The sequence below is a fragment of the Halomonas sp. LC1 genome (assembly GCF_030247125.1).
Lineage (GTDB): Bacteria > Pseudomonadota > Gammaproteobacteria > Pseudomonadales > Halomonadaceae > Vreelandella.
Genome location: NZ_JASSPG010000011.1, coordinates 1 through 57,191, shown reverse-complemented (window position 1 = coordinate 57,191; position 57,191 = coordinate 1). Strand labels below are relative to the sequence as shown.

Here is a 57,191-nt window from a genome sequence, read left to right as displayed (position 1 = left end):
ACTGCGGGTCGGGAACGCCTTGTGATGATTCGCTGCCGCTACGGCGGCGAAAAGAGCCTTCGCCCATAGCGACGAGATTGCCCCGCTCATCCAGGATCTCACCGCTGGTCATGAAGGTTTTTTGCCCGCCGCCACGCAGCGTGCCCGTGGCCCGCAGCACGCCTTGCCGAGCAGGCCCCACAAAGGTGGTAGTGAGTGACAGCGTCATCCCACGACGAATATTCCCCGGCACATCGCAGTGCAGGCCCGCTAGGCTTAAGGCACTGTCCAGCATGGAAGCCAGTACACCGCCATGCACATTGCCGCTGCGGTTAAGGTGCTTGGGTTCAATGGTGAGCTCCACCACCGCGCGCCCCTCTTCCCACTCCACCACGTGCATGCCCAGCAATTCGTGATAGCCCATTAGCGCCTGGGGCGTGGTGGAAGCGATTGCGCTGTCTGTGTCGCTCATAAAGCGCTCTCCTTCTGGGCCAAGTCGCGTAGCCGCCCTTTTAAAATCTTACCGCTGGCGGTGGAAGGCAACGCATCCATCAGCACAATTTGGGTCGGACGCTTATAAGGCGCAAGCCGTTCGGCAATAAAGGCTTTGAGTTCTGCCATATCAACCTCAACGCCCGGCTCGCACTGCACAAATGCCACGACCTCTTCATTGCCTGCCACCTGCCGCCCAACCACTGCGGTTAAGGTCACCGCAGGATGCTCATTAATCACTGCTTCTACATCCGGCGGGTAGATGTTGAAGCCCGAGCGAATAATCAGCTCTTTACTGCGGCCCACGATATAGAGCTGATCGTCGTGATCCAGCTTGGCGATATCACCGGTATTGAGCCAGCCATCCTCGGTTAAAGTGGCACGGGTGGCGTCCGGCTGGCGGAAGTAGCCCTTCATAATATTAGGGCCACGCACCCACAGCTCGCCGATCTCATCGCCTGCCTTTTCTGACGTGCCGCTGCTGCCTAGGGGCTCCAACCGATACTCCAACAGCGGCAGCACGCGGCCCACGGTGCTGCTCTGGTGGCGGTCCTCAATGCGGGTTTGACTAATCGTTGGGCTGGCTTCGGTGAGGCCGTAGCCATTGTGCAGCGTTAGGCCAAACGCAGCTTCCACGCGTTTTTTGGTATCGCTATCCAGCGGCGAGCCGCCTGCGGAGATATAGATAAGCGCAGGCGCTTCTAACGCGCGCTGCTCACGCTTCAAGTACTCCAGGGCGCGAGCGTACATGGCAGGCACGCCCTGAAGCACGGTAATGCGCTCCTCTTTGAGCGTTGTCAGCAGCTGTACCGCGTCAAAGCGGGGCACGGTGTAAAGGCACGCGCCGTTATACAGCGAACCCATACACACCGATGAGAGGCCAAACACATGAGACATGGGCAGCACGCCATACACCCGCTGCCCTTCGCTCAGATGGCGCATGCCGCCGGAAATAGAGGCGATATACAGAATACCGCGATGGGTCAGCATGACGCCTTTCGGCGTACCGGTGGTGCCTGAGGTGTAGATCATCGCGGCTACCTGATCGGCACCGCTGGCGTGAACAGGCTCTGGCTCGCTATCAAATAGCGGTGAAATCGCTAGGCCGCCGAGCTGCGGATGCTGATAGCGGTCAGCCGCGTGGCGCTCGGCGTGCTGGCTCGCCTCTGGGGAGGCTTCGCAGGTGTAAAAGACTCGGCGAGGCAGGCAGTTGCCCTGAATTAAATCCACTTCCTGAGCGGAGAGGCGCGAATTGACAATCGCGACCCAAACATCCATTTCACTGGCGGCCAACAGCAGTACCACCAGGGCACGGCAGTTTTCACTGACCGTCATAATACGGTCGCCGGGCCGTATGCCTAAATTAGCTAACCACTCGTAGGCGGCATGAATCTCTTGCCCCAGCTCGGCGTAGCTCCAGCGAACGTTGCCATCCACAAGCGCGGGGTGATCCGCTAGGCGTTTCGCATTTTCCAGCACGCGGGTACTCAAGCGCTCGGGGAGTTCTGCTAAAAGCTCGCTTGCCAGACGGCCAAAGATCTTCTCATCTGGCGCTTGGTAAGGGACCGACAGAGCCATTAGGACGCCTCCCGCACCATGTTCCGGGCAATCACCAGCTGCTGAATTTGCGTCGTCCCTTCGTAAATGCGGAACAAACGCACATCGCGGTAGAAACGCTCAACGGCGTATTCCGACATATAGCCCGCACCGCCGTGCACCTGCACGGCGCGATCCGCGACGCGACCCACCATCTCGGCACAGAACAGCTTGCAGCAGGAGGCTAGGGTTGAGACGTTTTCGCCATCATCTTTGCGGCGTGCGGCGTCCATTACCATGGTTTTGCCTGCGTAGGCTTCGGTTTTGCTATCTGCCAGCATAGCCTGCACCAGTTGATGCTCCGCCAGCGGCGCACCAAACTGCTTACGCTCCATAGTGTAGCGCAGCGACTCTTCGACCAAACGCTCGGCCACGCCCACACACACCGCAGAAATATGCAGTCGCCCACGGTCAAGCACTTTCATGGCGGTTTTAAAGCCTTGCCCCTCTTTGCCGCCAATGATGTTTTCAGCCGGTACACGGCAGTTATCAAAAATGATATCGCAGGTATGCGCGCCCTTCTGGCCCATCTTGTTATCTGCCGGGCCGCGAATCAGACCAGGCGTATTGCCTTCAACAATAAAGGCAGAGATACCGCCAGCGCCTTTGTTGTCTGGGTCGGTACGCGCCATCACGGTGAACAGGTCCGCTTCCGGGCCGTTGGTGATATAGCGCTTGGTACCGTTTAACACATAGTGGTCGCCATCGCGCACGGCGGTGGTGCGCAGGCTGGCGGCATCGGAGCCGGAGTCCGGTTCGGTTAAGCAGAACGAGCTGAGAATTTCCCCGGTGGCCAAGCGCGGCACGTATTTGGCTTTCTGCTCTTCAGTGCCGTCAATCAGAATGCCCTGGGCACCGATGCCGTTATTCGTACCAAATACCGAGCGGAACGCGGGAGACGTTTTGCCGATTTCCATGGCTACCAGAGCTTCTTCTTCCATCGTGAGCCCTAAGCCGCCGTACTCTTCAGGAATGGATAGCCCGAACAGCCCCATCTCCTTCATTTCCGCCAGGATCTCGGCGGGCACTGCATCCTCTTCGGCAAGCCGTGCCTCATTGGGAATCAAACGCACCCGGACAAAGCGGGCAATGGTATCAACCAACTGATTCAGCAGTTCGGGATCACGGATCATAACGGCTCCTGGTAGCAACGATATTTTTATGGTTGGCGTTCGCGCGGGCAGTGAGGCCTGCAATAATTCTGCATGGCGAAACTAGCGTTCACTCTCTTGTCAGGCACTTTTGCATAGCCTAGGATGGCAGTCAATAAACGAAATGCTATTTTGCAATGCAGAACAACAAACACTTGCAGCGAGGATTTTGACCTATGTCCAACGACGCAGTCGCCCATTCGTTCAACACTCTTGGCATTGTCGGCACCGGGGCCATGGGTAGAGGGATTGCTCAGCTCGCCGCGCAGGCAGGCCTGAACGTCATGCTATTTGATGTAAAAGAAGGCGCGGTGGCGGAAGCGACTGCCTTTATTAATGGGTTATGGCGGCGCAGCGCCGACAAGCAGCGGATTACCCAAGCCCAAGCCGAGCAGTACGGCGAACGCTTGATTGAGGCCCGCGACCTCGCCGCCCTCGCCCCCTGCGATATCGTCGTTGAAGCCATCATCGAGAAGCTGGAAGCCAAACAGGGGCTGTTTAGCGATTTAGAGGGCATTGTTCGCCAGGATGCCGTGCTCGCCACCAACACCTCTTCGCTGTCTGTTACCGCGATTGCTGCCGCCTGCCAGCACCCAGAGCGCGTGATTGGCTTTCACTTTTTCAATCCAGTCCCGCTGATGAAAATTGTGGAAGTGATTCCGGGGTTACGTACCGCTAACGATGTCACTCATAGGGTCAATGCCTTGGGCACCGCCATGGGCCACTTTACCGCCCTGGCCACCGACACCCCTGGCTTTCTGGTCAATCACGCCGGGCGCGCCTTTGGCACCGAAGCACTGCGCGTTCTGAGTGAGAGCGTGACCGACCCTGCCACCATTGACCGCATCATGGTGGATCAAGGCGGTTTTCGGATGGGGCCGTTTACCCTTCTAGACCTGACGGGCCTGGATGTTTCCCATGCGGTGATGGAGTCGGTGTACCACCAGTATTATGAAGAGCCGCGCTTTCGCCCTTCACCAATCACCCGCCAGAGGCTCTCAGCAGGTTTGTTGGGGCGTAAAACCGGTGAAGGTTTTTATCGCTACGTGGATGGCCAGCAGCAGATGCCGGAAGAGCCCGCCATTGCGACAGCCTCGCCTTGCCCTGTGTGGATCAGCCAAGACGACCCTGGCAGCGCCGCCCAGCTTGCCGAACTGGTCACCACGGCGGGCTGGCCACTAGAAAGTGCGGATCAGCCCTCCTCAGCAGCGCTGTGCCTGCTGACACCGCTGGGCGAAGACAGCACGCAGTGCGCCCTGCGCCAAGGCTTGAATGCCGAGCAGTGCGTCGCGGTGGATATGCTGGCGGGGCTGGATAAGCGCCGCAGCCTGATGGCCTCCCCCATTACCCGCCCCGACCTGATCAATGCCGCTGCCAGCTTGTTGAATGCTGACGGCACGCCGGTCAGCACCCTACAAGACAGCACCGGCTTTGTGCTGCAGCGCGTGGTGGCCTGCATCGTCAACGTTGGGGCAGATATCGCACAGCAAGGCGTTGCTGCACCCGCCACTATTGATCGTGCGGTGGAACTTGGCCTGGGCTACCCATTTGGCCCGCTGCGCATGGGCGACCATTACGGCGCTTCGCGCATCCTGACCATTTTGAACAACCTATTAGCCGCCACCGGTGACCCCCGCTATCGCCCTAGCCCTTGGCTGCGCCGCCGCGCGGCGCTGGGCATGCCCCTCACTGACGGGCCAACGGGCTGACAGACCTCAGTTTCAACTACGGATCAAATACGGCTTACATAAACAAGGAAAATAACCATGCAAGACGCCTACATTTACGACGGATTACGCACCCCTTTTGGTCGCCATGGGGGCAGCCTAGCGGCCATTCGCCCAGATGAGCTGCTGGGCCTAACGCTCAAAGCACTGGTGGCGCGTAATCCGTTTGCCCCAGAAAGCTACGAAGAAGTGTTGGCGGGCTGTACTAACCAAGCGGGGGAAGATTCCCGCAACGTGGCCCGTCACGGTGCGCTGCTGGCGGGCCTGCCGATTGAGGTGGCAGGCCAAACCGTCAATCGCCTGTGCGGCAGTGGCTTAGCCGCGATGATGGATGCTGCCCGTGCCGCTCGCTTAGGCGAAGGTGAGCTATTTTTAGCTGGCGGCGTGGAGTCCATGTCCCGCGCGCCTTACGTGCTGGGCAAGGCCGACTCCCCCTACGCTCGCAATCAGCCGATGTTTGATACCGTGATTGGCTCACGCTTCCCCAACCCGTGGATTGCCAAAGAGTACGGCAGCCACAGCATGCCGGAAACTGCCGATAACATTGCCCACGACCTGAACATTGGCCGCGAGGCCAGCGACGCCTTTGCCGCCCGCTCGCAAGCGCGCTATGCCAAGGCGCTGGCAAACGGCTTTTACGAAGGCGAAATGTTTGGGGTAGAAGTGCCTCAAGGGCGCAAACAGCCGCCGCTGTTGGTAGATAAAGACGAGCATCCCCGGGCTGAAAGCACCGAGGAGAAACTGGCCAAACTCGGCGCGCTGTTTGAAGGCGGTGTCGTGACCGCAGGCAACGCTTCTGGATTAAACGACGGGGCTGCCGCGCTGATTGTCGGCACGCGTGCAGCAGGCGAGCGAGCTGGGCTTGCTCCGCGAGCACGTTTCGTTGCCAGCGCCGTGGCGGGCGTTGCTCCCCGCGTCATGGGCCTGGGGCCGGTACCCGCCTCGCAAAAAGCGCTGGCCCGGGCTGGCCTCTCGCTTGAGCAGATGGACGTGATTGAAATCAACGAAGCTTTTGCGGTGCAGGTGTTGGGCTGCGTTCAGCAGTTGGGGCTTTCTGCCGACGACCCGCGCCTTAACGCCAACGGTGGCGCCATTGCCATTGGCCACCCGCTGGGTGCCTCGGGCGCACGTTTGGCGCTCACTGCGCTGCGCCAGCTAGAAGCCACCGGCGGGCGCTATGCACTGGTCACCATGTGTATTGGCGTTGGCCAGGGCATTGCAACCATCATTGAACGCCTGGACAGCTAACCGCCCTACTGCGGCGCTAGCAAAGTCTCTAAGGCAGGCGCCGCAGGCCAAGCGTTGACTAAGCTCTCTTATCGCGCTTTGCAACGCCCCAGCGCAGGTATGCGATACTTGCCATTCAATGATTGATTAGCCGAGACGCTTGATGGAACCAACCGACGCCGCTGCTGATGAGCCGCAATCACCCGAAAAAGATCGCAACTTTGTCACCGCGCTTGCGCGGGGGTTAGAACTGCTCCGCGCTTTTGGAACTGGAGAAGAGTACCTGGGCAATGCAGAGCTCTCGAATCGCACCCATATCCCGCGCCCCACGGTGTCCCGGTTAACTTATACGCTGACCCAGTTAGGCTACCTGCAACACAACCGCCACCTTGAGAAGTACCGCCTCGGGCCGGGTGTGCTGGCGCTGGGTTATCGCTTTCTGGCTAATATGGGCATTCGCGAAATTGCCCGCCCCCATTTACAGCATTTTGCCGACGCCACCGACTGCAACGTGAGCCTGGGCGGTGCCGACCGCAGCGATATGGTGTATCTGGAAACCTGCCACGGCCACGGCCCGCTGATTATTCGCTTAGATGTTGGCTCTCGTCTACCCATCGCCACCTCGGCGATTGGTCGTGCCTGGCTGTGCGGATTATCTGACGAGCGCCGCCAACAGGTGATGCAAGAGCTAGCCGCGTTTCACGGCAGCGATTGGCCGCGCCTTCATGCCGGTATTGAGCAGAGCCTGCGCGACTATGCTGAGTACGGCTTTTGCCTCTCCGAGCAGGATTGGCAGCGGGATATCAGCGCCGTGGCCATGCCGCTCATTTTGGAAGATGGTGCCGAAGTGATGGCGATTAACTGCGGTGGCTCTAGCCTGCGTTTAGATCATGATCGATTGGTCAACAACCTTGGCCCCAGACTCAAGGAAGTAGCAGCGAAAATTAAGCAGGAGCTATCTCCACGATATCGCCCACCCCGGTGAGGGAGACGCCCTTCCCTTGCGCTACGCGGTCGGCAGAGAGCACTTTCTGAGGTACTCCTTTGGATCTTTGGGATAAAAGTGTTCTGGCTGTCGCTCTAGGTGGGTAAAAAAGCGCGTGTCTTTGTAAGGCATTTTCATGAATCCTGACACGCCAAGCCCCTCGATTTGACTGACGGCAGTGAGCATGCGGCTGAGTAAATCACGAAACTCCTGCTCGCGCCGTGGGTCTAGCAGCCGGTAGTAGCTATGGATCTTCAGATGCCTGGGCAGCGCTTCAAAAATGATCATACCGGTATGGTGTATCTCGTTGAGCCGCTGAAGCATGTGCATGATGCTCTCTGGTAGTACCAGTAGCTCTTCGGGGTCAGGGCCATCCTCAAAATAGCTGTGCTGCCGGGTGCGATCCTCCATTTCCGGCACCGCGCTCACTTCGTAATTAATCGCCATCTCTGGCTGACAGCAAAACGCCTCCTCAGGGCTAGCACGCTCTAAGTGCAGCGTTTGGCGGGCATTGAACAAGCAGCTTTTGAACACGCCTTGGCGATGAATGGCGCGTGCCAAGTGCACCATGTTGTTCACCGCTTCGATAAATGCGGGTTTCAACTCAGGGTCATGCAGGTTCAGCGATGAATCGATGTAAACGCCTTCTCGCTCCCAGCGTACTGCCAAGCCGCCCACCACCGGATATTTGCCTAGCCGACTCACCGAGGCGAGAAAAGCCTTCTCAGTCTCCCCCATGCCCTGCATGAACTGCTTGTAGTAGCGGTCAAGTTGGATGTCGTTCACATCGTTGAGCGTTTCTTCGACACTCGCTTCCCGCAAGAACGCTTTTCGAGAGCTATAAACCACCGTGTCGATCTCTTGGATATCTGCTCGATGCCGGCCTTTGCCCCACACCGGCACAAGCGGTGTTTGAGCGGGAGTGGGCAAGTCAATCATGACCAGCTTGGCCATGCGCGGCATTTCACGGATGAAGTGATCCCCCGCCCGCCGACGTACGTGCGAGTCGGGATCGAGCATCCCATCCAGCGTACGCGCGAACTCGATCGGCAACCCCAATGCGCTTGCTGGAATCGCTCGATGACCAAAACGACAGGACTGCGCAGACGCTAGCGCATAGAGCGTACCTGCCGTCCCCTGCTCGTCGAACCGTGGCGACGAGAGCGCTCCGTTCAACTGCTCTTCACCGATAAAATAGACATCACCCAGCCGTGCATTGGTTTGCTGCAGATTGTCCGACATCAACTCCATGACGTTGGCACCCACGAACTGAAGCGATTCATCCAACTGTGCGAACACCGATGAGCCCCAGTCGATTAGCGCGATGGATTCACTGACCGCATCGAAAACGAGATTGGAAGGCTTGATATCGCCATGTACCACCGGCCGTGCATGTGGGCCCGTTTCACGACGCAGCGCTTTGAGAATATCCGCTAGCTGCGCGGCAATGCGCACGATCAATCGTGGTGGGAGCTTTCCCTGCTTGAGCGACACTTGCTCCAGGTTCCAGCCAGGCGCACGCTCCATGACCAAAATCGACTGGCCGCGGGCGCGCTGGTAGGTAATGAGCTTGGGAATTCGGGGGTGCGATACCTGATCGAGCATGAACGCCTCCTCTTCGAGGCGTTCTTGTAAATGGGTGGGCAGCGTAATGCGTGAAAACTTGAACACGTAGTGCGTTTTGACCCCTTGTTGCCAAGCGCTACCCGCAAACACAAACCCGTAAGCTCCCTTACCAATCAGCTCGATATTCGAATAGCCCAACTGGGCAAGCTGTGCCTGACACAGCGCTACCCAGTCTTTTAGCTTTCGCGCATCGTGATGGCTTAGCAGGTAGATCGACTGCTCTTCGGGTATGTAAAACTGCTGCAGCGGTGCCTGGCTCATCACAAGTGCCTACACGGTTACGCCAAGTGCAGAAGCATGCTTTCCGGCGCTTCCAGAAAGCCTTTCCAGGCGTTGCAGAACCGGGCGATAGTGCCACCATCAATGAAGCGATGATCGCCTGCCCAGGTGACCGTCAATATCGCCCGGCGCTGCACCTCCCCGTGCTCATCAAAGCGCGGCAGCCACTGGGTTTTGCCAATGGCCACTATGGCCGCTTCCGGCGCATTAATAATCGGCGCGGCGTAGGTTCCCCCGAGGGCACCAATGTTGGAGATGCTGATGGTGCCGCCCTTTAGATCCGCCTGCTCCACGCGCCCTTCCCGCGCGGCATGGGTTAACCTGCCGACTTCTTTGGCAATCTCGAATAGGGACAACCGCTCGACACCTTTTACGTTCGGGACGAGCAGTCCTGCTTTGCTATCCACCGCCATGCCGATATTGCACTGGTCGTAGTAGCTCAGCTCGTTGGCTTCGCTGTTTAACTGCGCATTGATGATCGGCGTCTCCGCCACGGCCAGCGCCATCGCTTTCATAAAGAACGGCATCAGCGTGAGCCGTTCGCCCTTCGCCTCTACCTGCGGCTTGAGCCGCTCGCGCAGCGCCAACAGCTCAGTGACATCAATCTCTTCACCGTAGTGAAAATGAGGAATGGAGCTAGCGGCCTCTACCATGCGCTTGGCCATCACCGCCCGTACGCCGCGCAGCGGCTCTACTTTTGAGGGGGCTAAGCCGGTGCTTGATGGCATCGAAACACTGGCCGTTTGGTGAGATACCGCTGGCGCGTTGAGGTGCGCTAGCACGTCTTCTTTCAGTACTCGGCCATCTTTGCCACTGCCTGAGATATCCGACAGGGCTAGGCTATGCTCGCGTACTAAGCGGCGCACCGCAGGGCTAGCGGGCACTTTGCTTGAGGGCGCCGGGACAACGGCTTGGTTGTTAGGCGGCTGGCTAACATTATCTTCATCCGCGGCCATCGCGTCGCTGCTGGGCGGCACTGAAGGTGCCTGTTCGATAGCAGCAGTATCGTTGTTCGTCTGACCGGTGGTTTGGTAGGCATAAAGGGGCGCGTGAACCTTGGCAATCTTCCCCTGGGCCACATACAGCTTGGTGACCGTTCCGGCCTCTGGCGCGGTAATTTCCACCAGCGCCTTGTCGGTCATCACTTCGACAATCGGCTGATCCTCTTCAATGGTGTCGCCCTCGGCCACACGCCACTCCACCACTTCACACTCAACGATGCCTTCACCGATATCTGGCAGTAAAAAATCACTCATGGCTGTTCTCCCTGGCGCTAAAAGTTCACGCTTTCGCGGATCGCTTCAAAAATTTTCAGGTGGTCGGGCAAGTACTCTTTCTCCAGCACGAGCGGGAAAGGCGTATCTAGCCCGGTAACCCGAGTAATCGGCGATTCCAAATAGAGAAAACAGCGCTCCTGTATCGTTGCGACAATTTCACCGGCAAAACCGCCGGTGAGCGGCGCTTCATGACTAACAATCATACGGCCGGTTTTGAATACCGACTCTGCCACGGTATCCACATCCCAGGGCAGCAGCGAGCGCAGGTCGATGACCTCGCAGGCAATGCCTTGCTCATCAGCAAGCTCAGCGGCTTTACTGATCACTTCCATCTGCGCGCCCCAACCCACCAAGGTAATATCATTACCCTCTTTCACCACTTCGGCTTCACCGATAGGCAGTTGATAATCGTCATCGGGTACGTCACCCACTGCAGCGCGGTAAAGTCGTTTCGGCTCCAGGAACAGCACAGGGTCAGGATCACGAATGGCCGCTAACAGCAGGCCTTTGGCCTGATAGGGGTTTCGAGGCACCACCACTTTCAAACCGGGCGTATGGGTAAAGTAGGCTTCCGGCGATTGAGAGTGGTATAAGCCGCCGGAAATGCCGCCGCCGTAAGGCGTACGGATGGTGAGCCCACCGACGTTGAAGAGATCCCCCGAGCGATAGCGAAACTTGGCGGTCTCGTTCACGATTTGGTCAAAGGCAGGGAAAATGTAGTCCGCAAATTGAATCTCGGCGACAGGCACCGCCCCCTGTGCCGCCAGCCCGTTGGCAAAGCCAATGATGCCTTGCTCCACTAGTGGCGTGTTGAAGCAGCGCGCTTTTCCGTACTTCTCCTGCAGATGGCTGGTGGCACGAAAAACACCACCGAAGACACCCACGTCCTCGCCAAAGCAGATCACTTTTTCGTTTTCTGCCATGGCGATATCTAGCGCATTGTTGATCGCCTGAAGCATGTTCATGGTCGTCATCTTACGCCTCCCCCTGACGATCGTCGGCTGACGAAAGGGTCAGATCTAGGGATTGTGCACCGCGCGGATAAGCATCGGGATAGCGACGAATGTGGCGCTTGAGCTGATCCAACTGCCGCTGCAGCGCTGGCGTCACATCGGCATACACGTCGCTGATCAGCGACTCCAGTGGCGGCGGCGGGCGCTTTTCGGCACGCTTCATGGTTTCCAGCACCTCACGACGCAAGGTCTCTTGTTGGCTGGCTTCTTCCTCATCGCTCCACCACCCTTTCTTCGCCATCCAGCGCTGCATCCGAAGCAGAGGGTCTTTGACGCGCCACGCTTCCTCCTCGCTTTTAGCACGATAGCCCGAGGGATCATCCGAGGAGGAGTGAGCGGCCAAGCGATAGGACATCGCCTCGATCAGCACCGGTTGGTTCTGCTCGACCGCAATTTGCCGGGCTTGCCGTGTCGCTTCGAAGACGGCCAACGCGTCGTTTCCATCCACGCGTATCACGTGCATATGGTAACCAAACGCACGGGGAGCAATACCATCGGCAGCAAACTGTTCGGTGGCAGGCGTCGAGATGGCATAGCCGTTATTGCGACAGAAAAAAATCACCGGCACCTGGTGCACCGAGGCCATATTAAGCGCGGCATGGAAATCCCCTTCTGAGGCTGCGCCTTCGCCAAAAAAGGTCAACGTGCAGTGGCCTTCACCGGCCAGCTTTTGGCCATAGGCGTACCCGGTGGCCTGGGGAATCTGGGTCGCTAGCGGGGAAGAGATGGTCATGTAGTGCAGCTTACGGGAGCCGTAGTGAATCGGCATTTGGCGACCTTTACCGTAGTCGAGCTCGTTGCCAAACAGCTGATTCATAAACTCGTCGATCGAGAAGCCGCGATACATTAGAGCGCCTTGCTCACGGTACTGGGCCATGATCATATCGGCATCATCCAGCGCAGCGGTCGCGCCGACCACGGCGGCCTCCTCGCCGGTACACTGCATGTAAAAGCTGAGGCGCCCCTGGCGCTGAGCGGCCATCATGCGTTCATCGAGAATACGGGTGGCCAACATGGCCTGATAGAGCTTACGCGCGTGTTCCCGCGTTAGCGGGGGCTCTTTTGCGCCTTCGTAGAGTTCTCCATCCGGGTTCAGCAGACAAAAGGTCTCGATGGAGAATTCATCGCCGGTCATGAAAGACGGCTGGTGTACGTACTGAGTCATCATTATTGTCCTTGTTTTTACCCCTTTTGAGGGCAGTGTTGTCGGTGATGACCGTTTGTGCCAGTGGATTTATCTGACACGGGTCAACGCAACACTTGGACAGTAACTCAGTGCAAGCGGTTTAGGGATTCAACTTAAGACGCAGAGAGACGCTGACGTAAGTGCTGCTGATACACGTTAAAAGCGCTGTCGACACACAGCGCCAGCAGCGCAATCAGCAGCGCTCCTTGCAGTACGTAGGCCACGTTGCCGTTGACGATCCCGGCAATGATCGGATCGCCTAGGTTACTCGCGCCTACGGTAGCGCCCAAAGCAGCCGTGGCAATGTTGATCGTGACCGACGTCCGAACGCCTGCGAGGATGACGGGGGCCGCCAACGGAAGTTCGACTTGGCGCAGGACTTGCCAAGGCGTCATGCCCATGGCTTGCGCCGCTTGTTTGATAGTCGGGTCGACATCATTGATACCGGCCAGCGTATTACGCACGATCGGCAGCAGCCCGTAGAGCATGAGGGCAACGATGATAGGGAGCGTACCAAAGCCGAGCACCGGAACGGCTAAGGCCAACACGGCCACCGGTGGAAACGTTTGTCCCAACGATGCCAACTGCCCTACCAGCGGCAAAAAATCACGCCCTCGCTCGCGAGTGACGGCAATGCCCGCCGCTACCCCCACCACGATGGTCACTGCCGCCGCCACCCCGACCACCAAGACATGGCGTCCCAACAGTTCATACAGCGCTGCGCGGTCGTAGATGACCTGCCTGGCATCCGTCTCCACCCAGCGAAACATACTCTCGAGGCCCGGCATGCCAACGATGCACACGGCCAGCAACACGGCCCAGATGAGCGGAAGAAACCACTGCACGCTGACCGCGTTGAGCTTGACGGAAGCTGACTTACGCGTCACGTTGGCTCACCTTATCCAGCTGCGCTTCTTTGACGATTCGGCGCAGAGAGAGCTCGCCGATCGGCACGTCGTTTTGGTCTACGACCGTCAAGCGGTCACAGTGATCACGTAGCATCATGGAAAGCGCTTGTCGCAGCGTGAAATCGGCAGGAATCCGCGATTGCGCGGGCAGCGTCGGACCAAGCGAGGTCATGTGATCTTTCACTCTGGTCAACGCTGCCTGCTTCAAGCCCCGCTCAAGGCCACCCAGCAGCGACTCGACAAAGGGATCAGCAGGATGCTGCAACAGTGCCAGCGGCGTGCCTTGCTGAACGATGCGACCATCGCGCATGACGACCAGCTGGTCGGCTAACCGCAGCGCTTCGTCCATATCATGAGTCACGAAGACGATGGTTTTGTGCAGCCGAGCCTGCAACTTGGCCAGCTCATCCTGAAGTTTTTCCCGGGTGATGGGGTCCAGAGCGCCAAAGGGTTCATCCATAAGCAGAATGTCGGGATCAGCGGCAAGCGCACGGGCGACACCCACTCGCTGAGCTTGTCCTCCCGAGAGTTGATGCGGATATTTATGAGCGAACTCGTCTACCGGCAGCCCCAAAAGCCCCATCAGCTCTTCAACTCGGGCGGAAATCTCGGCGGCGGGCCACTTCAGCAGCCGAGGCACCAATCCAATATTGCGTGCAACGCTCCAATGAGGGAACAGCCCAGTACTCTGGATCACATAGCCAATTCGACGACGCAGTTTCACCGAATCGTACTGCTCGATCGCTTGGCCATCCAAAATGATGTCGCCGCTGCTGTGATCGATCAGCCGGTTGATCATACGCAGCGTGGTGGATTTACCGCAGCCAGAGGTCCCCACCAGCGCACAGAGCTTTCCTTTTGCGACCCGTAGCGTGATGTCATCCACGGCGATGTCGTCGCCAAACTGTTTTGAAACGTGGGAAAGCTCGATCATTCCTGTCCTCCGGGACGCAGCGCGTCTGCCAACGCGCCTAACCCTGCATCCACCATTAGTGCCAAGATTAGAATGGGCAGCGCGCCCAGTAGCACCATATCCATGGCGGCTTGACCCAGCCCTTGAAAAATGAACGTACCCAAACCACCGGCCCCGATCAGCGCGGCCACAGCGGTTAACCCGACGGCCTGAACGGAGGTAATACGCACGCCTTCTAACAGCACGGGAAGCGCCAGCGGAAAACGCACTTGCCAAAAACGCTGGCTCGTACGCATGCCCATGGCTTTAGCGGCTTGCAATGTGTCCTCGCTCACCTCTTCGAGGGCGATGTAGGTATTACGTACCATCGGCAGCAGGCTGTAGGCTATGAGCGCGATCAACGCGGGCGCGTTACCAATACCGCTCACCCCTAATGCCGCCAGTGTCGGTACGTTCGCTGCCAACCAAGCCAGGGGCGCTAGCAACAGTCCAAAGAGCGCTAAGCTGGGGATGGTTTGTAAAAAGTTCAGCAGCGTAAAGGCGACTTTTTGCAGGCGCTGATAGCGACGCATCAGCATCGCTAACGACATCCCCAGCACCACGCTGACGCCTACGGCGGTGCTCACCAGCGCAATGTGTTGTCTCAACGCCTGATAAAACTGCTGCTCGCGCGCCTGAAACTCCTGCACGAGCGCAAGGTGATCCAGCCAGAGTGCCGCACACCCCCACCAAGCCACACCTACCCCTCCTAGCAGTAGAGTGGGCCACCAGCGCGACAATCCCAAGCGCAGTCGCAGTTCTACCAAACAGAGCAGTAAGACGAACAGCACGGACCAATAGGCCGGACCTATGCCAAGCCGGGCCTGGGGCAGTGAAGGGTCGACCAGCCAATGCCCAGCTACCATTAAGCCAAATGGCATGAGTAGCAAGGTGAGTGTGATAAGACCCAGTATCGCCCGGTAGTGTCGGGGGCTGGGGACGCAGGCCAGAGCCGTCATGGCAACAAAGAGCAGCGACACGAGTATCGCCCCTGGCCAACGAATAGCGTCGACGATGCCAAAGGTGGTACCGGAAACGATGCGATTAGGGGCAACACTCACGAAGCTCAACAGCCAAGCGGCAGCCAGCATGGCAACGCTTAGGCACAACAGCACAACATTCGGGTACCAAGGGCGTCGTTTAAACGATGGCGATGGCAAAGCGTCGATTAACGACATTCATTAGTCATCCAGGCCGTCAAGGTAGTCACTGGCGACCTGATCCGGCGAGAAGCCATTCACCGCGACATCTGCGTTGAGATCTTGAAGCGTGACGAGGTCGAGCGTGGCGAATACTTCATTCAGCACCGCTTCCATTTCAGGGTAAGCGTTCAGTACTTCCTCACGCACCACGGGGGCGGGTTGATACACCGGCTGGACGCCTTTGGAGTCTTCGAGGACGACAAGCCCTAACGCGCTCAAACCACCGTCGGTCCCGTAGGTCATGGCACCGTTGACACCGCTGGTTTGCTGAGCCGCTGCACGCATCGTCGCCGCGGTATTGCCACCAGAAAGCACCAGCAGTTGGTCATCGCTCAACTCGAAGCCGTAGGCGTCTTGGAAAGCAGGTAGCGCCTGGGCAGATTCGACAAATTCGGCGCTGGCAGCAAATTTGAACTCCCCGCCGTCGGCAAGATACGCGGCCAGATCATCCAGCGTCACCAAATCATTGGCCTCGGCCACGTCCTGACGAATGCTCATGGCCCACGTATTGTTGGCACTGGCAGGCTGGAGCCAGATCAAGCCCTGTTCAGCATCACGTTCGCTAACGGTTTGATACGCCTCTTCTGCGCTGTTCCACACCGGGCTATCGGTCATGTCGAAGAAAAACGCGCCATTCCCCGTGTACTCGGGGTAAAGGTCGATCTCGCCTGCTTGCAGGGCGCTGCGTACCACGCTGGTGCCCCCCAGTTGCAGGCGATCTTCGGTGGGAATCCCGTTACGCTCCAGCGTCTGGATGATCAACTCGCCCAGGACGGACCCTTCGGTATCGATCTTGGAAGAGACCACCACAGGGTCGTTAGCACTGGCGGTGGAGAGTGTGGCGACAGAAAAGGCTACCGTCGATAGACAGGCAGCCAACGAAGGTGTGTACAGTGAGCGCATGGGGTCATCCTTTTCAATGAGCGTCTAGGGCGTATCGTTTCAGTATAAGAGCCTGCTGCGTTGAAGTCAGACGCCGCGTTAACGACGTCTGACCCAGGCGCGCGATTAAGGCGCTTCGATCACCCAGGTGGTTCCTTCCCGGGAGTCCTTAAGAATGATGCCAAGCGCTGCCAACTCGTCACGAATAGCATCAGCGCGGGCAAAATCCTTGCTGGCTTTCGCTGCATACCGCTCGGCGATTTTCGCTTCGATCTCCTCCTCACTTAGCGCTACCTGCTGCTGGGCACCTTTCAGGAACGTTTGTGGCGTTTGCTGCAGTAGTCCCAGCACCCCGGCCAAGCGCTTTAACTCACCAGCCAAACGCGGTGCCTCTGCCGGCTGATCGCTTTTCGCTCGGTTGAGATCGCGGGCCAAGTCGAATAGCGCGGCCAAGGCGACAGGCGTGTTGAAGTCGTCGTCCATTGCCGCGGTAAAGCGCTCCGCGGCATCGCTGGCGGCTGCCTGCTCGTCAGCGTTCACGCCATCTAATGCCGTATAAAGCCGCGTCAGCGACTTACGCGCTTCGACCAGGGAGTCCACCGAGTAATTGATGGCGCTGCGATAGTGGCTTGCCACCAACAGGTAGCGCACCACTTCTGGATCATGCTCGTCAAGCACGTCGCGGATGGTGAAGAAGTTACCCAATGATTTGGACATCTTCTCTTGGTTGACGCGAACGGCTCCGGCATGCATCCAGGTATTGACGTAGGTTTTCCCTGTCGCCGCTTCCGATTGGGCAATCTCGTTTTCATGATGGGGGAAGGTCAAATCCGGCCCGCCACCATGGATATCGAAGGTATCGCCCAAACAGCAGGTCGACATCGCGGAACACTCGATGTGCCAACCCGGTCGCCCGTCTCCCCAGGGAGAGTGCCAGTGGGCTTCACCCGGCTTGGCCGCTTTCCAAAGCACGAAATCCAGCGGGTCTTCTTTGTGCACATCCACATCGACCCGTGCACCAGAGCGCATGTCATCCAACTGACGGTTATTCAATTTGCCGTAGTCGGCGAATTTACGCACTCGGTAATAAACGTCACCATTGGCTGCTGCGTAGGCAAACCCTTTTTCGATGAGCGTTTCGATCATGGCAACGATATCGCCAATATGCCCAGTTGCACGGGGCTCCTGGCTAGGCGGCAGCACGTTCAGGCGTCCCTCATCCTCATGCATCGCAGCAATCATGCGCTCAGTGAGCGCGCTAATAGTTTCGCCGTTCTCCTCGGCCCGCTTGAGGATCTTATCGTCGATATCCGTGATATTGCGCACGTAGGTCACGTCATAGCCACGGTGGCGCAAATAGCGGGTAATCACGTCAAAGGCCACCATCACCCTGGCGTGGCCAAGGTGACAGTAGTCATACACCGTCATGCCGCAAACGTACATGCTGACCTTGCCAGCAACCAGTGGGCTAAAAGGCTCTTTGCGGCGTGTCAGCGTATTGTAAATGTGCATATGACGTTTCCTTAACCCTTCTGTTTGATTTTCGCCCAGCTATCTTTCAGACCGACGGTACGGTTAAACACGAGGTGCTCAGCCGTCGATGCGTGACGATCGGCGCAGAAGTAACCTACTCGCTCGAATTGGAAGCGATCTTCTGGAGCTGCACTGGCTAAACTTGGTTCGCCGATGGCTTCACATACCACCAGCGACTCGGGGTTCAGGTGCTCCAGGAAGTCGACATCCTTATCACGGTCCGGCTGCTCGACCATAAACAGGTTGTCGTACAGGCGGACTTCCATCGGTACACCATGGGCAGCGCTGACCCAGTGAATCACGCCTTTCACCTTGCGGCCTTCCGGGTTTTTACCCAGGGTGTCGAAGTCCACGGAGCAGCGCAGCTCAACAATCTCACCTGCATCGTCTTTGATCACTTCATCACAGCGAATTACGTAGCTGTTGCGCAGACGCACTTCTTTGCCCGGTGCTAGGCGGAAGAATTTCTTCGGTGCGTCTTCCATGAAATCGTCTTGGTCGATGTAGAGTTCACGCCCAAACGGCACCTTCCGCATGGGCATGTCGTCACGCGCCGGGTGGCCTGGCACCTCGTAGACCTCTTCGTGGTCTTCCGCCACGTTGGTCAGTACCACTTTCAACGGCTTGAGCACGCACATGGCGCGGGGTGCGTTATCTTCCAAATCTGAGCGGATGGCGTGGGTCAGCATGGCGATATCCACCAAACCACCGTCGGAGCGGGTCACGCCGATCATTTCACAGAATTTACGAATCGAAGCGGGCGTATAGCCACGGCGACGCATACCGGAAATGGTCGGCATCCGTGGGTCATCCCAACCATCGACGATCTGCTCATCCACCAACAGCTTCAGCTTACGCTTGGAGGTCAGCGTGTAGTCGAGATTGAGACGGGCAAATTCGATCTGACGCGGTTTTGCAGGCACCGGCAGGTTATTCAAGAACCACTCATACAGCGGGCGATGGTCTTCAAATTCCAGCGTACAGATGGAGTGGGTAATGCCCTCGATGGCATCCGACTGGCCGTGGGTAAAATCGTACGAGGGGTAGATTTTCCACTTATCACCGGTTTGGTGGTGATGAGCATGACGAATCCGGTACAAAATCGGATCGCGCAAATTGATGTTGGGCGACGCCATATCGATTTTGGCGCGCAGTACTTTTTCGCCTTCACCAAACTCACCGTTGCGCATCCGCTCAAGAAGGTCCAGGTTCTCGTCGGCGCTGCGCTCACGGTAAGGGCTCGGCTTGCCGGGCTCGGTCAGCGTGCCTCGATATTCACGAATCTCATCCGGGGAGAGATCATCCACATAGGCTTTCCCTTCGCGAATCAGGTGTTGGGCCCAGGCGTAGAGCTGATCGAAGTAGTCGGAAGCGAAGCGCACCGGACCGGCCCATTCAAAGCCCAACCAGCTAACGTCTTCTTTGATGGCATCGATGTACGCCTGCTCTTCTTTCGCCGGGTTGGTGTCGTCAAAGCGCAGATGACACTCACCACCCAACTGCTCTGCCAACCCGAAATTCAAACAGATCGACTTGGCGTGGCCGATATGCAAAAAGCCGTTGGGCTCCGGGGGAAAGCGCGTCACGATTTTGGTGACCTGGCCGCCCGCTATCTCGTCGCGTACTTGGTTGCGAATGAAGTTCGGCGCTGGGGTGGTCTCGTTGGTCATGGTGGTGTTGATAACCTCATGGTGGATGGCGTGCTGGGCACACGATACGAAGGCAATCGGGGTTTGCGCTTCGCGGTGCCGAGCAAAACCGCTATTATAACGTGACGCCGATGCACAGCGCCAAGGCGAACGCCTTTATTGAACAGGAATTTATCCATGATCGTATTACAGACGAACCACGGTGACATCACCATTGCGCTTAATCATGAAAAAGCCCCGGCCACTGCGGCGAATTTCGAACAGTACGTGCGCGACGGTTTTTACGACGGCACGCTGTTTCACCGGGTCATCGATGGCTTCATGATTCAAGGCGGCGGTTTCGACCAAGAGTTCAACCAAAAGCCGACACGCGATCCGATCGAAAACGAGGCTGACAACGGTTTGCAAAACACTATCGGCACGCTGGCCATGGCCCGTACGCAAGACCCCCACTCCGCCACGGCGCAGTTCTTTATCAATGTCGGTAATAACAGCTTCCTCAACCATAGCGGCAAAAGCCTGCAAGGTTGGGGCTATGCGGTCTTTGGAGAGGTCGTCGATGGTATGGACGTGGTCAACGCCATTAAAGGTGTGAGCACCACACGTCGCGGCATGCATGCTGACGTTCCCGCAGAAGACGTCATCATCGAACGCGCCTACGTGAAGGAAGCGGAATAACCGTTGGGAGCTTTATGCGTACTCTGCTCATCGCTGATATGCATCTAAGTCACGATACCCCTGAGATCAATCAGGGGTTTTACCGTTACTTGGAACAAACCGCTCAAGGTGCAGACGCGCTCTACATTCTGGGCGATCTTTTCGATGCCTGGATTGGCGACGACCTGCTGGACACGCCGCATCCGTTGAGCGCCGTGGCCCATAACGTCATTCAACGGCTACGTGTACTCAGCGACGCGGGCACTAGCATCTATTTCATTCATGGCAACCGCGATTTTTTGCTGGGTGAACGCTTCATCAACGGCTGTGGTGCCACTCTGCTGCCAGACAGTGAAGAAGTCGAACTGCAAGGTGTCCCCGCCGTTATTCTTCACGGCGACAGCCTGTGTACCAAAGACGAAGCTTACATGGCGTTTCGCGCTCAGTCGCGAAGCGAGCAGTGGCAGCATCAGATTCTCTCGCTGCCATTGGAGCAGCGATTGGAGCTTGCCAAAAGCTTGCGCATGCAGTCAGGTGATGCCAATGCGGGCAAAGCCGACGACATCATGGACGTCACCCAAGACGAAGTCGTGGCACTTATGGAACGTTGCGGCGTATCGACCATGATTCATGGTCATACTCACCGGCCCAACGTACACGACCTCACAGTGGAAGACGTGCCTGCCAAACGCTTCGTACTAGGGGACTGGGACAGCGAACACGGCTGGGATGTGCTAGTGGAGCGCTCTGACGAGCGTCACGCCGAACCCGTATTGCGGCAGTTTCCACTCAACGCTCCGCCCTAACCTGCGCTCATTGCGACATAAAAAAGCCGATCAAATCGATCGGCTTTTTTCTATGGCGTTCCTCCAACGCGGGGCTATGCCCTAGCGCTCGATCTCCGCCTCGCTACGCAAGTCGTCAATCAAGCCCTGGATGACCGATTGAGCACGAAGCTGCTCGGCCATTTGGGCCACGAACGCCGTCATTTGCTCATCCACCTCGCCAGCGGAAACGTCGTCAAGCGCAACGACAGCCACCCCTTGCGGCATGTTGACGGCACGGTAAACGCTTTCGCCCTCGTCTGGACGAGGCATACGGAAGACTTCACCCACCAGCGATTGAGGCAGCGTGGTGTCCGACTGACGCGACACGTCATTGGCTTCCAGCCACTCCAGCTCGACACTCTCACCTTCCCGCAGGGAAGCAATTAGCTCTGCTGCCTGGGCCTGAAGTGCTTCTTGGCGCTGCTGAGCCGCAACAGCCTGCTCGACTTCCTCGCGAACGGCTTCCAAGGGCAGAACCGTCGCGTCCCGATGCTCGGCCACCCGCAGCACGAGACGTCGATCATTATCGAGTTCGATTACTTCGCTGTTGTAGCCCTCTTCCAGCACGTCTGCACTGAAAGCTTCATCCAGAACGCCGGGCTCAGACAGTACACCTTCTCCTTCACCACGGGCGATCCATTCCGTTCGCTCGAGCGTCAGGCCGAGATCATCAGCGACACTTTGCAGGTCGTCGGCAGCAAAGCTCTCGTCGATCAGGCGCTGCACTTGCTCGTTGAATTCGTCGTTGACACTGCTGAGTGCTACGTCCTGTGCCAGCGCATCGCGCTGCTCTTCAAACGATGGGCCTGCCAGTTCGGTTACCCGAAGAATGTGGAAAGCACCGTCCATTTCTACTAACTGAGAGGTCTCGCCTACGCCCAGAGAAAACGCCGCTTCATCGAAGGCATCACCAAAAAAACCACGGCTAATGACGCCAAGATCGCCACCGTCCTCGGCACTGGCCGTATCGTCCGAGTAGCGCGCCGCGGTATCCGCAAAACTTTCGCCCTCTTCCAATGACGCAAGCGCTTCGCTCGCCAGCGCTTCAGCTTCTTCGCGACTCCGCTCATCGCCGAAGGTCACCATGATGTGTGATACACGACGGTCAGCGCTTTGGTTCTGCTCGCGCCACGCTTCCCGAAGCGCCTGCTCGTCCACCTCGACGTCGTCCGCCATAGCTTGGCGATCGATCAACACGTACTCGACGCGCACCTGTTCAGGACGCTCGAAACGTGACTGGTTGGCATCGTAGTACGCCTGCATCTGTTCGTCGGTGACGTTGACGTCGATCTCGACATCTTCTGCATTCAGCATAACGTAGCGAAAATCGCGCTGCTGACGCTGCAGATCGGCCAAGCGCTGCTCTTCACTGGGTAGACTGAAATCGCTAAACGCAAGCCCCTGCTGTAAATGCTGACGTTTGATATCGACTCTCAGTTCTTCTCGAAATGAGAGTGGCGTGTAACCGGCGCCAGCGAGACGGTTACGGAACAGCTCGGCCGAAAAACGCCCGTCTTGGTCATGAAACTCCGGCAGGCTGACGATCATTTGATCCAACTGTGCATCGGAGACGTGAAAACCGCCGTCTTCGGCGTATTGGGTCAGCAAGGTTTGGGTAATGAGCTGGTCGAGCATGTCATTGCGCAGCGCTCGCTCTTGCTCGGGCGGCACCTGGCCAGAACGCAGTGCACGCTGAACGCCCAGCTCGACGTCTTGGCGCATAATGGGTTCACCATTCACGCTGGCGACTTCGTTGGGGTCGCTACCAAACACGCTAAACAGCGATTCCACGCCAAACAGTGCCATGGCCGCCACCATGAGACCGATAATTATCTTGGCACCCCAGCTTCTGGAGCCATCTCGTATACTTTGCAGCATGCTAGCCTCAGATCATCAAAGCCATCTATTGCCCAAATCATCGGGCCAGAAAAGAACATGGGCGCATCGCGGATGCGATGCGCCCATTAGGTTACAGCAAACGCGTGCCAATTAGTTGACGGCGTCTTTCAGCGCTTTACCGGCTTTAAAGCTGGGTACTTTGGCGGCGCTGATTTCGATGGGCTGGCCCGTTTGCGGGTTACGGCCGGTACGTGCAGCACGCTCTTTGATTGCGAAAGTACCAAAACCGACCAGAGAAACACTCTCGCCTTTTTTGAGGCTATCGGTGACAGACTCCACCATGGCATCCAATGCGCGGGTTGCCGCTGCTTTCGGAATATCTGCAGACGCGGCAATAGCTTCAATCAGCTCGGACTTATTCACACTTCACCCCTTAACTGTTTCAAAAAATGGCTCTGAACGGCACGGTCACCGAGTGCATCAACCTCAAAGCATAGCTGCGTTTTATAGCAATGCCTTGAAACACCTGTCAAGCGACCGGGCCGTGAAATGCCCGCTGCTCAAGGCATTGGGCAAATTTATTAAGTAAAATTAAAGCGGAAGGTGCTTTAATGCTTAATGGGTGCTTGCAACAGCATTTGTACTGAACGACTTATCGGCGCCTTTTAGCGTGGCCCCTTCGGTCACGTTCTCCGCCAGCGCAACCGCCAGCACGTCATCTATCCACCGTACGGGACGAATATCAAGTGCTCCTTTGATATTCTCCGGTACTTCCTTGAGATCTCGACGATTTTCCTCAGGGATTAGGACGGTCTTTATACCACCCCGCCGGGCCGCCAGCAATTTCTCCTTTAGACCACCAATCGGCAGCACTTCGCCCCGGAGGTTGACCTCACCTGTCATGGCCACATCGCAGCGTACCGGGCGTTGCGTGTAGGCCGAGACAATGGCTGTCACCATGGCGATACCCGCGCTAGGCCCATCTTTGGGCGTTGCACCTTCAGGCACGTGGATATGCAGGTCCTCGTTCTCGAAACGCTGAGGGTCGATACCATAGGCATCGGCTCGCGCCTTGACCACCGTCTGAGCAGCACTCACCGACTCTTTCATGACATCGCCCAAAGAGCCGGTTTTATTGATGCGACCTTTTCCTGGCGTGACGACCGATTCGATATTGAGCAGCTCGCCGCCCACGGACGTCCATGCCAAGCCGGTGACTCGGCCTACCTGATCCTCTTGCTCTGCCAAACCGTAGCTGTAGCGACGGACACCCGCATAGGTTTCGATCTGATCGGCAGACAAGAGTTGCGGAGCCTGCAGCTTGCTACCGGCTTTGTCTTTCGAGGTGCGCTCGGCTTCAAGGCGCTCGCGCAGTACCTTGCGACACACTTTGGCGATTTGACGTTCAAGCTCCCGCACACCCGCTTCACGGGTGTAGTAGCGTACGAGCTCCAGTAGCGCATCGTCACCGAGTGCCAACTCTTGCTCTTCCAAACCGTTGGCTTCCAGCTGTTTTGGCAGCAGGTAGCGCTTGGCGATGGCCAGCTTCTCATCTTCGGTGTAGCCGGGCAGGCGGATGATCTCCATACGATCCAGCAGCGGGCCTGGAATGTTCATCGAGTTCGCCGTGCAGATAAACAGCGTCTCGGAGAGATCGTAGTCCAGCTCGAGGTAATGGTCGCTAAAGCTGCTGTTCTGCTCGGGATCCAACACCTCCAGCAGCGCGGAGGCGGGATCTCCCCGATGGTCCATTCCCAGCTTGTCCACTTCATCCAACAGGAACAGCGGATTTTTCACACCGGCACGACTCATGCGCTGCATCAGCTTACCGGGGAGCGAACCAATGTAGGTACGACGATGGCCACGAATCTCCGACTCATCGCGCACGCCACCCAGCGCCAGGCGAACGTACTTACGATTGGTCGCACGGGCAATGGACTGCCCCAATGAGGTTTTCCCCACACCAGGCGGCCCCACCAAACAAAGCACCGGCCCCTTCAGTTTTCGCACGCGCTTTTGGACTGCCAGGTACTCAAGAATGCGCGCCTTGACCTCTTCCAAACCGTAATGATCCGCGTCGAGCACTTCTTGTGCTTTGACCAAGTCATGCTTGACCCGCGTGCGTTTTTTCCACGGCACGGCGATGAGCCAGTCCAGATACGAACGCACTACGGTCGCCTCAGCAGAGTTCGACGCCATCATCTTGAGCTTGTTGAGCTCTTGCGTCGCTTTTTCAGATGCCTCTTTGGGCATGCCGGACTCTTTGATCGCCTGTTCGTACTTTTCTGCCTCATTGGGCACGTTATCCAGCTCACCCATCTCTTTCTGGATGGCCTTCATTTGCTCGTTAAGGTAATACTCGCGCTGCGTTTTCTCCATCTGCTCTTTGACACGCGAGCGGATGCGCTTTTCTACCTGGAGCAGATCGATTTCAGACTCGATCAGCGCCATCAAGTGCTCGATACGGTCACGTACGCGATCCATCTCGAGCAGCTCCTGCTTGTCACCAATTTTCAGCGACAGGTGGGCGCAGATGGTATCCACCAGCCGACTCGGATCTTCGATGCCGGAGAGCGAGTTCAGCACTTCGTTGGGGACTTTCTTGGAGAGTTTGACGTACTGCTCGAACTGATTCAGCAGCACTCTCACCAGCGCCTCCTGCTCACGGCTGGTGAGCGGCTCGCTTTCACGCGGCGTTAAATGCGCTTGGGTGTAGCCCACCTCGTTTTCTTCGATATCGATGACATCAGCGCGGAAGCTGCCCTCGATCAAAACCTTGACGGTACCATCTGGCAGTTTCAGCAGCTGCATGATGTCAGCAACGGTCCCCATCGCGTAGAGGTCCGCATTGTCAGGATCATCCTGTGAGGCTTCTCGCTGAGCCACCAGCAGTACACGCTTGTCGGCTTCCATTGCGGCTTCCAGGGCCTGAATGGACTTTTCGCGACCAACAAAAAGCGGAATAACCATTTGCGGGTACACTACGACATCCCGCAATGGCAACAGGGGTAGACATTGTGTCTGATCGGCGTTCTGCTGCATCGCAGACGTTCCTCAAATTCGGATGAGTACTTGAACGGTACTTAGCCAAGTACCTCACAGTGTGAAAGGGCATGGCAGGACACGCTCACTGCGTGCTGATCAGCCATTTCAAGTCGTGTGTTAACAACAAGGGGCCGCCTAGGCGACCCCTTGGTTTGGCACCAGCGGTGGAGAGCTAGGCCGTGGCACGCACGTCGGGGTTAGCCGTCGGTGCCGTCGACCCGGGCTTCTTCCTGCTGCGAGTAGATCAACAGTGGCTCGCTTTCGCCAGCGATAACCGAGCCATCGATGACGACTTTGCTCACCCCTTCCAAGGATGGAATTTCATACATCGTGTCGAGCAGAACCGACTCTAGTATGGAGCGAAGGCCACGCGCGCCGGTTTTACGCTCCATGGCTTTCGCCGCCACGGCTTTCAGCGCATCGTCTCTAAACTCCAGCGTGACGTCTTCCATCTCGAAGAGCTTGGCGTATTGCTTGATCAGCGAGTTTTTGGGCTCGGTCAAGATTTGCACCAGTGCATCTTCGGTGAGTTCGGTCAACGTGGCGATAACGGGCAGACGACCGACGAACTCTGGGATCAAACCGAACTTGACCAGATCTTCAGGTTCGACATCTGCCAACAGCTCTCCCACACCGCGAGAGGACTCTTTGCTCTTGACGCTGGCGTTGAAGCCAATCCCGCCTTTCTCGGCACGATCACGAATCACTTTATCGAGACCCGCAAACGCACCGCCGACGATGAACAAGATATTCGCCGTATTTACCTGGACAAACTCCTGCTGAGGATGCTTGCGCCCCCCTTGCGGAGGAACAGAGGCCGTCGTGCCTTCAATCAGCTTCAACAGCGCCTGTTGCACGCCTTCGCCAGAGACATCACGGGTAATCGACGGATTGTCCGATTTGCGCGAGATCTTGTCGATTTCATCGATGTAAACAATGCCGCGCTCGGCCTTCTCGACATCGTAGTCACACTTCTGAAGCAGCTTTTGGATGATGTTTTCAACATCTTCACCCACGTAACCTGCTTCGGTCAGCGTCGTTGCATCAGCAATGGTAAAAGGTACATTCAGTAGCCGCGCCATGGTTTCGGCGAGGAGCGTTTTACCGCTGCCCGTCGGACCAATCAGCAGGATGTTGGATTTACCTAGCTCCACATCGCCTTCACGCACTTCTGACTTCAGACGCTTGTAGTGGTTATACACCGCTACGGACAGCACCATTTTGGCGCGGTCTTGTCCGATGACGTAGTCGTCCAATGTATGACGTATTTCGCGGGGCGTAGGTAAACGCTCCTCATCGCTCTCGGCATCGGCTTCGAGAACTTCTTCGCGAATGATGTCATTACATAAGTCGACACACTCATCGCAGATATACACGGACGGGCCGGCAATCAGCTTACGTACTTCGTTTTGGTTTTTGCCACAAAACGAGCAGTAGAGCAGTTTGCCACCTTCGTCCTTGCCTTTGCCGTCGGCCATTCGCGTACCTCTGTCACTGCGGCGGCTGACGCCGCCTTAAAAGCTCGTTAGAAAAGCAGAATCCTATCACGCTATCAGGATGTAGGCCGCTTATCCAGCACTGCGTCAATCAAGCCGTACTCTTTGGCCTTATTGGCGCTCATGAAATTGTCGCGGTCGGTATCTTGGGCCACTTTCTCAATCTCTTGACCGGTGTGATGGGCCAGGATTTGATTCAGTTTTTCACGAATACCGAGAATTTCACGGGTGTGAATCTCGATATCCGATGCTTGGCCTTGGTAACCACCGAGCGGCTGGTGAATCATTACACGGGAATTAGGCAGGCAGTAACGCTTGCCTGCTGCACCCGCGGTGAGCAGGAGTGCGCCCATGCTAGCCGCTTGACCGATACACACGGTGGAGACATCCGGCTTGATGAACTGCATGGTGTCGTAGATGGACATCCCTGCCGTCACCGAGCCACCGGGCGAGTTAATGTAAAGATGAATATCCTTATCAGGATTCTCAGACTCAAGAAACAGCAGCTGCGCCACGACAAGGTTGGCCATGTAATCTTCTACCGGGCCTACCAGGAAAATCACGCGCTCTTTGAGAAGACGCGAGTAAATGTCGTAGGCTCTTTCCCCTTTGGCGCTCTGCTCAACCACCATGGGCACTAAACCGCCGGCGTTTTGAATATCAAACTCACTCATTCGGGTGATTCCTTGCGTCCGGTAAGGGAAAAGCGCACCCCAGCAGGGTGCGCCACGCGATGAGATCAGGCGCTTGCCTGTTCGCCCTCTTCGTTCTCATCTTGCTCAGCCTGTTGCTGAGCGGCAGCCAGCGCTTGCTGGTAAGACATTTCCACGTCTTTTACGTTCGTTTGCTCAAGCAGCTTATCGACGGCTTTCTCTTCGAGAATGGCAGATTTTACCTGGGTCTTCAGCTGCTCGTTACCCATGTAGTACTCCACCACTTCGGAGGGGTCTTGATATTGCTCGGCCAGCTCTTCGACCTTCGCTTTGATCTCAGCGTCGTCAGCGTCAAGCTCGTGGGCTTTGATCACTTCAGCCAACAGCAGACCGACTTGAACACGACCTTTGGCCTGCTCTTCGAACAGCTCGTTCGGCAGTTGGCTGACATCAAAGTCTTCACCCAAACCGAACTGCTGAGCTGCCTGACGCTTCATGCCGTCAGTCTCTTGCTGAACCAGCGCGCTGGGAACAGGAATGTCGTTCGCCTTTTTGAGGGCGTCCAATACCTGCTGCTTCACACGATTATCGACCGCCTGTGACGCCTCACGTGTCATGTTCTTTTTAATCTCAGCGCGGAATTTGGTCTCGTCACCACCTTCTACGCCAAAACGCTCGATGAACGCTGCATTCACTTCCGGCAACTTCTGAGTGCTGACTTTGTGGACGGTAACTTTGAAAGTCGCATCCTGACCGGCAAGGTGCTCGGCTTGGTAATCTTCCGGGAACGTTACAGAGATGGTTTTCTCTTCGCCCGCTTTGGCACCGATCAGCTGCTCTTCGAAGCCCGGAATGAAGCTATTGGAACCGATGACCAACGCGTGGCCTTCAGCGCTACCACCCTCGAACGGCTCGTCACCCAAGAAACCTTGGAAGTCGATGGTGACTTGGTCGCCATCCGCTGCGGCCGCGTCAACCTCTTCCCACGCGGCGTTTTGCTTACGCAGCGTGTCGATCATTTCATCGACATCGGCGTCGCTAACGGAAACCACCGGACGCTCAACCTCAGTGCCTTCGATAGACGCCAGTTCGACCTGCGGATAGATTTCCATGATGGCAACGAACTCGAGATCTTTGCCTTCTTGATTTACTTTTGGCTCGATCTGCGGGAAACCAGCAGGATTGAGGCCTTCTTCAGTGATCGCACGCACGTAGCGTTCACGCATCACTTCGCCTACCACTTCATTGCGCACGCTGTCGCCATAGCGCTGACGCACGACGGCCATTGGCACCCGGCCTTGGCGGAAACCGTTCAAGCGAACGTTTTTCGCGGTGTCTTTCAAGCGAGCGCTGACGGCCTCGTCGATATCTGCTGCCGGCACCTGAATAGTGATACGGCGTTCGATCTGGGAGGTCGTCTCGACGGAAACTTGCATGAATTGTCCTCTAGCGGCTGGGCGTTGTGTTAGTTGCGTAAAATATATTCAAGGAGTCAATTTTAAGAACCCTGACGCATGGTGGCAAGCGCCATGCTCGCAAGATGGGGGCACGAGCATCAAATACAAGGGGTTAGCAGGACAAAAACTCACGCGTCACGCGCTGGCCACCATAACGATACCGCATGCAGCAGGAGGCCACAGGTCGTCGCGTGGGAGATGAAGACCTGCCAACTGATCCATTCGGTAAACACGGCATGCCAGGCTCCCATTACCAAAGCCCCCAACACCAGCATCATGGCCAAGCGCTTAAGCAATGGCGGCACTGCTTGCCGGGCTTCAAGTGACAACATCTTCCACTGAAAGATGGCAGCACCTGCTACGAACACCAAAGCCATCAGCAGTAGCGTCTGGCGAGTTTCGTGCCCGCCCGCCATGTAACGTGGCAATGCGGACAGCATCACGATGCACAACCCCAGTGCCACGCTGACCCGCTCAGGGGAGTAAAGCGCTCGCTGCATGTTAAACGACCTTCAGCTGCTGAGCTTCGATCCACTCCTCGACCCAAGGTAGCGCAGCATCATCGGCCATGAAGGTTTCCATGGCATCGATTTCAAGACGCTCACCTAACCGTTGAGCACCGTGGTCTTGAAGGAGGTCATCCAGCGCCCGGCCCGCGCCGCAAAACGTGTCCCCATAGGAGCTGTCACCTAGCGCAATGAGGCCATAACGCAATCCTGTAAGTGAAGGGCTTTGGTCTTTCAGGCTGCGTACAAAGGGAACGAAATTACCGGGAAAATCCCCACTGCCGGTGGTCGAAACACAAAACAGGGTCAGGTCATTTCTCTGGGTAATATCCTCAACCGTTGGCTGCTCAGAGATGTCGACAGCATAACCAGCCTGTTCAAACAGAGGCTTGACCTGTTCCGCCACATCCAATGCACCGCCATACATGGTGCCCACCAGAATGGTTAACGTCGGCATTGTTCTACTCCTAGGCAATGGTGTCGCACCTTACGTTGTGATCTCCACAAAGTTCAGTCGACAAATACCTGATGAATTTGCTCAAATATTAACACGACTGGCAAAAACGACGCACGCCCCACGTGGGGCTTCGACAATTGCGCAACAGGAGCGCTTATGCAGCAGGCCTTCGAGACATGGATCACGCCCATCATGGTGGGTGGCTTGATCATCTTTATGTGTTTCATCATTTGGGATTTGGCCAAAAAATCGAACGCTGGCAAGTTTGGCACGATCATGCTGTTTGTCGTGCTAGGCGCTGGCATGCTGGGCTACGTCATTAAAGTCGTGATCACTTGGCTGATTGAAGGACGCGGTATTTAACTTCGCACTCATTGCGACACATCCAGATGCCCATATGAGTGATGCAAAAAAGGAGTGCCTGACGGCACTCCTTTTCGTTGGGCAGCCATGGCAGGGTGATACTACTGGCTACTCGCGTAGCGCTCCACCTGCTGCTTGAGCTTCTGACCGGGGCGAAACGTGACGACACGCCGAGCAGAAATGGGAATCTCCTCACCGGTCTTGGGGTTTCGTCCTGGCCGCTCACGCTTATCACGTAGGTCAAAGTTGCCAAAGCCCGACAGTTTCACCTGTTCGTTCTCACGCAAACAGGCGCGAATTTCTTCAAAGAACGCCTCTACCATCGCTTTTGCTTCTCGCTTCGACAGCGCCAGCTCTGTGTGTAAATGCTCAGCTAGCTCTGCTTTGGTCAACGCACCCATAGGGCTCCTCCATGTAGCATACGCATTGCCAAGAACGTGATAAGCGTCGTGTCATGGCATAGCTTAGTTAGCCGCGAAGTTCGGCATCTAATTCGGCTCGCACGTTAGTAATGATCGAGTCGACCAACTGATTGATTTCTTCATCATTTAGCGTGCGCGAAGCGTGTTGCCAGGTCAAGCCCAATGCAATGCTCTTATAACCTTCGGCCACGCCTTTACCAGCATAGACATCAAATAGCTTTATGTCTTTCAGGTAATCCCCTGCCTTGGCTTTAGCGCAATCCAACAGCGCTTGCACTGGCGTGGCATCTTTGAGGATGAACGCCAAGTCACGACGCACCTCTGGATAGCGGGACAGCGGTTCGAACGCCGGAATCGCCCCTTGGCTCAGCGCATCCAAACGGACCTCGAACAGCACGGCATCGACCTTGAGGCCCAATGTCGCTCGCACTTGCGGATGTAGCGTACCAATCCAGCCTGCTGGCTTACCCTGGTGGAAGAGCTGCGCTGTTTGCCCTGGGTGCAGCGAAGGGTGCTCTCCGGGTTCGAAGCGCCACTCGTCCTGAGCGCCGCCCATGGCCAGTAGACTCTCTAGATCGCCCTTCAGGTCATAGAAGTCCACCTGCGCCTTGGCACCATTCCACCCTTCCGCCTCGCGACCACCACAAACCAGTGCGCCCATCATCGGCACCTGAGTCAAGTGATCCAACGGCCCATTGAACACCAAGCCCGTTTCAAAAATACGCACACGCGTCTGCTGACGATTCAGGTTGTGCTCGAGCGCTCGCACCAAACCGGGGAAGAGACTGGCACGCATCACCGACAGATCCGATGAGATCGGGTTAGCGAGCACGGGAGAAACCGCGTCGGGTAGCATTGCAGCCTGCAGATCAGGTGCAACGAAGCTGTACGTCACTGCTTCTTGGAAGCCGCGGGCGACCATTTGGTTACGCAACTGTGACTGGGTCAAGCTGGCTTCGTTCGCGGATCGCAGCGCCAATCGGGCGGCGGGACGACGCACCGGTAGTTTGTTGTAGCCATGAATACGCGCCACTTCTTCGATGAGGTCTTCCTCGATGGCGACGTCAAATCGCCAACTAGGCGCGACCACCGACCAACCTTCCGCCTGCTTATCGACGGCCAGCCCAAGACGCTGGAGAATATCGGTCACATCGTCCGCCGATAGCCGCTTGGAAAGCGCGCTTTCAAGACGAGCTTCACGCAGCGTAATCGCGCGCGGTGCGGGCAAGTGTTCCTCGCTAACGGTCTCTACCACCGGCCCCGCCTGACCACCACAGATCTCCAACAGAAGCTGTGTGGCACGCTCGACTGCCATGACGGGGAGCTCAGGATCGACGCCACGTTCGAAACGGTGCGATGCATCGGTGTGCAGCCCGTAAGAGCGCGCCTGCCCAGCAATCGCAAGCGGCGCAAAGAACGCCGACTCTAGGAAAATAGTCTGTGTATTTGCGCTAACCCCAGAGTTCTCGCCTCCCATGATACCAGCCATCGCCAGAGGGCCTCGCTCATCGGCAATGACGAGCGTTTCGGGGCGCAAAGCGACCTCTTGGCCATCCAACAACGTCAAGCGTTCGGCGTCTTTGGCCAGACGCACGGTAATACCGCCCTGCAAATGATCGCGATCGAATGCGTGTAACGGCTGGCCAAGCTCTAGCATGACGTAGTTGGTGACATCCACCACCGGATCGATGGAGCGCACGCCGCTGCGACGCAGGCGCTCGACCATCCAGAGCGGTGTTTCGGCATCCACTTTCACGCCTTCGATCACCCGCCCCACGTAGCGAGGGCACTGCTCTGGCGCATCGACCACAACGGGGAAAGTCGTATCGATGGTGGCTTCGACCTCGGTCATGTCCGGACCGTGCACCGGCAGACGGTTAAGGACGCCGACTTCTCTGGCCAGCCCTTTGATGCTGAGGCAGTCGCCGCGGTTCGGCGTTAAATCCACCTCGATGGTCATATCATCGAGCTGCATGTAGTCACGGAAAGGCGTACCAACCGGCGCCGACTCGGGCAGTACCAGAATGCCTGGAGAGGTTTCCTCCTCCAACCCCAACTCTGAAGCCGAGCAGATCATGCCGCGGGATTCAACGCCACGCAGCTTGGCTTTCTTGATTTTGAAATCCCCTGGCAAAACACCCCCCACCTGGGCAAAGGGAATTTTCTGCCCTACGTCGACGTTGGGCGCACCACACACCACTTGCACAGGCTCACCCGTGCCGTCATTGACGGTACAGACATTGAGCTTATCGGCATCGGGATGCTTCTCTTTGGTCAGCACTTCAGCCACGACCACACCGCTAAAAGCAGCGGCGACCGGCTCAACGGCATCTACTTCAAGGCCCGCCATGGTGATCTGGTCGGCCATGGCCTGCGTTTCCAGCTGCGGAGCTATCCATTCACGCAGCCACTGTTCTGAAAATTTCATGTTGATTCCCGTCGCTGGCAGCGGTCTTAGGTGAATTGACGAAGAAAGCGCAGATCGTTTTCAAAGAACAAGCGCAGATCATTAACGCCGTATCGAAGCATCGCCAAACGTTCAGCGCCCATCCCAAAGGCAAAACCCGTATAGCGCTCGGTATCGATACCGGAGTGCCGAAATACCTCAGGGTGAACCATGCCGCAACCCATGACTTCCAACCAGCCGCTATGGGAGCAGACACGACAGCCATGACCGCTACACATCACGCACTGAATATCGACCTCAGCAGAGGGCTCCGTGAAGGGGAAGTACGAGGGGCGAAAGCGAACCGACAAATCGTCACGCTCGAAGAACGCCTGCAGGAAATCTTCGATCGTTCCCTTCAAGTCGGCAAAACTGACGCCTTCATCCACCAGCAAACCTTCGACCTGATGGAACATGGGTGTATGGGTCAAGTCCGAATCGCTACGGTAGACGCGCCCAGGGCAGACGATACGAATGGGCGGCTCACTGCTCTTCATGGTGCGCACTTGCACCGGAGACGTATGAGTGCGTAACAGGCGAGTCGCATCGAAATAAAAGGTATCCGCCATTCCGCGCGCCGGATGGTGAGCAGGAATATTGAGCGCTTCGAAATTGTGATAGTCGTCTTCGATCTCGGGACCCACGGCCACATCGTAACCAATACGCGTAAACAACCCTTCGATACGCTCCAGCGTACGGGTAACGGGGTGAAGCCCGCCGCTCTCTTGGCCTCGACCAGGTAACGTGACGTCAATTCGCTCAGCCGCTAAGCGGGCATTGAGCGCTTCGCTCTCCAGTTGCTGACGCTTGGCATCGATCTCACTCGACAGCGTCTGCTTGGCCTGATTGATTTGCTCGCCAGCCGCAGGGCGCTCTTCTGCCGACAGCTTGCCCAGCCCTTTCAACAAGGCCGTCACTTCGCCTTTCTTACCTAAGTAACGTACGCGCAACTCATCTAGCGCTGAGACGCTCTGCGCAGCTTGAATAGCATCGCGGGCCTCTGACACCAGAGTAGGAAGGTGATCCATCCGATTTACTCCGAATTAAGCGATTCCATCTCTGAGGATGGCTGGCATGTTGAAGGTGACAAAAAAACAGGGGAAGAGCGGCTGCTCTTCCCCTGCATGGGTCACACTGAAATGACCTCTGTCATTTCACACTGGCATCAGCTCAGTGCAAATGACCTTATTGGGCAGCCTTGGCTTTTTCCACGATAGCAGCAAATGCTGCTTTTTCGTGTACTGCCAGGTCGGCCAATACTTTACGGTCGATTTCAATACCGGCTTTCTTCAGACCGCCAACGAAGCGGCTGTAAGACATGCCGTTGATGCGCGCACCAGCGTTAATACGCTGAATCCACAGCGCACGGAATTGGCGCTTGCGGTTGCGGCGGTCACGGTACGCATACTGACCGGCTTTGATAACAGCCTGTTTGGCTACACGGAAAACACGCGAACGTGCACCATAGTAACCTTTGGCCTGCTTCAGAACTTTTTTATGGCGACGACGGGCAACTACGCCACGCTTAACACGGGTCATAACACACTCCTGACTTTATGACTGAGGCTAGAGGCACTCAGATAAGAAAATTCGACCTTACAGGTTCGGCAGCATGCGCTGGATCAGCGCTTTGTCGGAAGCATGGATCTGCTTCATGCCACGCAGCTGACGCTTACGCTTGGTCGACTTCTTGGTCAAGATGTGGCTACGGAAAGACTGTTTATGCTTGAAGCCATTCGCAGTCTTTTTGAAGCGCTTGGCAGCGCCGCTGTTGCTTTTGATTTTCGGCATGAGAAAACTCCGCTCGATATTTTTTAGAAAACCCAGGGCCGACTAGCGCCTAAGCGCTAGCCCGTTGACTTCGCCGTTGGATCACTTCTTTTTCGGGGCAAGAATCATGATCATCTGGCGGCCTTCCATTTTCGGGAAAGACTCCACCGCTCCGATCTCTTCCAGGTCTGACGCAATCCGTTCCATCAGCTTACGACCGATGTCTTGGTGCGCCATTTCACGACCGCGGAAGCGCAATGTGACCTTACCCTTGTCACCACCTTCCAAGAAGCGGGTCAGGTTTTTGAGTTTCACCTGATAATCGCCTTCGTCGGTGCCAGGACGGAATTTGACTTCCTTGACCTGGATTTGCTTTTGCTTCTTCTTTTGAGCCGCTTTTTGCTTTTTGGTCTCAAAAACGAATTTGCCATAATCCATGATCTTACAAACGATCGGATCGGCATTCGAAATTTGCACGAGATCTAAACCGGCTGCTTCCGCACGTTCAAGAGCCTCAGTGGTGGGCACTACGCCCAACTGCTCACCGTCGGCATCGATTAAACGCACTTCTTCTTCGGTAATACGCTCGTTCATTGGTGGGCGCTTGTCTTGTGGACGCCCGCGCTGATTGCTTCGCTTGATCGCTCCGTCTCCTTAGGCAATTGACGATGTCGCCAGGGCTGCTCGCTCTGCACTAAAACGTTCGATGAATTCATCGACGGTCATGGTACCGAGGTTTTCGCCGCTGCGAGTTCGCACGGCCACTGAGTCAGCTTCGACTTCCTTATCTCCTACCACAAGGAGATAGGGAACTTTCTGTAACGTATGCTCACGGATTTTAAAGCCGATCTTCTCGTTCCTCAAGTCCGCCTTGATCCGTAAGCCACTTTTTTGCAGGCGCTGCTCTAAATCGAGCGCATAATCACGCTGCGCATCGGTAATGGTCATGAGAACCGCTTGCTGCGGTGCCAACCATAACGGCATTGCGCCTGCATAATGCTCGATCAGTATACCCAGGAATCGCTCAAAGGATCCCAGAATAGCACGATGCAGCATCACAGGGGTTTTACGCGTACCGTCTTCGTCGACGTATTGCGCCCCTAAACGCCCTGGCAAGTTAAAATCTAGCTGAAGAGTACCACACTGCCAAACACGATTCAGACAATCTCTTAACGCAAATTCAATTTTAGGACCATAGAAAGCCCCTTCGCCCGGCTGCAGCTCCCACGCCAAACCAGTCGCATTGAGCGCTGCCTCAAGCCCCTGCTCGGCCCGATCCCACATCTCGGCTTCACCCAGAAAGTCTTCGGGACGCGTAGATAGCTTGAGCTCGACGTCTTCAAAACCCAGCGTTTTATAAACTTGCAGCGTTAGCGCAATGAAGGCCTCGGCCTCGGCCTGAATCTGACTTTCCGTGCAGAAAATATGGGCATCGTCTTGAGTAAAGCCGCGCACTCGCATCAGACCATGCAGGGAACCCGAAGGTTCATTGCGGTGACAGCTACCAAATTCTGCCAAGCGCAGCGGAAGGTCACGGTAGCTTTTGAGGCCTTGATTGAACACCTGAACGTGACACGGGCAGTTCATCGGCTTGACCGCGTATTCACGCTTTTCAGACTCAGTGGTGAACATTAGCTCACTGTAATGCCCCCAGTGACCCGATTTCTTCCACAGCGACAGATCCACCACCTGGGGCGTTTTGATCTCTTGATAGCCGTGCTCACGCTGAATGTTGCGCATGTACTCTTCTAACGCTTGGTACATGGTCCAGCCATTAGGGTGCCAAAAGACCATACCCGGCGCTTCTTCTTGAAGGTGGAACAAGTCCATCTTCCGCGCCAACTTGCGGTGATCGCGTTTTTCCGCTTCTTCCAGGCGCTTCAAGTAGGCCTTTAACTGCTTTTTATCGCCCCACGCCGTTCCATAGATACGGGTCAGCATTGGGTTGGAAGCATCGCCACGCCAGTAAGCACCGGCCAACTTCGTCAATTTGAAGGCCTTCAAATGACGCGTATTGGGAACGTGAGGGCCACGGCACATATCCGTGTACTCCTCATGATGGTACAAACGGATCGTTGCGCCTTCCGGAATGCCGCGGATGATTTCCTGCTTGTAGGTTTCACCCCGCTTTTCGAAGGTAGCCATCGCCTGATCGCGATCAACGTACTCTCGAATGACATCGTACTCATGATCGATCAGCGCTTGCATGCGCTTTTCGATGGCGTCCATGTCTTCAGGCGTTACCGATTTACCAAAATCGATGTCGTAATAGAAGCCATCATCGATCACAGGCCCAATGGCCATTTTGGCCTCTGGGTAAAGCTGCTTCACTGCGTGACCAATCAAATGGGCACACGAGTGACGAATAATCTCTAAACCCTCTTCATCACGGGCAGTAATGATGGAAACGTCGGCATCCTGCTCGATGATGTCAGCGGCATCCACCAGCACACCGTCTATTTTGCCCGCCACGCAGGCCTTGGCCAAACCAGGGCCAATGGACTCTGCTAGCTGCATAATAGAGAGGGGTGCTTCGAACGTTCTTTGGCTGCCATCCGGCAGTGTCACTATGGGCATTCAAGTATTCCTTGAGCGCAGTGGTGATCCATACCAAGGATCACATTTCGCTATCAATGGTCGGGGGTGTTCAGCACGTATTAAAGGCTGCCAAGCCTATCAGACTTTATGACATCGTAAAATAAAACGGGAGGCATGAGCCTCCCGTTCTGTATCAAAGGGTGTCGTCGACGCTGACGCCGACGACACTACCCATTGAGGGTACAGTCGAGTGGATTAGTTCCACTCATCCAGTTCTACGCGACGGTTCTGGAAACGACCTTCTTCAGTGTCGTTAGTCGCTACCGGACGCTCTTCACCGTAACCAATCGCACGCATGCGGTCAGCTTCTACGCCGCGCTGATTCAGGTAAGCAGCCACAGACTCTGCACGACGCTGTGACAGATCCTTGTTGTACTGGTCAGAACCACGAGCATCGGTGTGGCCTTCAATGCTGACACGTACGTCAGGATTGTTCACCAAACGCTCAGCAACGCCGTTCAGAACGTTTTGCGCGTTGGCAGTCAGCTGAGCAGAGTCAAACTCGAAGTTGACTTCACGCAGCACAACGCTCGCCGGGCAGCCCAGGGCGTTAACTTCTACACCAGCTGGAGTGTCCGGGCACTGGTCGCGATAGTCCGGAACGCCGTCGTTATCGGAATCCAGCGGGCAACCGTTGGCATTGACTTCGACGCCAGCCGGGGTACCCGGGCACTGGTCGCGGTAGTCCGGCACGCCGTCACCGTCGGAGTCCAGCGGGCAGCCTTCGGCATCAACAGCAACACCAGCAGGCACTTCGCCATAGCTCGGGCACTGAGGTGCTACCGGCTCAGGCGTACGGTCTGCACACAGCAGGCCGCCGATCGCAGCACCCGCAGCGGCACCCGTCGCAGCGCCCGCGTCTTCATCAGAGCTGCTGCTGGTGGCGTAGCCGATGCTGCCGCCGATGATGCTGCCCGCCAGACCACAAACGGCCGGGTGCTGATACCAGCTTTGACCGCTGTTGGCGCCGTCTTGGCTGGAAGACTGAGAGGCCGAGCTAGCGCAGCCTGATAGGCCGACGACTAATGCAGAACCGATGAGCAAGCCAGTCGTTGATTTTTTCATGCAAGACTCCTTCTTGATCCAATGCTGACATGGTCTAAAAGACCAAATCTATCCAATGCTTCTTATGGCGAGAGCATCCATTTTTCGCTGTTCTGTTTCAGGTCTAGGAACCCTATCCCATGAAACGAACAAGGTGCCTATCATTAACGTTTCAGCGCTAGAAGGCAACAATGCCGAGATATCAACTTCTTGCCAATACCGACCCTACCAGCATAGCAAAGCTGACATCGTTGGCATTAAAAAAATTTCAATGCAGAGCGGAGGGGCCTTTAGCGCGCCATTTAATCACTGCCGCCGCAGCCGCAAGCACCGCAGGGCGCATCTCGTCTTCGACGGCGAGCCGCTCCTTGTCTTCTTTCATTCTTTCCCTAGGGGTCAACTGCTTACGTGCTGAGTGAGTCTTCAAGTGACGCGTACGATGATAGACGTCCGCAAACGCTTGGAATTCAGGACGCTCAGCAAGGCTTGGGTCGATGATCTCGAGTAACACTTTACAGCGCCAAGAACCCTCGGTGATATCGACCTGCTCTTGGACGAGGGCACTGACGACGTAATCGAGATTTTCCAAGCTATTCTGTTGGGCACGACGCTCTTCGTCCAAACGAAATGCCTCGCGGCGCTTCACCTCATTACGAAGCTTGTAGGCATAGCCACCCAAACCGATAATGATCAAAACGGCGACGACGAGCAGTAAAAGTGCAACCGTTGAACTCATAAAGCCCCTACTGACTGGGAAATAAATAGCTTAACGAGAATTGTACACCTAATTAGCGGAGTTAGACCAACACCATTCACTGTCACTCCCCTCTAAAGCCTCCAAACCCACGCTTAGCTGTAACGAGAAGCCAACTCGTCTCTCTGTGGCATAGAGTACGCCATCTCCCGCACACTGACACGATAGCACCAACACCACCAAGCCCATCCAAGACTCAACACGAGTGCTATAGCGCCAGCGGTATGGAGTAACGCTAGCCAAAGCGGCAGCCACAACAGCACGTTAGCGACACCTAGTCCCACTTGGAGCGTATAGGCACACAGCACCCCCACCAGTGCGTTCGCGACTTGTTTGATGTGCCGGTAACGCCACCAGAGCAGCAGTAGCGTCATACCCAACAAAAGCGCCCCCAGCCGATGCACCATGTGAATCGCCGTGCGGGCATCGGCATGCAATTGACCATGAAGATAATTGGGACCAACGGTTTGTGTTAGGTGGAACCCTTCACTGAGATCCATACTGGGCCACCATTGCGTGTTACAAGTTGGAAATCCTTGGCAAGCAATACCGGCGTAGTTACTGGTCACCCAGCCGCCTAGCGCGAGTTGAAGCACTAGTACCCCGCCAGCAGCGTACCAGAGCACGTTGCCTGCAGCGCCCGAGGAAACGCTTCCTTGCCGAATACTGCGCAACCGAAGATGCAACCAGAAAAACACCATTAAAACGCTGAGTCCACCCAGCAGGTGAAGCGTGACCACCTGCGGCCACAGCTTGAGGGTAACGGTAAAGGCACCAAACGCGCCTTGCACGAGAATGACGAGCAATAGTGACAGGCTGAGACGCCACGGATACCCCTTACGCGTTCGCAGTGGCCAACCCAATGCCACCACGCTGAGCACGATGACGCCTAGAAAGCTCGCCACGTAGCGGTGCGCCATTTCTACCCACGCTTTGAAAGGTTCTAACGGGGCATCAGGATGCTGGAGCGCCGCATGTTCACTATCGGGGACGATGAGCTTTCCATAGCAACCTGGCCAGTCCGGACAGCCTAACCCCGCATCTACCAACCTCGTCCACGCACCTACCAATATCACGCAGGCAGTGAGTAACGTACCTGACAACGTCAACCATACAAGCCAGCGAAGACGGCGCTGTGGGTCGCTATGCATCATAGTTCCTTACGGCTAAGAGTAGCCGGGCACGGGCTATAGTGGATTGACTTTAAACAAATGACGTATGTCATCGAGGATGTCGGCGGCAGCCGTTGCGTCGTCAAAAGCAAGGGCGGGCCTACCCATCGGGTCGAACAACCACACGCTGCTGGCGTCACCCCACGCAGGGGAACGTTGCCAACTGGTCACCGTTTCGCCCGGCAATGCAGTGGCTTCCCCACCGATTCTCAATCGCTGCAGGCGTGGTGCCTCCCGCCCCAAGGCGCGGTGTAAACGCCAAAGCTCGTCCTGCTTTTGTTCACAGTGCGCGCCGCAATCGAATACCAGCGTCCACCGCTCAGAGGCAGGCGCCGGCAACGTCAATGGCCATTCATGTAAAGAAGGAACGTCTAGCGTGACTTGGCCATGGGCGGTGTTCGCTTGAGGAATGCCCACATGCCAAGTCACCATCCCCCAAGCGGTGACAATGGGAGCAGCAAAAATCACGAACAGTAGCAGCAGCTTGGTTCTTGGATAGCGTACGGGACGATGGGGTGGCATATTAACGTCCTCCTAGATAGCGTTCGCGATTGTCGGCGACCAAACGGTGTCCACCCAACAGCATGATCATGAAAGCCGTTAAGGCCAACGCCCACCACTGCACGGCATAGCCAAGATGACGGCTGGGCGGCATCACACTTGGCTCCCACCAAGGTGTCAGCGTACCGGCTCCCTCCTCTGCATGCAGCCACCCTTGATGACTGAATGCGCCTAGCGTCGACTCCCATGGCATAAGGCTAAGCTGTTGAAGCCTGACGCCCTCTCGATTAGCGCCATAAAGGGGGCCTTGCACTTGTGCATTCTGCCACTCCCCAGAGACGTCGATCATGCCGACAGGCGTCGATGTAGAGGGTGCCTCTCGGCTGGGCCCCGTTTCTAAAAACCCTCGCTGAACCAACCATAGCTGCCCGTACCTATCTCTGAGCGGTGTAAGCACCGCAACGCCCAACCGACCTCCCGTCATTCGATTGTCTAAATAGAGCGTATGCTCCGACAGATATCTGCCACGTAAATGTACCTGTGCGCCTTCGACGGGTGTATCGGTGGGCTCGATCATCACAGGAGCAGCCGCTCTGCTGGCCAATAATTCGCGCTTGTCATCCGCCCGCTCCCACTGCCATAGTCCTAAGACGAGACCGAGCGTGACCACCACACCCCAGAACAAATACCAAGCATAAAGTCTGACTGGATAACGAGAGGGCTTGATCATGTGGTTAAAACTACTCATCGCCGTGGTATTTATCGGAATGGTGGCCAGCCTTGCTGCAGGCGCAGGCTTTTTGCTTCGTGATGACAGCACTTCCAGGCGCCTGCTCATATCACTGAAATGGCGTATTGCTCTCGCTTGCCTGCTGGTGGCACTGCTTCTCATTGGCTTTTTATCAGGCGAGCTTGGATAGCCTCCTAGAACACATAGACGAAAATAAAGAGCCCCACCCAGACCACGTCCACGAAGTGCCAGTACCAACAGGCCGCTTCAAAGCCAAAATGGTGATCGTTAGCAAAGTGGCCTTTGACGATCCTCACGAGCATGCTTGCCAAGATCAGAGTGCCAATGATCACATGAAGGCCATGGAAACCCGTGAGTATGAAAAAGGTAGCGCCGAAAATCCCCGCCTCCAAGGTGATGCCATAGTGGTGATAAGCCTCGTAATACTCGACACCTTGAATGACGATAAAGCAGATACCCAACAGCACCGTACCCGCCAGCCAGTTGCGACAGGTTTGCCGATAGCCTAGTTTAAGAGCCTCGTGTGCGACGGTCAGCGTGATACTGGACGTCACGAGTATGAGCGTATTGACCAGAGGCAGTTGCCAAGGGCTAAGCACGCTGGTCGGCCCTGATACCGACGCATCGGGCGGATTGAGCAGCGGCCACTGCGGCACGAAATCTGGCCAAAGCAGCGCTGATACACCTTTGGCCCCCTCACCACCGAGCCATGGCAACGTGAAGGTTCTGATATAGAACAAGGCACCAAAAAAGGCGGCGAAAAACATCACCTCGGAAAAAATGAACCAGCCCATCCCCCAGCGAAATGACCGGTCCATCTGAGCATCATAGAGGCCTCCCATGGATTCATGAATGACATCGCGAAACCACAGACCCATCACACTCACTACCCCCAGAACACCAATGACCATCAGTGGCGCTCCGGTATCGTGCACCAACTGAATACCGATACCCACCATCATGGCGCCAAGCGCAAGTGAACCTAAAATGGGCCACCGACTGGTAGCAGGAACGTAGTAGCTGCCGCTGCTCATATGTTATCCCCCGCCGAGTTATTGTTTTGGTCCGTCTGGAGCGCTATGCGCTGTACTGGGTATAGGGTGTATACCAAGGTGATGGTGTTGATCTCTTCAGGCAGGTCTCTGGCCAACTGAAAAACGAGCGGAATGGTGAGCCGTTCGTCTCCCTGCAGTTGCTGCTCTTGAAAGCAAAAACAGCTGACCTTGCGTAAATGTGTCGTGGCACTGGAGGGAGACACGCTGGGCACGGCTCGCCCCCAACTCTCGACGGCACTGTTGTTGGTGAACGTGAAATCCACCTCTGCCGTTTGCCCTGGATGAACGCGCATTTGCCGCGTTTCGACGCTCATTTGCCAGGGTAAACCGGCACTGCCACGAGTAATGAACTGCATCGTGACGAAGCGCGACTGATCGACCTCCTCATGTACGATGGCCTGGGCAGTAGTATCGACTTTGCCGTTCAACCCGGTCACCTTGCAAAACACGTCGTAGAGGGGCACCAAGGCGAATGCAAAGGCAAACATCCCCACCAGGGCCGCCACGCTTCGCACGACCGTTTTTCTCACTCCCGCTTCTTGATACCCCTCGATAGCCATGCTCATACCTCCACCTAGGCCGACACTCACTGCTTAGTCATGAGTTTGGGCACGATGAAAGACGGGAGGCGTGTCAAACGTATGCAACGGCGCCGGGCTGGGCACGCTCCACTCTAAATCTACGGCGCCTTCCCAAGCTTTCGCAGGGGCTTTCTGCCCGCCTCGCACGCAGAGCACGACCACAAGTACAAAAAGGAGCTGTGAGGCACCAAAGAAAAACGCCCCAATGCTGGATAGCAGATTGAAGTCGGCAAACTGCAGCGCATAATCGGGAATACGCCTTGGCATACCTGCCAACCCGGCGAAGTGCATCGGGAAAAAAGTCAGGTTGACGCCAATGATGGAGCACCAGAAATGGCACTGCGCTAGACGTTCGTTGGGGTAGTGCCCCGTCCACTTGGGTAACCAGTAGTACACGCCTGCCATGATGGCGAAAATAGCGCCAGGCACGAGTACGTAGTGGAAATGTGCCACTACGAAATAGGTGTCGTGGTACTGGAAATCGGCAGGGGCAATCGCCAGCATCAGCCCTGAAAAGCCGCCTATGGTGAATAGCACGACGAACGCCAGCGCAAACAGCATGGGTGGTTCAAAACTGATTGACCCCCGAAACAGCGTGGTCACCCAGTTGAACACCTTGACCCCCGTGGGCACTGCGATCAGCATGGTGGAGTACATGAAGAACAGCTCGGCGGTCAGCGGTAGACCGACGATGAACATATGGTGGGCCCAAACCAAAAACGAAAGCAGTGCGATGGCCGCAGTGGCATATACCATCGAGGCGTAGCCAAACAGCGGTTTACGCGCAAACGTTGGAATGATGGCTGACACGATCCCAAACGCTGGCAGTATCATGATGTAAACTTCCGGGTGCCCAAAGAACCAGAACAGATGCTGGAACAGCACGGGATCTCCCCCACCCGCAGCATCGAAGAAGCTGGTACCGAAGTTGATATCCATCAACATCATGGTGATGACCCCCGCCAATACCGGCATGACGGCGATCAACAGAAAGGCCGTGATGAGCCATGTCCAGACGAACAGCGGCATGTCCATCATCCGCATACCAGGAGCTCGCATGTTGAGAATGGTCGCGATGATGTTGATGGCACCTAAAATCGAACTAATCCCCGCGATATGCAGCGCCAGGATAAAAAACGTCGTGGAAGCCGGCGCATAGGTCGTCGATAAAGGCGCGTAGAAGGTCCAGCCGAAATTAGGGCCGCCGCCTGGCATCAGTAAGGTAGAAAGCAGTAGAGCAAAGGCAACGGGTAAAAGCCAAAAACTGAAGTTGTTGAGTCGCGGTAACGCCATGTCTGGCGCGCCAATTTGTAGGGGAATCATCCAGTTGGCGAGCCCCGTAAAAGCGGGCATCACGGCTGCAAAGACCATAATTAAGCCGTGCATCGTGGTCATTTGATTAAAGAACTCAGGCTCGACCAGCTGTAAACCGGGTTGGAATAGCTCCGCTCTCACCACCAGCGCAAAGATCCCACCGACAAAAAACATCGTCAGTGAGAAAATCAAATACAGGGACCCAATCTCTTTATGATTGGTGGTCAGCAACCATCGCAAGATGCCTTTAGGTGGGGCGTGGTGAGCGTGCCCCTCCTGAGACTGGCTGCCCGCAACGGCCGTCGAACTGTGCTGCAGCGGGTGTTGTGGAGGTAGTTTGGGCGCCATAAGTCTCTCCGCACTTTATCGTATTATTAGAAGACGTTGTTTAACGCTTATTGCGCGATACGTTCGGCCACTGCCGCTGGCTGAACGATATCCCCCGTATCATTTCCCCAGGCATTTCTCGTGTATGTCACCACCGCAGCTATCTCTACCGGATTCAGCGTACTACGGAAGGCTGGCATGGCCGCGCCCGACACGCCGTTGATGACACGGCCTAAATGCCAATCCAAGTCATTGATCAACTGTTCGTTGCCTGCAAGCGCAGGGAACGCGGGGGGAGCCCCCTGCCCTTCACTTTGATGGCAAGAGGAGCAGATGGATTGATAGACGGTTTCGCCACGAGCCATAAGTTCTTCCATCGCCCATTCACGATCGACCCCCATCGCTTCCTGCTCGGCAGCAGCTTTACGCTCCTCAAGCCACGTCTCAAACTCTGCTTCCTCCATGGCATGCACCACGATGGGCATGAAGCCATGATTGACCCCGCATAGTTCGGCACACTGCCCGCGATATATGCCGGGCTCGTTGATCTGAACCCAGTTTTCGTTAATGAACCCAGGGATCGTGTCTTGTTTGACGGCCAGCTCGGGCACCCACCAAGAGTGGATGACGTCATCGGACGTCATCAAAAAGCGCACTTTGCGATTGATGGGCAACACGAGAGGCTCATCCACATCGAGTAGATAATGCTCGCTTCTCTCTTCTTCGCCACGGATCTGTTCGCGGCTGGTACTTAGGTTGGAAGTGAACGCAACATCCTCACCCAGGTATTCGTAGCGCCAGCGCCACTGCTGACCGGTAATCATGATATCCAGGTCAGCTTCAGAAGCGTCATACATGTTTTTGAGTGTGGCCGTTGCGGGCACCGCCATGCCGACCAGTATCAGGATCGGAATGGCCGTCCAGAGCACCTCCACGGAGGTGTGTTCATGAAAGCGGGCAGCCTTGGCTCCCTTGGAGTGACGATAGCGGAACAAGGAGTAAAACATGACACCGAAGACGACGACGCCAATCACCACACATACCCAGAAAATGGTCATGTGAAGGCCAAAAATATCGCGGCTGACATCCGTTACGCCGACCGGCATATTCCAGCTACTGGCTTGCACTTGGGAGATACTTGCGACACTGGACATGGTGAGAAGCCATCGCCACGGTAGGTGCATAGCCGCCTCCTTGTTATTGTTGTTCTCGCCAACCCTTTTATTAGGTCAGGATTAAGTGATGTCATTTGAGTATAGAAAACATATGGCATTCGTCACGCTCGACAAGCGTGATGTTTCTCAACGGTTCAACCTGCTGCAAAGATCGCCACACCAAGCAGCATTAGCACGAACACAATCGTGACGGCGACCGCCGTTATGATGAAGATTGCAGGCTTGCCACTAGAAAAATCCTGCTGCCGCTGACGATCATTCTGGACGCCTATGAGCGCTGCCAGTACTGACTTGATCACTGACCACATAGCGCTTTCCTCACGGTTGAGTGGGTTAATGCTCGATTGGGCAACCGTCGTAGAGCACCTGGCTCTCATTGAGGATAGGCAATTTCATGAATCATGCTGTGAGAAAAGCAGTGCCGAGGGAGACATAGGCATATAAGGCCATTGACGCAGGCAACCCGTCTGAGTACGCGAGCGAAAAATGCTGTACAGGACCACGATGGAAAAACACCACTGTAGACTGCTTTTTATTAACACCCTACGCCATCTTTTATCAGTACGCCCGCAGCGTAATTAAGCTTGCGGCCTATCGTCGGCCAATTCACACTAAGCCGACATTTGCTAATTCTGCAATGGGTTGTCAATGGAGTCGTTTATGCCCAAGCATCGTGGAATCGCGTTGCCCCTATGTGTTGCCCTATTTCCTCTTCTATCGCTCGCTGGCTGCACTACCTATACGTGGCCGGATGGTTCTCAAGAAACCGTCTTGGGTGTTGTGGCCGAGGATGAGAACCGCCAGTACGAAGAGCCTCGTGCTGACGGCGTTCGCTATCGTAAACCGGGTGAGCTCCCTGACACACCGCGAAACGATGAAGATAACGACTGATGCTAGTAACGGCTTATCCTTTGCGTCGCTTGGTAAGTGCCGTGGCTTGAGCGGATAAGGGATCTTCGGGCCAAGGGTGCTTTGGATACCGCCCTCGCATCTCTTTGCGTACTTCGGGGTAGCCATTGACCCAAAAGCTCTGCAAATCTTGGGTCACTTGGAGCGGGCGCCTCGCCGGGGACAACAAGTGAAGCGTGATCGGCACACACCCATCGACGACGGTGGGCGTGTCCTGCCAACCAAAAGCCTCCTGAAGCTTCAAAGCGAGTACTGGCGACTGCGCCTCTATACGACACGGCGCGTAATCGAGGCTGATGGCATTGCCGCTTGGCGCGGTTAGCGCCGTCGGCACCAAGCGCTCCATCTGCTGCTGTTGCTCCCACGCCAGCGTGTTCAATAAACAGGTATGAAATGGCAACTTTTCGACCTGAGCCAGGCGCGTCAGCCCAACGACATAGGGCGCTAGCCAGATGTCTAATTTGTCCAGCAAGACAGTCTCGGACCAATCGGGCCACTGCTCGGGCCATATCCGTGAGAGCAGTGCCATACGCCCCTGACATTGGCGAACGTTGTCGGTCATCACTAGGTGAGGACGCTGTCTCAGCGCGGTCAAAAGCGCCTGCTCCATCGCCTCAGCTGACAACTGCTGTAACGGCCGGGAAGCCAAGATGAGTTCGCCATGCCGCTGAACGGCATCTCCCACCAGCCTGCCCTGCTCTTCCGACCAGCGTATTCGCTCTTCCCACTGCTGCGTATCAGGGTAAAGGCTCTCTAGCGTGGCAAGCGTAATGGGCTCTGCCAAATACATTCGGGCGTCACTGGTCGCACTCTCTAGCGCCACCGCCACGAGCCAAGCCTGCTGTGCAAGTGAATGATTTCCGGGCAGCGTGGCCGTTTTGCCGTTCGCCAGCTTGAAACGACCAGGCGACATACGTTGCGCAATGCGATCAGGGTATGCCAGACAAAGTAACGCGCCGAGCGGCTCCAGATCGATCTCCAATGGAAGTTTAGTTTCCATGAGCCGAGACAAACGGGTCGCCTCCCGATGCCACTGTGGAAAGGCCGAAGGCTGACGAAGCCGCTGAACCAGCGCATCACGCAGTGAACCTTGAATCCGCTCCCTCCCCTCTAATAACGCGGCCAACGCGCACGCCAAGGGCGTTGCCTGCAGCGTTCGCGCCCCCAGCAGCATGGCGGCTAAACGCGGTGTCAGGGCAAGTGCAGCACTCTGTTTACCAAGCGGCGTCAATCCACCGTTGGGCACTCGTAAGCAGAGCCGTTTTAAGAGATCTTGAGCCGTTCGCCATGCGCCTTCAGGAGGTGACGTGACCCAGGACAGCTCGTCTGGCTCACGTACGCCCCACAGCGCCAGCTCTAACGCCAATTTGGATAGGTCGGCTTGCAGTATTTCAGGCTCAGCGTACCCCACCAGAGGCTGCTCAGCCGCCCAGAGCCGGTAACACGTCCCCGGCTGTTGCCGACCGGCGCGTCCACGACGTTGATCGGCGCTCGCTTTGTTCACACGCCGTGTCGTCAGCTTGGTCAATCCCGTCCGGGAATTGAAAAGCGGCACGCGTTCTAACCCTGCATCGATGACACAGTTCACGCCATCGATGGTGACACTGGATTCGGCAATGGCCGTTGAAAAGATCACTCGCTGGCGCGCACCATGAGGCCTCATAGCAGCCTGCTGCGCATCCAAGGGCAACCTGCCATGCAGCGGTAGAGCCTCAACATCCAAAGCGCTCCCATCCACGGCAGCAACGAGCTGAGAGATCTCCGCCACGCCAGGCAATATGACCAGTATGTCTTGACTAACGGGACGTGACAGAGCTTCGTGAATCACTCTCAACGCGGCGGCAGTGAGCGACTCGCTCGTTGCCAGTGGGCGGTAGTGAGTCTCGACGGGAAATGCCCGCCCCTGACTTTCAATGACGGGCGTTTCACTTCCCAACACCCGCGTCAGCGCTGTCACGTCCAACGTGGCAGACATAACCAGCAGTCGAAGATCATCGCGCACGCTCTCTTGCACATCGAGTGCCAATGCCAATCCTAGATCTGCCTCGATGCTGCGCTCATGGAATTCGTCAAAAATGATGCCTGCCACGCCTTCTAACAGCGGATCCTCTTGCAGCATGCGTGTCAGCACCCCCTGCGTGACCACTTCCAGCCGCGTATGGGGTCCGATCTGACTATCGCCCCGCATTCGATACCCAACGGTTTCGCCCACGCGCTCATTGAGCTGGTCGGCCATGAAAGTGGCAGCAAGCTTGGCGGCGACTCGCCGCGGCTCGAGTAACAGCAGCCTCTGCCCCTTGGCCCAGTCACTCTCAAGAAGCCTTAGCGGTACGCGGGTGGTTTTACCAGCCCCTGGCTGCGCCACGAGAATCAAGCGCGTCTGATCCGCCAATGCGCACTCGAGTGCCGTTAAATGCTGATCGATAGGAAGCGATGTACTCATAAATCAGCGCGTGAGATGGCCGGAGGTTGCAATACCGCAGCCTTTGAGAATGACGTGTTCCAGAAACTGGCAAACGGACGCCAAATCCGCTTCGCTTAGCGACGCTTTCCCGAGGATGCCGGACACCTGGGCGCTATATTCCGTGTAGTGCTGGGTGGCTGACCAGATCAGAAATATCAACCACCGTGGGTCCACATCGTCCATTTTTCCCTGTCGCGACCACTCACGTATGATCGCCGCACGAGACGCCACCCATGCTTTGAGCTCTCCTGATAGATACTCTTTTAAAAAGGGAGCGCCCGCTAAAATTTCCGCAGCAAAGAGCTTGGACCCTTCCGGATAGCGCTGCCCAAGCTCCATTTTGGTGCGAATGAAATCGCTCAGTACTTGAGCGGGATCACTCTCTTCATGAATATCTTCGAGTACCGCGTTCCAGCGCTTCATCATTCGGTTCAGTAGACGGACGTAAAGCGCCTGCTTGCTACCCATGTAGTAGAGAATGTTGGCCTTGGGCAACTGGGCTTGATCGGCAATGGCTTGAAGACTGGCCCCCCGATAACCGTGCTGTGAAAACACCTGCTCTGCAGCGCTCAATATGGTCTGTTCGATGCGTTCTCTGCTGGCGTTTTCTGGGTTCGCGGTATCCACCGTCATTCAGTAAGCTCCTTGTGATCGCTCTCAGGCGAACTTGTCATCGTTGTCTCGTTAACGTGCCGCATCACAGTGCGTTTTGTAGCGAAATGCACACTAAAAGTGCATGACACATTCATTTAACAAACTCTTGCAAGAGGTGCCGTTTTGTCCCAAGCTCAACATTATTGACCAATCGGTCAGAACAATCATAACGGAGTTTGGCATGGCAACAATTGAGTTTCTGCTCAATGGCACCCCGACCCAGTGTCAGGTGTCCCCGGATACCAGTATTCTAACGCTGTTACGCGATCATTTGGGCATGACCGGCACGAAAGAGGGCTGTGCTTCGGGGGATTGCGGCGCGTGCACCGTCGCGATTAAAAGCCCGGCCGACTCGGATTTTCTGAGCCTTAACGCCTGCATTACCCCTGCCCATCAATTGCATGGCCAGCATCTACTCACCGTAGAGGGTCTATCAGCGAACGGAGAGCTTCATCCTGCGCAGCGGGCAATGGTCGAGTGCCACGGAAGCCAATGCGGTTTCTGTACGCCGGGTATCGTCATGTCGCTATTTACACTACATACCCAACAGCAGAAACGCCCGGCGCCCTTGACGCCGGAACGGCTGGAGGCAGCGCTGGGTGGCAACCTCTGCCGCTGTACCGGATACCGCCCCATTCGGGATGCCGCCCTGAGCATGTCGTCTCATCCATGGCAAACGCCGCAGTGGTTCGACGCCAGCCAACCAGCGGCCGTGGCGCTGAGTCCGTCTAATACACCAGACGACGACGTCGCGCTTTTTGCCCAACCCGCCACGTTGGAAGAGCTCACGGCGCTTCGCCGCCGCTACCCATCGGCCCGCTTGGTGGCTGGCGCTACCGACCTGTGGCTTGAAAACACTCAGCGGCTGGCCACATTGAATCAATTGATCGACGTCACCCACGTCGAATCGCTGCGCCATATCGAAGAGGCCGCTCTGAATGGTAAGTCCGGCTGGTGGATCGGCGCAGGCGTCACTTACTCCCAGCTAGAGCCGCTGTTTGAAGCGCACTATCCAGCGTTTGCCCACCTGCTTCACCGGCTGGGCTCGCAGCAAGTGCGCAATCGAGGCACCTTAGGCGGTAACATCGCCAACGCTTCGCCCATTGGAGATACGCCGCCAGTGCTGTTGGCCCTGGGCGCGTCGTTGGAGCTGATGCATCGAGATGGCTGCCGCGTGCTGCCTCTTAGTGAGTTCTTCTTAGCGTATAAAAAGACAGCGCTCGCCGCCGATGAGGTCATCAGCCGTATTTTCATCCCGCGGCTAGCAGAGGATGCCGAGCTAAAAGTGTGGAAACTCTCCAAACGACGTGAGGACGATATTTCCGCCGTGCTAGGTGCTTTCCATTATCGCTTACAGGGTGGCGTTTTGAGCGACGTGCGGATCGCCTTTGGTGGCATGGCCGCGGTTCCTCAACGTGCCCTGCATGCAGAAGCGGCGTTGACGAACAGAGCGCTATCGCAGGAAAGTTTTCAAGCTGCGCAGCAGGCGTTGGGGAGCGACTTCCAACCAATGAGCGATGTCCGTGGCAGCCAGCGCTATCGCCAGCAGGCCGCTGCCAACCTCATGGAACGTCTCTACCTTTCGCTTTCAGCACCGACACAGGAGGTCATGCTCCATGCGTACGCTCACTAAGCTTGATGGCGATAGCCGCCGCGCTCGCCGCGAATTGAACGATCACATTCAAGGGGCCGGGCCACTGGCTCGCCATACGGTTGACAGCCACGGGCAGCGCCAAGCCGGCACTTCCAGCTTCCACGAAAGCGCCGAGAAACACGTCACCGGTAAAGCGACCTACATTGATGACCTCAAAACGCCCCAGGATGCACTGCACATAGCGCTAGGGCTATCGCCCGTTGCCCATGGGACGCTAACGTCGATAGGGTTGGACGCGGTGCGCAGCGCGCCAGGTGTGGTCGATGTCATTACCTTCCATGATGTGCCTGGCCATACTGACATCGGCCCCGTGTTTCCCGGTGATCCGATTTTCGTTGACCATGAGATCAGCTACGCCGGACAGTGCCTCTTTGCCGTGGCAGCCACGTCCCTTCAGGCCGCTCGTCAAGCGGTCAAGTTGGCCTCTTTGCAAATCGATGAGCAGCCTGCCAGCTTGGATCCCGTGGCCGCCGCCGAGCGTCAAGACGTAGTCCGCCCTACCCATGTGCAAGCCCGTGGAGACTGGGCAGCCACCCTGCAACATGCCGAGCAGTTGATTGAAGGCGAACTGTTCATCGGAGGACAGGAGCACTTCTATCTCGAGGGCCAGGCGTGCGTCGTGGTGCCCACGGAAGATGACGGCGTCATGGTCTACACCTCCAATCAGCACCCAAGCGAGACGCAAAAACTGGTCGCGGAAGTGCTTGGTGTTCCGTTTCATGCTGTAACAGTGGAAGTGCGCCGTATGGGCGGCGGTTTTGGGGGAAAAGAGACCCAAGCCTCGCCCTGGGCATGTATCGCTGCCATCATTGCGCGCCGCACTGGTAGGGCGACACGGCTTCGTCTACCGCGAAGTGACGACATGCGCATCACGGGCAAACGCCACCCATTTCATAATCGTTATCAGCTGGCGATCGATGCACGTGGCGTCATTCAGGGAGGCGATATTACGGTGATTGGCGACTGTGGCTACTCACCCGACCTCTCGGATGCCATCGTGGATCGCGCCATGTTCCACGCCGACAACGCCTACTCGCTGGGCGAGGCCCGGGTTACCGGCCACCGTGCCAAAACCCACACGGCGTCCAATACCGCCTTCCGTGGTTTTGGCGGCCCTCAGGGTATGATGATCATTGAGGCGGCGATGGATGACATTGCCCGCCAAGTAGGCGAAGACCCGCTGACCATTCGTAAACGCAATTTCTATCGCGATGGTCGTGATACGACGCATTACGGGCAGCAAGTCGATCAAAAACAGCTGCTGCATACCCTCGTGAACACACTGGAAACCAGCAGCGATTACTGGACTCGGCGCCAACAGTTACGCGACTTCAATGCATCGAGCCCCATCATCAAAAAAGGACTTGCGCTCACCCCCGTAAAATTTGGCATTTCATTCACCGCTCAGCATCTCAACCAAGCAGGGGCGCTGCTGCACGTTTACACCGACGGCAGCATCATGATCAATCATGGCGGCACTGAAATGGGCCAGGGGCTGCATACCAAAATTTGCCAAGTGGTGGCCCGAGAATTGGGCCTCGACTTGGACAGCGTGCGAATCAGCGCAACACGTACCGATAAAGTCCCCAACACCTCTCCTACAGCGGCCTCCAGCGGCGCGGACCTCAACGGTATGGCTGCCCGAGATGCTGCCAGCAAGCTGCGAGAGCGGCTGTTCGACTTTGCTGCCCAACATTTCGAAGGTGGAATGGATCGTGAAGGCATGCGACTGGAAAACGGCATGCTGGTCGCAGGCATCGGAGAGAGCGAGCGTCGCATACCGTGGGGCGAACTCATCCAAACGGCATACTTAAACCGCGTATCACTTTCGGAAAAAGGGTTCTATGCGACGCCGTTGATTCACTATAACCGAGCGACGGGCCAAGGCCGCCCCTTCTACTATTATGCATTCGGCGCCGCGGTGGCCGAAGTCAGCGTGGACACACTCAGTGGAGAGTACTTGGTCGACCGAGTCGATGTCTTGCATGACGTAGGCAATTCGCTCAATCCAGCGATCGATATCGGTCAAGTCGAGGGGGGCTTCATTCAGGGGATGGGCTGGTTGACCAGTGAAGAGCTCAAATGGAACGATAAAGGCGTGCTGATTAGCGATGGACCGGCTACCTATAAAATCCCCACCTACGGTGACTTGCCTCGTGTATTCAACGTTTCCCTCTTAGAGGGACACCCCAATTCCATGGCAAGCCTATACCGTTCGAAAGCCGTGGGCGAACCCCCCTTCATGCTAGGTATTTGTGTGTGGTCGGCGTTAAGAGACGCGCTGTCGAGCCTGACGGATTATCGCCTTTCCCCCCACTTGGATACGCCCGCCACACCAGAAAGAGTCATGATGGCAGCCAATGCCATCAGGAAAAAAACACTATGACGCCAACGCATGAAACGTGGCACGCTGCTCTGCACCGTTTACAGCAAAGCGGTACGCCACATGTCCTTGCAACACAAGTGACCAGCGCAGGTTCGACGCCCCGCGAGCCGGGGGCTCGCATGGTCATTACCGATGACGCCATTATCGACACGCTGGGAGGCGGTACGTTCGAGTGGCAAACCATTAGCGCCGCTCGGACCTTATTACAGCAAGGGGAAGCCGGCTTTCATCTTGAGGCATTTTCACTAGGCGGACGCAGCGGTCAGTGCTGCGGTGGCTTTGTCAATGTGCTGCTTGAGGTCTTTCCAGGCGCCCCCCAGCAGATTGTGCTATTTGGTGCGGGCCATGTAGGTCGAGAAATCGTCAAATTGAGCGCGCCACTTCCCTGGCAAATCGATTGGTATGACAGTCGCCCCGACCGTTTTACCAAGCAAGATGCCCAACAGCCACGTCTTAACTGTCACACGTTGGCGAGTGTGACCTCCGTCATGGACGCCCTCCCTACCGGTGGCCATACCCTCGTCATGACTCACAGCCATGACGAAGACTACGCGCTCATTTCAGCACTGCTGAAACGCCCGGACCTCGCCACGATTGGACTGATCGGTTCGGACAGTAAATGGGCGAGCTTTCAAGGTCGCTTGATGCGTGATGGCTTTCCACCGGATGAGATTCAGCGTGTCCGCTGCCCCATTGGCGCCGTTCACGGCACCAAACTCAGCAATAAAACGCCCTATGCAATTGCCATGACCGTCGTGGCCGAACTGTTATGGTTAACCGATCAACCCATCGATCGGCAAACCCGCGGACTCGACCCCGTAGCTTTACGCTCTCTATTCAACGATACAGCGACACATTCGAGCTAATATGACTTCTACTGATACGTTTATCCGCGCGGAGCTGGTGAGCTTTGCCCGTGATCCAGGGGACGACGATCTTCCGACACCTGGCAGCCTCGAGCATTACGGCGATGGTCTTCTGTGGCTAAAAGAGGGTCATATCCACGCAGTTGGCCACTACGTGGATATCATCGATCAGTTACCCTCCAACAGTCAGGTGCTCAATTATCGTGGCAAACTCATCATGCCTGGCTTTATCGACACCCACGTGCACTATGTCCAGCTCGACATCATGGCCTCCTATGGTCGCCAGCTGCTCGACTGGCTCAACGACTATACGTTTCCTGAAGAGTGTCGCTTTGCCAATCATGCCCATGCAGAAGCTCTCTCCAACGCCTTTTTAGACGAAATGCTGAGAGCTGGCACCACGACCGCGCAAGTGTTCGGCTCTAGCCACCCAGGGTCGGTCGATGCATTCTTTACCGCTTGCCAGAAACGCCAATTACGCATGCTTGTCGGCAAAGTACTGATGGATCGTAATGCCCCCGACGCATTGATGGATGGTGCAACGGGTATTACCGATACCGAGCGTTTGATCGAAGACTGGCACGGCAGACAACGCTTAGGCTACAGCGTAACACCTCGATTTGCGCCGACATCGACAAAGACCCAAATGGATGCGGCAGGCGCGCTTCTGCGCAATGACGCTTCTCTATGGCTACAAACGCATCTTGCTGAGAATAGCGGAGAACTCGACTGGGTAGCCGAGCTTTTCCCGGGCAGCCGAGACTACCTCTCCGTGTATGAAGACGCTGGACTCGTCGGACCTCGCAGCACCTTTGCCCATGGAATTCACCTGGATAACGGTATGCGCCAACGGCTGGCCGAGCGAGGCGCCAATATTGCATTCTGCCCAAGCTCCAACCTCTTCCTAGGCAGCGGACTCTTTGATCGAGAAGCAGCGAAAGAGACAGGAATGTCCTTCACCTACGCCAGTGATATTGGCGCCGGTACCGATCTTTCGGGATTCGCGACGCTGAAAAGCGCCTATCAAGTTGGCCAATTGCGGGGGCAGCCGCTGACGGCTTGGCAGGGGTTTTACGGCTTGACTCACGGTAACGCTAAAGCGCTCTCGCTGGATCATCACATTGGGCAGCTCGCCCCGTCTTACGAAGCCGATTTTGTCGTGATCGATCCCCATGCCACATCGCTGCTTGAGCGCCGTATCCAACACTGCACCACGTTGGGCGAGCGCCTCTTCGCCCTCATGATGCTGGCCGATGACCGCGCCATCTATGAAACCTGGGCAGGCGGTATTCGCCAACATCAGCGGGATTGATCCCGATCTAAAAGCCGCGTTTGATAAGCGGCTTTTTTGTTTCCCTCCCGCGTTTTCCAGAGACCACACAAC

At 56.4% G+C, this 57,191-nt stretch carries 52 protein-coding genes (1 of these 52 running past the window's edge); 12 read left to right on the top strand and 40 right to left on the bottom strand.

All coding sequences use genetic code 11. From position 1 onward, the window contains the following. The 3 genes in view from QIT27_RS16510 to QIT27_RS16500 are tightly spaced (each overlapping or abutting the next) and all read right to left on the bottom strand, a layout consistent with a single transcriptional unit that may run on beyond the window. A protein-coding gene (locus tag QIT27_RS16510) for a PaaI family thioesterase (protein ID WP_285264437.1) crosses the window boundary here: on the bottom strand, nt 1–451 show its 5' portion. The gene continues 20 nt to the left of window position 1, outside the view; the window shows 451 of its 471 coding nt (coding positions 1–451); its start codon is at nt 449–451; its stop codon lies beyond the left edge, outside the window. Further along, entirely contained in the window at nt 448–2,049 is a 1,602-nt protein-coding gene (locus QIT27_RS16505; protein ID WP_285264436.1) for a class I adenylate-forming enzyme family protein, read from the bottom strand. The genes QIT27_RS16510 and QIT27_RS16505 overlap by 4 nt, the downstream gene beginning before the upstream one ends. Beyond that, complete coding sequence (locus QIT27_RS16500) at nt 2,049–3,200, bottom strand: acyl-CoA dehydrogenase family protein (protein ID WP_285264435.1); 1,152 nt, start codon at nt 3,198–3,200, stop codon at nt 2,049–2,051. Before QIT27_RS16500 ends, QIT27_RS16505 begins: the two co-directional genes overlap by 1 nt. Before the next feature lie 194 nt (nt 3,201–3,394). Here QIT27_RS16500 and QIT27_RS16495 point away from each other — a divergent pair, with 194 nt between their 5' ends. From QIT27_RS16495 to QIT27_RS16485, 3 genes are all read left to right on the top strand, one after another. After that, nucleotides 3,395–4,927, top strand: a complete 1,533-nt coding sequence (locus QIT27_RS16495) for a 3-hydroxyacyl-CoA dehydrogenase (RefSeq protein WP_285264434.1) — start codon at nt 3,395–3,397, stop codon at nt 4,925–4,927. Nucleotides 4,928–4,984: 57 nt separating this feature from the next. Beyond that, nucleotides 4,985–6,193, top strand: coding sequence for a 3-oxoadipyl-CoA thiolase (locus QIT27_RS16490; RefSeq protein WP_285264433.1), 1,209 nt, complete (start codon nt 4,985–4,987; stop codon nt 6,191–6,193). 142 nt (nt 6,194–6,335) lie between these two features. Continuing rightward, nucleotides 6,336–7,157, top strand: coding sequence for an IclR family transcriptional regulator (locus QIT27_RS16485; RefSeq protein ID WP_253016472.1), 822 nt, complete (start codon nt 6,336–6,338; stop codon nt 7,155–7,157). A 21-nt stretch (nt 7,158–7,178) separates the two neighbouring features. Here the strand turns inward: QIT27_RS16485 and QIT27_RS16480 are convergent, their stop codons facing one another. From QIT27_RS16480 to QIT27_RS16435, 10 genes are all read right to left on the bottom strand, one after another. After that, nucleotides 7,179–9,044 (bottom strand): protein kinase domain-containing protein, encoded by a 1,866-nt coding sequence (locus QIT27_RS16480; protein WP_285264432.1) that lies wholly within the window; start codon nt 9,042–9,044, stop codon nt 7,179–7,181. A 17-nt stretch (nt 9,045–9,061) separates the two neighbouring features. Continuing rightward, nucleotides 9,062–10,318, bottom strand: coding sequence for a 2-oxo acid dehydrogenase subunit E2 (locus tag QIT27_RS16475; protein ID WP_285264431.1), 1,257 nt, complete (start codon nt 10,316–10,318; stop codon nt 9,062–9,064). Between the two features lie 17 nt (nt 10,319–10,335). Further along, nucleotides 10,336–11,313, bottom strand: coding sequence for an alpha-ketoacid dehydrogenase subunit beta (locus QIT27_RS16470; RefSeq protein ID WP_285264430.1), 978 nt, complete (start codon nt 11,311–11,313; stop codon nt 10,336–10,338). A 1-nt stretch (nt 11,314) separates the two neighbouring features. Beyond that, nucleotides 11,315–12,517, bottom strand: coding sequence for a thiamine pyrophosphate-dependent dehydrogenase E1 component subunit alpha (locus tag QIT27_RS16465; protein WP_285264441.1), 1,203 nt, complete (start codon nt 12,515–12,517; stop codon nt 11,315–11,317). Between the two features lie 134 nt (nt 12,518–12,651). After that, complete coding sequence (locus QIT27_RS16460; RefSeq protein WP_285264429.1) at nt 12,652–13,425, bottom strand: ABC transporter permease; 774 nt, start codon at nt 13,423–13,425, stop codon at nt 12,652–12,654. After that, nucleotides 13,415–14,380: an ABC transporter ATP-binding protein gene (locus QIT27_RS16455; protein WP_285264428.1), complete on the bottom strand. Its 966-nt coding sequence runs from the start codon at nt 14,378–14,380 to the stop codon at nt 13,415–13,417. Before QIT27_RS16455 ends, QIT27_RS16460 begins: the two co-directional genes overlap by 11 nt. Beyond that, complete coding sequence (locus QIT27_RS16450; protein ID WP_285264427.1) at nt 14,377–15,576, bottom strand: ABC transporter permease; 1,200 nt, start codon at nt 15,574–15,576, stop codon at nt 14,377–14,379. The genes QIT27_RS16455 and QIT27_RS16450 overlap by 4 nt, the downstream gene beginning before the upstream one ends. A 3-nt stretch (nt 15,577–15,579) precedes the next feature. Continuing rightward, on the bottom strand, nt 15,580–16,503 hold the full coding sequence (gene osmF, locus QIT27_RS16445; protein WP_285264426.1) for a glycine betaine ABC transporter substrate-binding protein OsmF: 924 nt from the start codon (nt 16,501–16,503) through the stop codon (nt 15,580–15,582). 105 nt (nt 16,504–16,608) lie between these two features. After that, nucleotides 16,609–17,994, bottom strand: coding sequence for a cysteine--tRNA ligase (gene cysS / locus QIT27_RS16440; protein WP_285264425.1), 1,386 nt, complete (start codon nt 17,992–17,994; stop codon nt 16,609–16,611). A gap of 11 nt (nt 17,995–18,005) precedes the next feature. Continuing rightward, the gene (locus QIT27_RS16435; protein WP_159342044.1) at nt 18,006–19,685 is read right to left on the bottom strand and encodes a glutamine--tRNA ligase/YqeY domain fusion protein; all 1,680 of its coding nucleotides are present in this window, start codon (nt 19,683–19,685) and stop codon (nt 18,006–18,008) included. 156 nt (nt 19,686–19,841) lie between these two features. On the opposite strand from QIT27_RS16435, the gene QIT27_RS16430 reads away from it, so the two are divergent. Then, nucleotides 19,842–20,342, top strand: a complete 501-nt coding sequence (locus QIT27_RS16430; protein ID WP_253016490.1) for a peptidylprolyl isomerase — start codon at nt 19,842–19,844, stop codon at nt 20,340–20,342. 14 nt (nt 20,343–20,356) lie between these two features. Beyond that, entirely contained in the window at nt 20,357–21,127 is a 771-nt protein-coding gene (locus QIT27_RS16425) for a UDP-2,3-diacylglucosamine diphosphatase (RefSeq protein ID WP_159342042.1), read from the top strand. A gap of 81 nt (nt 21,128–21,208) precedes the next feature. Here QIT27_RS16425 and QIT27_RS16420 read toward each other — a convergent pair whose 3' ends face one another. The 8 genes from QIT27_RS16420 to QIT27_RS16385 form a co-directional block, all read right to left on the bottom strand. Beyond that, the gene (locus QIT27_RS16420; RefSeq protein ID WP_285264424.1) at nt 21,209–23,026 is read right to left on the bottom strand and encodes a SurA N-terminal domain-containing protein; all 1,818 of its coding nucleotides are present in this window, start codon (nt 23,024–23,026) and stop codon (nt 21,209–21,211) included. Nucleotides 23,027–23,137: 111 nt separating this feature from the next. Then, nucleotides 23,138–23,410 carry a non-specific DNA-binding protein Hbs gene (gene hbs, locus QIT27_RS16415; RefSeq protein WP_009724302.1) on the bottom strand — a complete coding sequence of 91 codons (273 nt, stop codon included), beginning with the start codon at nt 23,408–23,410 and terminating at the stop codon, nt 23,138–23,140. A 192-nt stretch (nt 23,411–23,602) separates the two neighbouring features. Next, nucleotides 23,603–26,029 (bottom strand): endopeptidase La, encoded by a 2,427-nt coding sequence (gene lon / locus QIT27_RS16410; protein ID WP_285264423.1) that lies wholly within the window; start codon nt 26,027–26,029, stop codon nt 23,603–23,605. 200 nt (nt 26,030–26,229) lie between these two features. Beyond that, a complete protein-coding gene (gene clpX, locus QIT27_RS16405; RefSeq protein ID WP_159342039.1) occupies nt 26,230–27,510 on the bottom strand; it encodes an ATP-dependent Clp protease ATP-binding subunit ClpX in 1,281 nt (426 codons plus the stop codon). 74 nt (nt 27,511–27,584) lie between these two features. Beyond that, the gene (gene clpP / locus QIT27_RS16400; RefSeq protein WP_159342038.1) at nt 27,585–28,202 is read right to left on the bottom strand and encodes an ATP-dependent Clp endopeptidase proteolytic subunit ClpP; all 618 of its coding nucleotides are present in this window, start codon (nt 28,200–28,202) and stop codon (nt 27,585–27,587) included. 65 nt (nt 28,203–28,267) lie between these two features. After that, nucleotides 28,268–29,617, bottom strand: coding sequence for a trigger factor (tig, locus tag QIT27_RS16395; RefSeq protein WP_285264422.1), 1,350 nt, complete (start codon nt 29,615–29,617; stop codon nt 28,268–28,270). Between the two features lie 149 nt (nt 29,618–29,766). Further along, the gene (locus tag QIT27_RS16390; RefSeq protein ID WP_285264421.1) at nt 29,767–30,138 is read right to left on the bottom strand and encodes a hypothetical protein; all 372 of its coding nucleotides are present in this window, start codon (nt 30,136–30,138) and stop codon (nt 29,767–29,769) included. Nucleotide 30,139: 1 nt separating this feature from the next. Next, the gene (locus tag QIT27_RS16385) at nt 30,140–30,601 is read right to left on the bottom strand and encodes a flavodoxin (protein WP_285264420.1); all 462 of its coding nucleotides are present in this window, start codon (nt 30,599–30,601) and stop codon (nt 30,140–30,142) included. A gap of 156 nt (nt 30,602–30,757) precedes the next feature. On the opposite strand from QIT27_RS16385, the gene QIT27_RS16380 reads away from it, so the two are divergent. Next, on the top strand, nt 30,758–30,964 hold the full coding sequence (locus QIT27_RS16380) for a DUF2788 domain-containing protein (protein ID WP_159342034.1): 207 nt from the start codon (nt 30,758–30,760) through the stop codon (nt 30,962–30,964). A 101-nt stretch (nt 30,965–31,065) separates the two neighbouring features. Here the strand turns inward: QIT27_RS16380 and QIT27_RS16375 are convergent, their stop codons facing one another. From QIT27_RS16375 to QIT27_RS16320, 12 genes are all read right to left on the bottom strand, one after another. Further along, nucleotides 31,066–31,365, bottom strand: a complete 300-nt coding sequence (locus QIT27_RS16375) for an integration host factor subunit alpha (protein ID WP_159342033.1) — start codon at nt 31,363–31,365, stop codon at nt 31,066–31,068. Nucleotides 31,366–31,432: 67 nt separating this feature from the next. Then, the gene (gene pheT / locus QIT27_RS16370; protein WP_285264419.1) at nt 31,433–33,814 is read right to left on the bottom strand and encodes a phenylalanine--tRNA ligase subunit beta; all 2,382 of its coding nucleotides are present in this window, start codon (nt 33,812–33,814) and stop codon (nt 31,433–31,435) included. 26 nt (nt 33,815–33,840) lie between these two features. Continuing rightward, nucleotides 33,841–34,860, bottom strand: a complete 1,020-nt coding sequence (gene pheS / locus QIT27_RS16365; protein ID WP_159342031.1) for a phenylalanine--tRNA ligase subunit alpha — start codon at nt 34,858–34,860, stop codon at nt 33,841–33,843. Between the two features lie 157 nt (nt 34,861–35,017). Further along, a complete protein-coding gene (gene rplT, locus QIT27_RS16360; protein ID WP_009097607.1) occupies nt 35,018–35,371 on the bottom strand; it encodes a 50S ribosomal protein L20 in 354 nt (117 codons plus the stop codon). A 57-nt stretch (nt 35,372–35,428) separates the two neighbouring features. Continuing rightward, entirely contained in the window at nt 35,429–35,623 is a 195-nt protein-coding gene (rpmI, locus tag QIT27_RS16355) for a 50S ribosomal protein L35 (RefSeq protein ID WP_009724291.1), read from the bottom strand. An 81-nt stretch (nt 35,624–35,704) separates the two neighbouring features. Continuing rightward, on the bottom strand, nt 35,705–36,244 hold the full coding sequence (infC, locus tag QIT27_RS16350) for a translation initiation factor IF-3 (RefSeq protein WP_159343739.1): 540 nt from the start codon (nt 36,242–36,244) through the stop codon (nt 35,705–35,707). Between the two features lie 12 nt (nt 36,245–36,256). Next, nucleotides 36,257–38,179: a threonine--tRNA ligase gene (gene thrS, locus QIT27_RS16345; RefSeq protein ID WP_253016502.1), complete on the bottom strand. Its 1,923-nt coding sequence runs from the start codon at nt 38,177–38,179 to the stop codon at nt 36,257–36,259. A 216-nt stretch (nt 38,180–38,395) separates the two neighbouring features. Continuing rightward, nucleotides 38,396–39,265, bottom strand: a complete 870-nt coding sequence (locus QIT27_RS16340) for an OmpA family protein (protein WP_159342029.1) — start codon at nt 39,263–39,265, stop codon at nt 38,396–38,398. Between the two features lie 247 nt (nt 39,266–39,512). Beyond that, nucleotides 39,513–39,980 carry a DUF2489 domain-containing protein gene (locus tag QIT27_RS16335; RefSeq protein ID WP_159342028.1) on the bottom strand — a complete coding sequence of 156 codons (468 nt, stop codon included), beginning with the start codon at nt 39,978–39,980 and terminating at the stop codon, nt 39,513–39,515. Nucleotides 39,981–40,093: 113 nt separating this feature from the next. Continuing rightward, nucleotides 40,094–41,149 (bottom strand): COX15/CtaA family protein, encoded by a 1,056-nt coding sequence (locus tag QIT27_RS16330; protein ID WP_502875209.1) that lies wholly within the window; start codon nt 41,147–41,149, stop codon nt 40,094–40,096. 36 nt (nt 41,150–41,185) lie between these two features. Beyond that, a complete protein-coding gene (locus tag QIT27_RS16325; protein WP_285264417.1) occupies nt 41,186–41,692 on the bottom strand; it encodes a redox-active disulfide-containing membrane protein in 507 nt (168 codons plus the stop codon). Nucleotide 41,693: 1 nt separating this feature from the next. Continuing rightward, on the bottom strand, nt 41,694–42,401 hold the full coding sequence (locus tag QIT27_RS16320; RefSeq protein ID WP_285264416.1) for an SURF1 family protein: 708 nt from the start codon (nt 42,399–42,401) through the stop codon (nt 41,694–41,696). Between QIT27_RS16320 and QIT27_RS16315 the strand changes: the two genes are divergently transcribed. Then, on the top strand, nt 42,400–42,591 hold the full coding sequence (locus tag QIT27_RS16315; protein WP_159342024.1) for a DUF2909 family protein: 192 nt from the start codon (nt 42,400–42,402) through the stop codon (nt 42,589–42,591). The genes QIT27_RS16320 and QIT27_RS16315 overlap by 2 nt on opposite strands. A 4-nt stretch (nt 42,592–42,595) precedes the next feature. Here the strand turns inward: QIT27_RS16315 and QIT27_RS16310 are convergent, their stop codons facing one another. The 5 genes from QIT27_RS16310 to QIT27_RS16290 form a co-directional block, all read right to left on the bottom strand. Continuing rightward, nucleotides 42,596–43,456, bottom strand: a complete 861-nt coding sequence (locus QIT27_RS16310) for a cytochrome c oxidase subunit 3 (RefSeq protein WP_285264415.1) — start codon at nt 43,454–43,456, stop codon at nt 42,596–42,598. Beyond that, nucleotides 43,453–44,037 (bottom strand): cytochrome c oxidase assembly protein, encoded by a 585-nt coding sequence (locus QIT27_RS16305; protein WP_285264440.1) that lies wholly within the window; start codon nt 44,035–44,037, stop codon nt 43,453–43,455. Before QIT27_RS16305 ends, QIT27_RS16310 begins: the two co-directional genes overlap by 4 nt. 33 nt (nt 44,038–44,070) lie before the next feature. After that, a complete protein-coding gene (gene ctaD / locus QIT27_RS16300; protein ID WP_217352991.1) occupies nt 44,071–45,720 on the bottom strand; it encodes a cytochrome c oxidase subunit I in 1,650 nt (549 codons plus the stop codon). 47 nt (nt 45,721–45,767) lie between these two features. Next, entirely contained in the window at nt 45,768–46,883 is a 1,116-nt protein-coding gene (gene coxB, locus QIT27_RS16295) for a cytochrome c oxidase subunit II (protein WP_159342022.1), read from the bottom strand. A 125-nt stretch (nt 46,884–47,008) separates the two neighbouring features. Continuing rightward, complete coding sequence (locus QIT27_RS16290) at nt 47,009–47,182, bottom strand: DUF2970 domain-containing protein (protein ID WP_253016514.1); 174 nt, start codon at nt 47,180–47,182, stop codon at nt 47,009–47,011. A 352-nt stretch (nt 47,183–47,534) separates the two neighbouring features. On the opposite strand from QIT27_RS16290, the gene QIT27_RS16285 reads away from it, so the two are divergent. Further along, nucleotides 47,535–47,765: a hypothetical protein gene (locus tag QIT27_RS16285; protein WP_285264414.1), complete on the top strand. Its 231-nt coding sequence runs from the start codon at nt 47,535–47,537 to the stop codon at nt 47,763–47,765. Nucleotides 47,766–47,778: 13 nt separating this feature from the next. Here QIT27_RS16285 and hrpB read toward each other — a convergent pair whose 3' ends face one another. Both hrpB and QIT27_RS16275 read right to left on the bottom strand, forming a co-directional pair. After that, nucleotides 47,779–50,226: an ATP-dependent helicase HrpB gene (hrpB, locus tag QIT27_RS16280; protein ID WP_285264413.1), complete on the bottom strand. Its 2,448-nt coding sequence runs from the start codon at nt 50,224–50,226 to the stop codon at nt 47,779–47,781. A gap of 3 nt (nt 50,227–50,229) precedes the next feature. After that, a complete protein-coding gene (locus QIT27_RS16275) occupies nt 50,230–50,880 on the bottom strand; it encodes a TetR family transcriptional regulator C-terminal domain-containing protein (RefSeq protein WP_159342018.1) in 651 nt (216 codons plus the stop codon). A gap of 202 nt (nt 50,881–51,082) precedes the next feature. On the opposite strand from QIT27_RS16275, the gene xdhA reads away from it, so the two are divergent. The 4 genes from xdhA to guaD are packed head-to-tail and all read left to right on the top strand — an operon-like array spanning nt 51,083 to nt 57,119. Continuing rightward, complete coding sequence (xdhA, locus tag QIT27_RS16270; RefSeq protein ID WP_285264412.1) at nt 51,083–52,534, top strand: xanthine dehydrogenase small subunit; 1,452 nt, start codon at nt 51,083–51,085, stop codon at nt 52,532–52,534. Next, entirely contained in the window at nt 52,518–54,941 is a 2,424-nt protein-coding gene (gene xdhB / locus QIT27_RS16265; protein WP_285264411.1) for a xanthine dehydrogenase molybdopterin binding subunit, read from the top strand. Before xdhA ends, xdhB begins: the two co-directional genes overlap by 17 nt. Continuing rightward, nucleotides 54,938–55,807, top strand: a complete 870-nt coding sequence (gene xdhC / locus QIT27_RS16260) for a xanthine dehydrogenase accessory protein XdhC (protein ID WP_285264410.1) — start codon at nt 54,938–54,940, stop codon at nt 55,805–55,807. Before xdhB ends, xdhC begins: the two co-directional genes overlap by 4 nt. A 1-nt stretch (nt 55,808) precedes the next feature. Next, nucleotides 55,809–57,119, top strand: coding sequence for a guanine deaminase (guaD, locus tag QIT27_RS16255; protein WP_285264409.1), 1,311 nt, complete (start codon nt 55,809–55,811; stop codon nt 57,117–57,119). Nucleotides 57,120–57,191 lie beyond the last annotated feature (72 nt).

What these genes read in the sequence shown, in the direction of transcription:
- QIT27_RS16385 (WP_285264420.1), bottom strand. Translation starts at nt 30,601, where the DNA reads ATGCCGACGTTAACCATTCTGGTGGGCACCATGTATGGCGGTGCATTG.
- xdhC (WP_285264410.1), top strand. Translation starts at nt 54,938, where the DNA reads ATGACGCCAACGCATGAAACGTGGCACGCTGCTCTGCACCGTTTACAG.
- QIT27_RS16490 (WP_285264433.1), top strand. Translation starts at nt 4,985, where the DNA reads ATGCAAGACGCCTACATTTACGACGGATTACGCACCCCTTTTGGTCGC.
- QIT27_RS16325 (WP_285264417.1), bottom strand. Translation starts at nt 41,692, where the DNA reads ATGCCACCCCATCGTCCCGTACGCTATCCAAGAACCAAGCTGCTGCTA.
- QIT27_RS16480 (WP_285264432.1), bottom strand. Translation starts at nt 9,044, where the DNA reads ATGAGCCAGGCACCGCTGCAGCAGTTTTACATACCCGAAGAGCAGTCG.
- clpP (WP_159342038.1), bottom strand. Translation starts at nt 28,202, where the DNA reads ATGAGTGAGTTTGATATTCAAAACGCCGGCGGTTTAGTGCCCATGGTG.
- xdhA (WP_285264412.1), top strand. Translation starts at nt 51,083, where the DNA reads ATGGCAACAATTGAGTTTCTGCTCAATGGCACCCCGACCCAGTGTCAG.
- coxB (WP_159342022.1), bottom strand. Translation starts at nt 46,883, where the DNA reads ATGCACCTACCGTGGCGATGGCTTCTCACCATGTCCAGTGTCGCAAGT.
- QIT27_RS16310 (WP_285264415.1), bottom strand. Translation starts at nt 43,456, where the DNA reads ATGAGCAGCGGCAGCTACTACGTTCCTGCTACCAGTCGGTGGCCCATT.
- QIT27_RS16455 (WP_285264428.1), bottom strand. Translation starts at nt 14,380, where the DNA reads ATGATCGAGCTTTCCCACGTTTCAAAACAGTTTGGCGACGACATCGCC.
- hrpB (WP_285264413.1), bottom strand. Translation starts at nt 50,226, where the DNA reads ATGAGTACATCGCTTCCTATCGATCAGCATTTAACGGCACTCGAGTGC.
- lon (WP_285264423.1), bottom strand. Translation starts at nt 26,029, where the DNA reads ATGCAGCAGAACGCCGATCAGACACAATGTCTACCCCTGTTGCCATTG.
- QIT27_RS16420 (WP_285264424.1), bottom strand. Translation starts at nt 23,026, where the DNA reads ATGCTGCAAAGTATACGAGATGGCTCCAGAAGCTGGGGTGCCAAGATA.
- QIT27_RS16275 (WP_159342018.1), bottom strand. Translation starts at nt 50,880, where the DNA reads ATGACGGTGGATACCGCGAACCCAGAAAACGCCAGCAGAGAACGCATC.
- osmF (WP_285264426.1), bottom strand. Translation starts at nt 16,503, where the DNA reads ATGCGCTCACTGTACACACCTTCGTTGGCTGCCTGTCTATCGACGGTA.
- QIT27_RS16495 (WP_285264434.1), top strand. Translation starts at nt 3,395, where the DNA reads ATGTCCAACGACGCAGTCGCCCATTCGTTCAACACTCTTGGCATTGTC.
- QIT27_RS16285 (WP_285264414.1), top strand. Translation starts at nt 47,535, where the DNA reads ATGCCCAAGCATCGTGGAATCGCGTTGCCCCTATGTGTTGCCCTATTT.
- QIT27_RS16450 (WP_285264427.1), bottom strand. Translation starts at nt 15,576, where the DNA reads ATGTCGTTAATCGACGCTTTGCCATCGCCATCGTTTAAACGACGCCCT.
- xdhB (WP_285264411.1), top strand. Translation starts at nt 52,518, where the DNA reads ATGCGTACGCTCACTAAGCTTGATGGCGATAGCCGCCGCGCTCGCCGC.
- QIT27_RS16465 (WP_285264441.1), bottom strand. Translation starts at nt 12,517, where the DNA reads ATGACTCAGTACGTACACCAGCCGTCTTTCATGACCGGCGATGAATTC.
- QIT27_RS16475 (WP_285264431.1), bottom strand. Translation starts at nt 10,318, where the DNA reads ATGAGTGATTTTTTACTGCCAGATATCGGTGAAGGCATCGTTGAGTGT.
- QIT27_RS16320 (WP_285264416.1), bottom strand. Translation starts at nt 42,401, where the DNA reads ATGATCAAGCCCTCTCGTTATCCAGTCAGACTTTATGCTTGGTATTTG.
- QIT27_RS16335 (WP_159342028.1), bottom strand. Translation starts at nt 39,980, where the DNA reads ATGAGTTCAACGGTTGCACTTTTACTGCTCGTCGTCGCCGTTTTGATC.
- QIT27_RS16500 (WP_285264435.1), bottom strand. Translation starts at nt 3,200, where the DNA reads ATGATCCGTGATCCCGAACTGCTGAATCAGTTGGTTGATACCATTGCC.
- QIT27_RS16290 (WP_253016514.1), bottom strand. Translation starts at nt 47,182, where the DNA reads ATGTGGTCAGTGATCAAGTCAGTACTGGCAGCGCTCATAGGCGTCCAG.
- QIT27_RS16315 (WP_159342024.1), top strand. Translation starts at nt 42,400, where the DNA reads ATGTGGTTAAAACTACTCATCGCCGTGGTATTTATCGGAATGGTGGCC.
- QIT27_RS16430 (WP_253016490.1), top strand. Translation starts at nt 19,842, where the DNA reads ATGATCGTATTACAGACGAACCACGGTGACATCACCATTGCGCTTAAT.
- guaD (WP_285264409.1), top strand. Translation starts at nt 55,809, where the DNA reads ATGACTTCTACTGATACGTTTATCCGCGCGGAGCTGGTGAGCTTTGCC.
- QIT27_RS16505 (WP_285264436.1), bottom strand. Translation starts at nt 2,049, where the DNA reads ATGGCTCTGTCGGTCCCTTACCAAGCGCCAGATGAGAAGATCTTTGGC.
- QIT27_RS16340 (WP_159342029.1), bottom strand. Translation starts at nt 39,265, where the DNA reads ATGAAAAAATCAACGACTGGCTTGCTCATCGGTTCTGCATTAGTCGTC.
- QIT27_RS16375 (WP_159342033.1), bottom strand. Translation starts at nt 31,365, where the DNA reads ATGGGTGCGTTGACCAAAGCAGAGCTAGCTGAGCATTTACACACAGAG.
- rpmI (WP_009724291.1), bottom strand. Translation starts at nt 35,623, where the DNA reads ATGCCGAAAATCAAAAGCAACAGCGGCGCTGCCAAGCGCTTCAAAAAG.
- QIT27_RS16330 (WP_502875209.1), bottom strand. Translation starts at nt 41,149, where the DNA reads ATGCATAGCGACCCACAGCGCCGTCTTCGCTGGCTTGTATGGTTGACG.
- QIT27_RS16425 (WP_159342042.1), top strand. Translation starts at nt 20,357, where the DNA reads ATGCGTACTCTGCTCATCGCTGATATGCATCTAAGTCACGATACCCCT.
- pheS (WP_159342031.1), bottom strand. Translation starts at nt 34,860, where the DNA reads ATGGATCACCTTCCTACTCTGGTGTCAGAGGCCCGCGATGCTATTCAA.
- tig (WP_285264422.1), bottom strand. Translation starts at nt 29,617, where the DNA reads ATGCAAGTTTCCGTCGAGACGACCTCCCAGATCGAACGCCGTATCACT.
- clpX (WP_159342039.1), bottom strand. Translation starts at nt 27,510, where the DNA reads ATGGCCGACGGCAAAGGCAAGGACGAAGGTGGCAAACTGCTCTACTGC.
- cysS (WP_285264425.1), bottom strand. Translation starts at nt 17,994, where the DNA reads ATGCACATTTACAATACGCTGACACGCCGCAAAGAGCCTTTTAGCCCA.
- QIT27_RS16305 (WP_285264440.1), bottom strand. Translation starts at nt 44,037, where the DNA reads ATGGCTATCGAGGGGTATCAAGAAGCGGGAGTGAGAAAAACGGTCGTG.
- rplT (WP_009097607.1), bottom strand. Translation starts at nt 35,371, where the DNA reads ATGACCCGTGTTAAGCGTGGCGTAGTTGCCCGTCGTCGCCATAAAAAA.
- QIT27_RS16435 (WP_159342044.1), bottom strand. Translation starts at nt 19,685, where the DNA reads ATGACCAACGAGACCACCCCAGCGCCGAACTTCATTCGCAACCAAGTA.
- QIT27_RS16380 (WP_159342034.1), top strand. Translation starts at nt 30,758, where the DNA reads ATGCAGCAGGCCTTCGAGACATGGATCACGCCCATCATGGTGGGTGGC.
- QIT27_RS16485 (WP_253016472.1), top strand. Translation starts at nt 6,336, where the DNA reads ATGGAACCAACCGACGCCGCTGCTGATGAGCCGCAATCACCCGAAAAA.
- QIT27_RS16470 (WP_285264430.1), bottom strand. Translation starts at nt 11,313, where the DNA reads ATGACGACCATGAACATGCTTCAGGCGATCAACAATGCGCTAGATATC.
- pheT (WP_285264419.1), bottom strand. Translation starts at nt 33,814, where the DNA reads ATGAAATTTTCAGAACAGTGGCTGCGTGAATGGATAGCTCCGCAGCTG.
- QIT27_RS16390 (WP_285264421.1), bottom strand. Translation starts at nt 30,138, where the DNA reads ATGCAGCGAGCGCTTTACTCCCCTGAGCGGGTCAGCGTGGCACTGGGG.
- ctaD (WP_217352991.1), bottom strand. Translation starts at nt 45,720, where the DNA reads ATGGCGCCCAAACTACCTCCACAACACCCGCTGCAGCACAGTTCGACG.
- thrS (WP_253016502.1), bottom strand. Translation starts at nt 38,179, where the DNA reads ATGCCCATAGTGACACTGCCGGATGGCAGCCAAAGAACGTTCGAAGCA.